36 protein-coding genes and 2 pseudogenes are annotated in these 57671 nt (G+C 67.8%); 19 read left to right on the top strand and 19 right to left on the bottom strand.

Going from position 1 to position 57671, the window contains the following annotated elements; translation table 11 throughout:
• The first annotated feature begins 140 nt into the window (after positions 1-140).
• Entirely contained in the window at positions 141-1163 is a 1023-nt protein-coding gene (locus ACCD06_RS28510) for a glycosyltransferase family 2 protein (RefSeq protein WP_413345274.1), read from the top strand.
• Between the two features lie 68 nt (positions 1164-1231).
• Here ACCD06_RS28510 and ACCD06_RS28505 read toward each other — a convergent pair whose 3' ends face one another.
• A complete protein-coding gene (locus tag ACCD06_RS28505; protein ID WP_413345272.1) occupies positions 1232-3214 on the bottom strand; it encodes a hypothetical protein in 1983 nt (660 codons plus the stop codon).
• Positions 3211-5133, bottom strand: coding sequence for an asparagine synthase (glutamine-hydrolyzing) (asnB, locus tag ACCD06_RS28500; protein ID WP_413345270.1), 1923 nt, complete (start codon positions 5131-5133; stop codon positions 3211-3213). Before asnB ends, ACCD06_RS28505 begins: the two co-directional genes overlap by 4 nt.
• Before the next feature lie 217 nt (positions 5134-5350).
• Here asnB and ACCD06_RS28495 point away from each other — a divergent pair, with 217 nt between their 5' ends.
• Both ACCD06_RS28495 and ACCD06_RS28490 read left to right on the top strand, forming a co-directional pair.
• Positions 5351-6160 carry an FkbM family methyltransferase gene (locus ACCD06_RS28495; protein WP_413345268.1) on the top strand — a complete coding sequence of 270 codons (810 nt, stop codon included), beginning with the start codon at positions 5351-5353 and terminating at the stop codon, positions 6158-6160.
• A 176-nt stretch (positions 6161-6336) separates the two neighbouring features.
• Complete coding sequence (locus ACCD06_RS28490) at positions 6337-7440, top strand: hypothetical protein (RefSeq protein WP_413345266.1); 1104 nt, start codon at positions 6337-6339, stop codon at positions 7438-7440.
• A 100-nt stretch (positions 7441-7540) separates the two neighbouring features.
• Here the strand turns inward: ACCD06_RS28490 and ACCD06_RS28485 are convergent.
• The 4 genes and pseudogenes from ACCD06_RS28485 to ACCD06_RS28470 all read right to left on the bottom strand — a co-directional run.
• A pseudogene (locus ACCD06_RS28485) lies at positions 7541-7804 on the bottom strand (transposase); the annotation flags it as partial.
• A gap of 372 nt (positions 7805-8176) precedes the next feature.
• Positions 8177-8812, bottom strand: a complete 636-nt coding sequence (locus tag ACCD06_RS28480) for a hypothetical protein (protein ID WP_413345264.1) — start codon at positions 8810-8812, stop codon at positions 8177-8179.
• Between the two features lie 81 nt (positions 8813-8893).
• Positions 8894-11893, bottom strand: coding sequence for a tetratricopeptide repeat protein (locus ACCD06_RS28475; protein WP_413345262.1), 3000 nt, complete (start codon positions 11891-11893; stop codon positions 8894-8896).
• 42 nt (positions 11894-11935) lie between these two features.
• On the bottom strand, positions 11936-14116 hold the full coding sequence (locus tag ACCD06_RS28470) for a tetratricopeptide repeat protein (RefSeq protein ID WP_413345260.1): 2181 nt from the start codon (positions 14114-14116) through the stop codon (positions 11936-11938).
• A gap of 717 nt (positions 14117-14833) precedes the next feature.
• On the opposite strand from ACCD06_RS28470, the gene ACCD06_RS28465 reads away from it, so the two are divergent.
• Together ACCD06_RS28465 and ACCD06_RS28460 are read left to right on the top strand one after the other, a co-directional pair.
• The gene (locus tag ACCD06_RS28465) at positions 14834-22330 is read left to right on the top strand and encodes a calcium-binding protein (RefSeq protein ID WP_413345258.1); all 7497 of its coding nucleotides are present in this window, start codon (positions 14834-14836) and stop codon (positions 22328-22330) included.
• Between the two features lie 266 nt (positions 22331-22596).
• The gene (locus ACCD06_RS28460) at positions 22597-24468 is read left to right on the top strand and encodes a hypothetical protein (protein ID WP_413345256.1); all 1872 of its coding nucleotides are present in this window, start codon (positions 22597-22599) and stop codon (positions 24466-24468) included.
• Between the two features lie 41 nt (positions 24469-24509).
• Here the strand turns inward: ACCD06_RS28460 and ACCD06_RS28455 are convergent, their stop codons facing one another.
• The 3 genes from ACCD06_RS28455 to gmd form a co-directional block, all read right to left on the bottom strand.
• Positions 24510-24941 (bottom strand): hypothetical protein, encoded by a 432-nt coding sequence (locus tag ACCD06_RS28455; RefSeq protein ID WP_413345254.1) that lies wholly within the window; start codon positions 24939-24941, stop codon positions 24510-24512.
• Between the two features lie 66 nt (positions 24942-25007).
• Positions 25008-25988, bottom strand: a complete 981-nt coding sequence (locus ACCD06_RS28450) for a GDP-mannose 4,6-dehydratase (protein ID WP_413345252.1) — start codon at positions 25986-25988, stop codon at positions 25008-25010.
• Positions 25989-26049: 61 nt separating this feature from the next.
• The gene (gmd, locus tag ACCD06_RS28445) at positions 26050-27132 is read right to left on the bottom strand and encodes a GDP-mannose 4,6-dehydratase (protein ID WP_413345250.1); all 1083 of its coding nucleotides are present in this window, start codon (positions 27130-27132) and stop codon (positions 26050-26052) included.
• A 258-nt stretch (positions 27133-27390) separates the two neighbouring features.
• On the opposite strand from gmd, the gene ACCD06_RS28440 reads away from it, so the two are divergent.
• From ACCD06_RS28440 to ACCD06_RS28430, 3 genes are read left to right on the top strand one after another with little or no spacing between them, the layout of a single operon-like run.
• Positions 27391-29325, top strand: a complete 1935-nt coding sequence (locus tag ACCD06_RS28440; RefSeq protein WP_413345248.1) for a tetratricopeptide repeat protein — start codon at positions 27391-27393, stop codon at positions 29323-29325.
• A gap of 51 nt (positions 29326-29376) precedes the next feature.
• A complete protein-coding gene (locus ACCD06_RS28435; RefSeq protein WP_413345246.1) occupies positions 29377-30135 on the top strand; it encodes a class I SAM-dependent methyltransferase in 759 nt (252 codons plus the stop codon).
• On the top strand, positions 30128-31048 hold the full coding sequence (locus ACCD06_RS28430; protein ID WP_413345244.1) for a class I SAM-dependent methyltransferase: 921 nt from the start codon (positions 30128-30130) through the stop codon (positions 31046-31048). The genes ACCD06_RS28435 and ACCD06_RS28430 overlap by 8 nt, the downstream gene beginning before the upstream one ends.
• A 39-nt stretch (positions 31049-31087) precedes the next feature.
• Here ACCD06_RS28430 and ACCD06_RS28425 read toward each other — a convergent pair whose 3' ends face one another.
• On the bottom strand, positions 31088-32545 hold the full coding sequence (locus ACCD06_RS28425; protein WP_413345242.1) for a glycosyltransferase family 9 protein: 1458 nt from the start codon (positions 32543-32545) through the stop codon (positions 31088-31090).
• Positions 32546-32738: 193 nt separating this feature from the next.
• On the opposite strand from ACCD06_RS28425, the gene ACCD06_RS28420 reads away from it, so the two are divergent.
• Positions 32739-34568 carry a tetratricopeptide repeat protein gene (locus ACCD06_RS28420; protein ID WP_413345240.1) on the top strand — a complete coding sequence of 610 codons (1830 nt, stop codon included), beginning with the start codon at positions 32739-32741 and terminating at the stop codon, positions 34566-34568.
• A 21-nt stretch (positions 34569-34589) separates the two neighbouring features.
• Here ACCD06_RS28420 and ACCD06_RS28415 read toward each other — a convergent pair whose 3' ends face one another.
• Both ACCD06_RS28415 and ACCD06_RS28410 read right to left on the bottom strand, forming a co-directional pair.
• Entirely contained in the window at positions 34590-36329 is a 1740-nt protein-coding gene (locus tag ACCD06_RS28415; RefSeq protein WP_413345238.1) for a hypothetical protein, read from the bottom strand.
• A complete protein-coding gene (locus ACCD06_RS28410; RefSeq protein WP_413345236.1) occupies positions 36326-37495 on the bottom strand; it encodes a glycosyltransferase family 4 protein in 1170 nt (389 codons plus the stop codon). Before ACCD06_RS28410 ends, ACCD06_RS28415 begins: the two co-directional genes overlap by 4 nt.
• 182 nt (positions 37496-37677) lie before the next feature.
• Here ACCD06_RS28410 and fcl point away from each other — a divergent pair, with 182 nt between their 5' ends.
• Complete coding sequence (fcl, locus tag ACCD06_RS28405) at positions 37678-38646, top strand: GDP-L-fucose synthase (RefSeq protein ID WP_413345234.1); 969 nt, start codon at positions 37678-37680, stop codon at positions 38644-38646.
• Between the two features lie 146 nt (positions 38647-38792).
• Here the strand turns inward: fcl and ACCD06_RS28400 are convergent, their stop codons facing one another.
• Positions 38793-40748, bottom strand: coding sequence for a tetratricopeptide repeat protein (locus ACCD06_RS28400; protein ID WP_413345232.1), 1956 nt, complete (start codon positions 40746-40748; stop codon positions 38793-38795).
• 376 nt (positions 40749-41124) lie between these two features.
• On the opposite strand from ACCD06_RS28400, the gene ACCD06_RS28395 reads away from it, so the two are divergent.
• From ACCD06_RS28395 to ACCD06_RS28360, 8 genes and pseudogenes are all read left to right on the top strand, one after another.
• A complete protein-coding gene (locus ACCD06_RS28395; protein ID WP_413345230.1) occupies positions 41125-43281 on the top strand; it encodes a peptidase domain-containing ABC transporter in 2157 nt (718 codons plus the stop codon).
• Between the two features lie 11 nt (positions 43282-43292).
• Positions 43293-44711 (top strand): HlyD family type I secretion periplasmic adaptor subunit, encoded by a 1419-nt coding sequence (locus ACCD06_RS28390; protein WP_413345228.1) that lies wholly within the window; start codon positions 43293-43295, stop codon positions 44709-44711.
• A 2-nt stretch (positions 44712-44713) separates the two neighbouring features.
• Entirely contained in the window at positions 44714-46066 is a 1353-nt protein-coding gene (locus ACCD06_RS28385; protein ID WP_413345226.1) for a hypothetical protein, read from the top strand.
• Between the two features lie 259 nt (positions 46067-46325).
• Entirely contained in the window at positions 46326-46766 is a 441-nt protein-coding gene (locus ACCD06_RS28380) for a hypothetical protein (RefSeq protein ID WP_413345224.1), read from the top strand.
• A 190-nt stretch (positions 46767-46956) separates the two neighbouring features.
• A pseudogene (gene tnpA / locus ACCD06_RS28375) lies at positions 46957-47103 on the top strand (IS66 family insertion sequence element accessory protein TnpA); the annotation flags it as partial.
• A gap of 45 nt (positions 47104-47148) precedes the next feature.
• Complete coding sequence (gene tnpA / locus ACCD06_RS28370; protein WP_149472613.1) at positions 47149-47532, top strand: IS66-like element accessory protein TnpA; 384 nt, start codon at positions 47149-47151, stop codon at positions 47530-47532.
• Entirely contained in the window at positions 47529-47885 is a 357-nt protein-coding gene (tnpB, locus tag ACCD06_RS28365) for an IS66 family insertion sequence element accessory protein TnpB (protein ID WP_149472612.1), read from the top strand. The genes tnpA (ACCD06_RS28370) and tnpB overlap by 4 nt, the downstream gene beginning before the upstream one ends.
• Before the next feature lie 69 nt (positions 47886-47954).
• Positions 47955-49508, top strand: coding sequence for an IS66-like element ISAli15 family transposase (locus ACCD06_RS28360; protein ID WP_413338464.1), 1554 nt, complete (start codon positions 47955-47957; stop codon positions 49506-49508).
• Between the two features lie 10 nt (positions 49509-49518).
• Here the strand turns inward: ACCD06_RS28360 and ACCD06_RS28355 are convergent, their stop codons facing one another.
• From ACCD06_RS28355 to ACCD06_RS28335, 5 genes are all read right to left on the bottom strand, one after another.
• Positions 49519-50625, bottom strand: a complete 1107-nt coding sequence (locus tag ACCD06_RS28355) for a hypothetical protein (protein ID WP_413345222.1) — start codon at positions 50623-50625, stop codon at positions 49519-49521.
• Positions 50626-50950: 325 nt separating this feature from the next.
• Entirely contained in the window at positions 50951-52936 is a 1986-nt protein-coding gene (locus ACCD06_RS28350; RefSeq protein WP_413345220.1) for a tetratricopeptide repeat protein, read from the bottom strand.
• Positions 52933-54474, bottom strand: a complete 1542-nt coding sequence (locus ACCD06_RS28345; RefSeq protein ID WP_413345218.1) for a tetratricopeptide repeat protein — start codon at positions 54472-54474, stop codon at positions 52933-52935. Before ACCD06_RS28345 ends, ACCD06_RS28350 begins: the two co-directional genes overlap by 4 nt.
• 373 nt (positions 54475-54847) lie before the next feature.
• A complete protein-coding gene (locus ACCD06_RS28340; protein WP_413345216.1) occupies positions 54848-55753 on the bottom strand; it encodes a relaxase/mobilization nuclease domain-containing protein in 906 nt (301 codons plus the stop codon).
• Positions 55754-56080: 327 nt separating this feature from the next.
• Positions 56081-56254, bottom strand: a complete 174-nt coding sequence (locus ACCD06_RS28335; protein WP_413345214.1) for a hypothetical protein — start codon at positions 56252-56254, stop codon at positions 56081-56083.
• Between the two features lie 131 nt (positions 56255-56385).
• Here ACCD06_RS28335 and ACCD06_RS28330 point away from each other — a divergent pair, with 131 nt between their 5' ends.
• On the top strand, positions 56386-57093 hold the full coding sequence (locus tag ACCD06_RS28330; protein ID WP_413345212.1) for a DUF2493 domain-containing protein: 708 nt from the start codon (positions 56386-56388) through the stop codon (positions 57091-57093).
• A gap of 60 nt (positions 57094-57153) precedes the next feature.
• Here the strand turns inward: ACCD06_RS28330 and ACCD06_RS28325 are convergent, their stop codons facing one another.
• Complete coding sequence (locus ACCD06_RS28325; protein ID WP_413345323.1) at positions 57154-57411, bottom strand: hypothetical protein; 258 nt, start codon at positions 57409-57411, stop codon at positions 57154-57156.
• Between the last annotated feature and the right edge of the window lie 260 nt (positions 57412-57671).

Genomic DNA, 57671 nt, shown 5'->3' with positions numbered 1-57671 from the left:
ATTGCCGATGTCATGACCTTCGATCGGAAGCCCGTACCCAGCCCATAATCCAATTATCCGTTGCGCTTGCCGAATCCAGCGGCCATACCATGGCCCGGCATCGCCTCCGATAGATGACCCGCAGCCTCCGGACCCGTTCGATGACCCTCCTGCTTACCCCCGGATCCGCCGCCATGGACACCGGCACGGTTTCCGTTTCGGTCCTGATCCCGGTTTATAACGAGGAGGACAATATCGCTCCCCTGTGCGGCCGGCTGATCCCGGCGCTCGACGGGCTGGGGCGGAGCTTCGAGGTCATCTTCGTCAATGACGGCTCCACCGACGGGACGGAGGCGGAGCTGCAGCGCGTGGCGTCGGACAGCCGCATCCGCGTCATCAATTTCCGCCGCAACGTCGGCCAGACCGCGGCGATGATGGCCGGCATCGACCATGCCCGCGGCGACGTCATCGTGCCGATGGACGGCGATCTGCAGAACGACCCGCAGGACATCGCCGGCCTCCTCGCCAAGCTGGACGAGGGGTACGACGTGGTGTCGGGCTGGCGTGCCGACCGGCAGGACGGTTTCCTGCTGCGCACGCTGCCGAGCCGGATGGCCAACAAGCTGATCTCCACCATCTCCGGCGTGAAGCTGAACGACTATGGCTGCACGCTGAAGGCCTACCGGCGGCAGATGCTGCAGGGCTACCGGCTCTATGGCGAGATGCACCGCTTCGTGCCGATCTACGCTCGCTGGCAGGGTGCCAAGCTGACCGAGATGCCGGTGCGCCACCACCCGCGCCGCCACGGCCAGTCGAAATACGGGCTGGAGCGGGTGCTGAAGGTCGTGCTCGATCTCGTCGTCGTGAAGTTCCTGACCCAGTACGAGACCAAGCCGATCTACATCTTCGGCTTCGCCGGCCTGATGTTCATGGGGCTGTCGGTGCTGGCCGGCATTTATGCGATCTACCTGAAGCTGGTCGACGGCATCTCCTTCATCCTGACGCCGCTGCCGCTCCTGGTGACGATGGGGCTGGTCACCGGCGTGATGTGCATCCTGATGGGACTGCTGGCCGAGCTGCTGGTCCGCATCTATTTCGAGAGCCAGGGCAAGAGCCACTATTCCATCAAGACCATGCTGAATTTCGACGAGCCGCCGCCGGTGGATCGCAGCATCCGCGACTGACGGTCCCGATCAGAAAAAGACCCCGCAACCTTCCCGGTGCGGGGCCTTTTTTGCGTCACCTTCTTGCGTCAGGGCGCCGCCGCCACCACCCCGCCGGGGGGCGTCAATTCCTTCAAGGTGCCGGAATGGGTCGTGGCGAACAGCCGGACCCGCTGGCCGGCGACCTCGGCCGGCAGCGGCAGGATGAAGCCGCTGTTGAGGAGCCGCTCCTCGTGGAAGGCGTTGACGACGTCGGACCGCGCGCTGCCGGTGGAGCCGGTGGCGACGATGCGGTCGCCGACCGCCGCCAGGACGAAGGCCGCCGGCGCTGGCACGGTCATGTCGGCGGCCCATCCCGCCAAGGCGAGCGGACCGTTGGGAATGCGCTCGATCCGGTCGAGGGAGCCGTTCACCCCGTCATTCGTCCCGGCCGGCCGCACCGCCATGGTCAGCCGCAGGGTGCCTGCCCCGTCATCGAGCGTCCCGTTGTGCAGAAGGGTCTGCAGGATCGGATGTTCCGGTCGGTTGGCGGCATCGTTCAGGATCGGGGCCAGGAAGTCGGCCTTCAGGTCGTAGGCCGCGTGCAGGAAGGGGGCGATGTTGCGCGGCGAACTGGACGGGCAGACCAGCGGCTGCTGCCAGTCCAACCCGCCCGGCGTCCGGATGGCCTGCAGGTGGCTGGCGATGCAGCGCTGCGCCTCGCTGTCGCGCTCCGCCACCATCAGGTTGAGGTCGGCGACCTTCCAATGCCGCAGCAGGGAGCCGCTGACGCTGTGGCCGAGGACAAGGAGGGCGGCCAGAAGCAGCCCGGCGGCAGCTCCCCGATCCAACCGCACTGTCCCATTCCCCGCCGCGCGCTCCGCCCGGCCGGCCATCAGCACCGTCCAGCCGGCGACCGCCGCCGGGAAGGCCAGCAGGACCGGATAGGCATAGCGCGGGATGGTGCCGCAGCGCATTGCGGCGGCGATCCCGTCGCCGCACAGCCCGGCCCGGCCCAGGGCGGTGGTCATGGTGACGATCGCCGCCCCCGCGATCAGCGAGGCGATGCAGAAGACGGCGTGGCGCCGCTCGACGCCCGCCCGGACGAAGGGCAGCAGCACCGCCGGGATCAGGCAGAGCACGAACGCCACGGCCCCCACCGCCAGGGACGGCGGCGCTCCCACCGTCTCCACCGGCAGGCCGGCGGCGGTGGCGAAGGCGCCGAACAGGAAGGCCCAGAATTCCCGATGCCAGGGCAGCACCAGCGGCTGGCCGGTGTGGTTGGCGTAGGAGCCGTGGAAGGTCATCCACAGCATCGCCACGGTCAGCAGCAGCCCGCCGCCGACCACCACCAGCGTGCGCCCCTCCGCCAGCCTTTCCCGCCAGCCTGCCTGTCGGCGCAGGGCCAGCACCGCACCGACCCCCGCCGCTGCCAGGGCATAGCTGGCGCCGAACACCCCGGTGGAGCCGAAGGCCAGCAGGAACAGCGTCGCCAGCACCAGCCGGCCGCGGGCCAGCGTGTGGAGGAACAGGAACAGGCAGGTGAAGAAGATCGGCTGGGCCAGCCCCATGTGCTGGTAATAGAAATACTCGTTGTTCAGCGTGCCGGTCAGGAACAGCCCGGTCGCCACCACCGGCACCGCCTCCCAGGCCGACCGCAAGCCGTCCCGCAGCAGGACCAGCGCGTAAGTGGCGAGCATCGCGGCGAAGGCCAGCCAGCCGACCAGCCGGAAGGCGATGAAATCGACGCCGATGGCATGCCACAGCCCGTGGGTCAGCAGCTTGAAGAAGGGCGCGACATGGTCGCTGTCCTTGGCGAAGATCGAATGAAAGGTCAGCGGCTGCTGCACGCCCTGGGCGGTGCCGAAGAAATAGCCCCAATCGTCCCAATAGGGCAGGCCGCTGCTCGCCTGCATGTTCCGGCCGAACTGATAGACGACGATCAGCGCCCCCAGCGCCAGCAGCAGCCGGACCAGGATGCGGGCGAAAGACGAGGCGCGGGAACCGGTGGGGACTGCGGTGCGGTCAGCGGCAAGCCTGTCCGCTCCCCTAGGCGACCGGGGGAGCGGACGATCCAGACTGTCTAAACTCATGCGGCTTTTTCCATCGGTGCCAGGGGCGGTGCCGGGGTTTGGGCCGGGCGGTCCAGCGCGGTGGCGAGTGCGGTCCAGGCCCACAGCAGGCCGCGGTGGTCGGCCTGTCCGCTGCGGTGCTCGTCCCAGCGCGCCGCCAGCCACTTGCCGTCCACCCCGATGCGCGCCGCGGTCTCCAGCGGCGGCTGGGGCAGGTGGCGCAGCCAGCGGCTCAAGGGGATGCCGAAGCCCTTCTTGGGCCGCGCCAGGATCGCCGGCGGCAGCAGCGGCGCCATCGCCTTCTTCAGGATCCATTTCCGCATGCCACCCCGAATGCCGTTCGGTTGCAGCTTCACCGAAGCCGGCAGGCGGCTGACGAAGGCGACGAGGTCGCGGTCGAGGAAGGGGGAGCGCGTCTCCAGCGAACAGAACATGCTGGCGCGGTCGGCCTTGATCAGCAAATTCTCGCCCAGATAGAAGCGGCCGTAGAACTCGATGGAGCGGTCGACGTCGTTCCGGCTGGCGCCCGACCGCCACAGGGCGTCGGCCTCGTCATAGAGATCGTCGGCGGAGAGGTCGGTGCCGAACAGCCGCGACACCTCCTCCACCGAGGCCGGCCCCAGCCAGGCCGGCATCCAGTGCGCCGGCCGGTGCCCCAGCCCGCGCAGCGCCCGGCGCAGCTTGAAGTCGAAGCTCATGTTGCGGTCCGACCGCGGCAGCCGGTGGGCCACCGCCTCCGCCAACCGGTGCAGCGGGCGGGGGACGGCATGGTGGTAGAGCCGCGCCGTGCGCAGCGCGTCGAAAGTGTCGTACCCCGCGAACAGCTCGTCGCCGCCGTCGCCGGTCAGCGCCACCGTCACCCGTTCGCGGGCGAAGCGCGACAGCAGATGCGTCGGCAGGATCGACGGATCGGCGATCGGATCGTCCAGCCGGCCCAGCAGTTCCGGCAGCATCCCCGCCGCGGTGTCGAGGTTCAGCATGCGGCAGGCGTGGTCGGTGCCGTAATGGCGCGCCGCGTCGGCGGCATAGCCGCTCTCGTCGAAGCTCGGCTCGTCGAAGCCGATGGTGAAGGTCTTCATCGACGCCGGGTCGCGGTGGCGGGCCGCGAGCGCCACGATGGCGGCGCTGTCGATGCCGCCGGACAGGAAGAAGCCGACCGGCACGTCGCTCAGCATCCGGCGCTCCACCGCGCGGTCCAGCAGTTCGCGCAGTTCCTCCGCCCACTCATCGGGACCGCCCGGCGGCTGGTCGTCCACCACCATCCGGTATTCCCAATAGCGGCTGACCGACAGCCGGCGGCTCGTCAGGTCGTAGACCATGCTGCAGCCGCCCGGCAGCTTGCGCACCGCGGCATGGGCGGTCAGCGGCGCCGGGATGAAGCCGTAGGCGAAATATTTGACCAGCGCGGTGCGGTCCAGCCCGTCCGGCACCGACGGGTGGGACAGGACGGCGGTGGCCTCCGACGCGAAGACCAGCCCGTCGGCGGTTTCGGCATAGAACAGCGGCTTCTTGCCGAAGCGGTCGCGGCCGAACACCAGCCGGCCCTGACGGCGGTCGTAGAGGCAGAAGGCGAACATGCCGTTCAGCCGCTCCAGCATGTCCAGGCCCCATTCCCGGTAGCCGTGCAGCAGCACCTCGGTGTCGGAATGGTCGGTTCGGAAGCGGTGGCCGGCCTGCTCCAGCGCGCGGCGCAGTTCGGGCGCGTTGTAGATCTCGCCGTTGTAGACGATGACCAGATCGCCGTCGGCCGTCGCCATCGGCTGGTGGCCACCCTCGATGTCGATGATGGCGAGGCGGCGGAACCCCAGATGCACCGGCAAGGCGCCGCTGGTGTCGATATGGACGCCGTCGTCGTCGGGGCCGCGATGGCGGATGATGCTGGTCATGACGGCGAGGTCGCGCTCGCCGCCGGGTCCGGCGAAGCCGGCGAAACCGCACATGGGGCTGCTCTCCCGGAGGGACTGCCGAAGGTGGCGACGGGGGCTAGGTGTAGCGCCTCGCCCGGCCGGGTGCCATGGCGAAATGCCGAACCCTGGATGCCGGCGATGCGGTGACGGGTCGCGCGGGCTGAAAGTCGTGGCTTCCGGTTCCGGCTTTGGATTACAGCAGAGGCCGTGGGGTGCGGCCATTCCGGTCGGGCTGGATGGGAGCAGGCGGATGATCGGTGGACCAGTGGATCTGGAAGGCGGCTTCAACCGCATGCGGCCCTGCCGCCACGGCTTGATGGTCTACAACCGCAACGACCGCTATGTCGGCCGCTCGCTCGATCTCTACGGCGAATATGCCGAACATGAGGTGGCGGTGTTCCGCTCGGTCGTGCGTCCTGGAGACGTCGTGATCGAGGTCGGGGCCAACATCGGTGCCCAGACCCTGCCGCTGGCCCGCATGGTCGGGCCGTCCGGGTCCGTCATCGCCTTCGAACCGCAGGAGATGCTGTTCAACCTGCTCTCCGCCAATCTGGCCCTGAACGGCATCACCAATGTGCGGACCCGGCGCATGGCGGTGGGAAGCGAGGCTGGCGCCATCCGGGTGCCGACGCTCGACCCGAACTGCTCCAACAATTTCGGCGCCCTCGCCCTCGGCGGCTGGGACTATGGCGAGCTGGTTCCGCTGGCGGCGCTGGACGGCCTGGCTCTGCCGTCCTGCCGGTTGCTGAAGGCGGACGTGGAGGGCATGGAGGAGGCGGTGCTGCGCGGGGCAAACGGGCTGATATCGGCCCACCGGCCGGTGCTGTATGTGGAGAACGACCGGCGCGACCGCTCGCCCGCCCTGATCGGGCTGATCCGGTCGATGGGCTACCGGGTGTGGTGGCACACGGCGCGCCTGTTCCATCCCGGCAACTTCGCCGGCAACCCCACCGACGTGTTCGATGGGGTCGGCGCCGTCAACCTCATCGCCCTGCCGCCGGGCAGCGACATCCACATCTCCGAGTCTGAGATCACCGACGATCATGGATGGTGGGCGTGAGGCGGCATCTATAACTGGATCACGATCATGCCCAAGGCCTTGATGTTGGGCAGCATAAGCCAGAAGGCTCAATGGAGTGGAGTGCTTCGGCAATGTGATCCTGACCAAATCTCCATGTGAGGACGGCTCAGTCTGCCTTTCCGGCTCTCCCAATCAATATAAACAAAGAGGCTGCTATGGTAATGATTCCTTCAGATGCGCCTAATGAACGACTTCATGAAATACATGAGAAGATTAAATTTGTTCTGTCAAAGGAAAAGTTCAGCATCATCTCTCTAAGAGGTATGGGGGGGCTGACTGGTGCGCCGGGAGGCATATGGCATGATTTCGAAAATGACGATTGGAACATATTCGATAAAGTGATTCTGTCGGGAAATATTGAGAAAGCCGATATAATAATTATGAATATTGGGGGAGAGAATTTCGAAGGATTGAGAGGTTATCTTGAGAGGAGAGGTTTTAGAGGGGTTCTATGCTTTTGGCTCCATGATAATCACGTTGCCCATCAAGCAAACAAAAGCTCTATTGTTGAAGGTGATATGTACTTCAGTTCTCATTATGGGGCTGAGCACGAAGATTATTTGCTTAATGAGCGTTCTATTGCGGCCCCAATACTACCTGCATGCTACAGGAATATTCCACTTAAAACTGTCAATGATATCATGGGGAGATATGAAGATTTTCCCAGGATATCGAAGGCAGTGGCGCCTTATTTTCTGTACGACCCTTTCCCAAGAACAAAATTTCTGAAAGAAATAGTCAGGAATTCTTCCGAAATTGTTTGTTTTTATACGGATTCATCGGAAAGAGAGGAAAAATACTATGTTAAGCTATCAGAGGAAGAAAAAGCGATCAGATGGTTTTCTTTCAAATCATCTATAGTTGTTCCATTAAATATGGATATGTCTATTCGGATTTTCGACGGCCTGATGTGGGGGCATACGGTAATCGTTCCAGATCATTTGCCTGCGTTCGACCATGTCATTGATCCCAAGACGGCAGAGCGTCTCGGTGTCATTCGATATTCTATGAGCCAGGGCGTCGAGGCTATCAATGAGGCGGTAGCCAAAGCAATTTATGCTTTCGATCAAGGTGGAGCTGAAGCTGTGATGGAGCGACACAACTTCGTGGTTTCGAATCATCTTTACGCCCATAGAGTTCGTGCGTTGCTGACATTCCTGATGAACTTTGCCAACGGTAGTACTGTGAACAGTTTTGTCCGTACCCACTCCGGCTGGGGAATGAGAACCCGTTATGCTGATCGGCGGCCATTGATTTGAGGCAGCGTTTGCTCGACCAGCCACAGCCTGGGGCGTAGGACAAAGCCCTTGGCGCGATCGGAGCTCTTGACGGTCTCCGGCCGCCAGCCGCCGACGTCATTCACCTTGATGGCCGCGACCTCCCCCGGTAACCGCCCTCGGCAAAAATCACTTGGATAAGGGGGAAGAGTGCGCGTGTGGCCTTGTCCAAGACCAAGGCGGTGCTGTCACCATCCTGGAGATCGGCGCGATGACCGGCGACGTTCAGGAGCAGTCCAAGCCTGTCGACAAGGATGTGGTATTTGACGCCCCCCACCTTCGCAGGCCAGCTCCGTCGCAAGCTCCCTTTTCCCGCCGCCTGGACGCTCTGGCTGTCGATCACGGTGGCGGTCGGGCTGGCCTCGCGACCTTCCTGCTTGTGGCCCCGCTGAGATCATAGTCGATGCGCTCCAGCGTACCTTCCCAGGCCCGCAGATGCAGATAGCCGTGGACCATGCTGCGCAGAGGCAGATCCTTGGGCAAGTGATGCCACTGGCAGCCCATCTCCAGCACATAAAGCGCACCGACTTGCAAAGCCGATGGTTATGAACTTTCCGTGCTAAATCAAAGTTCCAAATATTAATTTATGGAGGCAGCCTAGCACTACTTTGGCAGAATTCTGGATTCGCAGTCAATTTCAATGGGTTAGCGAATTCATGCTCCGCTCGCTAACCTATTGATTTTCCTGCATACAGACCCCAAAACGGCCAAAGTAGTGCTAGCGCTTGTCATCTTTCACGCTGCCTTCATAGTACACTTGTCCAATATAGTCGCAGGAACAAGGACCATGCGGTGGAAATGGTTTGCCGCCAAAAGGTGATGTTCCCCGAACATGCTGAAGACAATCATGCTGGATAAGCGGCCAGATGGACTCCGCCAGGAAGTACATGTCGTCCAGCTTGTTCTCCCAGCGGTTCCAAGCCAGGATCCGTGCTTTCATATCCGGAATCACTCCGCCCCGGATCCCCCACATGCCGCCCAGCATTGGCCAGTTCAGGTGGTGCGGGTGGTCACGCATGATGTGGGCTCCCTTGCCGGATGCCAACCAATCCTCCACTGCGGCAGCCTCTCGAACGTTCAGCCGGCTGTCGGCATCCCGCACGATCAGAGCGTCCAAACCCTCGTCAGATGCTGGAATGAAGCGCCAGAACATGCCGAAAATGCCGCCTGGATTCCGCATCAAGCAAACCTGTACGCCGTTTTCGACCAACTCGCGTGTAAACTCGTTCTGCTCGTCGGTATAGATGCGGAGCGTCCAGCCTGGATAGATCTCCTTGTAGATCCGGCTGTTGATCAAGGCTCCTTCCCAATACATTCGCGAAGAGCCCCAGACTGACATGGTGATGAGACGCAAGGCCGCTTTTCCCGGTCTAGGTTCGTGAGAGTGGTTGAATGGTAACGGAAAGGGGAAGCAAACGGGTGTGCGAATGTATCTTCACGCTCTTGCCCGCACCCAGGCCTGGTACAGCCCGCCGAAGATCATCGGATGCTCCGCCTCCAGCCGGTCCCAGCGGGCGAGCGAGGTCATCGCCGGGTCTTCGGGGAAGCGCCTGCGGTAAAGCGCCGCCACGGCGGGATCGGCCAGCCGGAAGCCCAGGAACTCCAGGCCCAACGCTTCGAGCGCACCGGCCAGCCAGGGCAGGGTGACGTGCAGCTCGTGGACATGCATCAGCAGGTCGCGGCAGGCGCTGGTGCCGTAGAAGTCCGGGGAATGGACGACGGCGCGCGCCGGATGGCCGTCGGGCAGGGCCAGGATGTCCTGGCGGACGTGGCGGATGCCGTCCAGGGTCGGCTGGTGGCCGCGCTCCGCGATGAAGGCGCGGGCAGCCAGAACCGGCCGGCGGGCGGCGGCGCTGTAGAAGCCCACCTCCATCACGCCATGCGGGCGCAGCAGCCCGCGCAGCACCCGCAAGCCCGCCATCGGGTCTTCCATGTGGTGCAGCACGCCGACGCTGTGCACCACGTCGAAGCGGCGGTCCAGCGCTCCCAGCTCCAAGAGGTCGGCCTGGGCGAACTCGATGTTCAGGCCCAGCCGCCGGCTCTGCCGGGTGGCGTAGGCGAGGCTGCGGCGGCTGAGGTCGACCGCCAGCACCTTTGCGTTCTTCAGGGTGGAGGCGGCCCACACCGCCTCGCGCCCGGTGCCGCAGCCGGCAACCAGCACCTCCGGCGCCTCCCAGCCCGGCGCGTCCCAGGCGGAGGAGGCGGGCAGGGCGGCATGTGGGAAGAGCGCGTGCAGGAAACGGGGCAGCGGCACCGGCTCCGGCAGCAGGCCGGTACCCATCCAGCGCGGATAGGGGTTCTCCTCATACTGAGCGCGCACGCCGACCGACACCGGGTTGCTGACCGGCGTCAGCACCGGCAGCTCCGCCTGGATCGCTACTTCGGCCAGCGGTTCGGCGACCTGCCGCTCCAGCAGCCGGGCGATCTCCTCGGGCCAGGACAGGGACTGCAGGGCGGCCGCCCGCTCCCAGCGGTAGAGCGGCCGGTAGGCGCCGAGCAGCGCGACCAGCACCGCCGGTGGCTGTTCGCCGCCCGCCAGCGCCGCTTCGGCCGTGCGAACCAGCACCGCCAGCACCTGGAACTCGCCGTTGGTCTCGGTGAAGACGTATTCGTTGAGGAAGCTCTGTTCGGCGATGGCGGTGCACAGGGCGCGCCAGGACGGCCGGTCGGGCAGGCCGGGGCCGGTCAGCGCCAGCAGCAGCACCCGGCGCAGCCGGGTCATTGCCCGCTCCAGCACCGGATCGCAGACCGGGGCGGCGCGCAGATGGGCCAGCAGCAGCGCGTCCTCCGCCAGCCCGGCGAGCGACCCGTCGGCCAGCAGGCTCTGGCTGGCGTCGTCCAGGGCCGGACCGGCATCCTCCGGCAGGGCGGCCAGGGTTCTGATGACGGGCGAAGCCAGCAGCACGCCGGCGATGGCGCGCGCCAGCCCGGCGCCCTCCACCTCCGGCCGGCCGAGCGCGGCCAGCAGGTCGGCGCGCAGGCCCTCGTCAACTCCCTTGGCGGGGTCCGGCAGGGCGGCGTCGCGCAGCGCCTCGGCGAAGGCGATCCAGTTGCGCGGCACATTGGGGGCGAGACGGATCGCCTTGCGCACATAGGGCAGGGCCTGGTCGCGCCAGCCGCCCTGCAGGAACAATGCTGCGATGCCGAAGCACAGCTCCGCGTCCTCCGGTGCCGTGCGGGCGATGGCGAAGGCCTCGGCCTCCGCTTCGGCGGTGCGGCCGGCGGCGATCAGCAGCGACAGCAGGGCGCGGCGCAGCGGCAGGGGAAGCGGCTGGCCGGCCGGACGGCCGGCGGTGGCGCGGCGCAGCTCCTCGATGGCGGCGTCGGGGTTGCCGGTTTCCTGGTGCAGGCGGGCGAGGTTGTTGTGGACCTCCGGCAGATCGGGGGACAGGCGCAGTGCCTCGCGGTAGGCGTCCAGCGCCCCGGCGGTGTCGCCGCCGGATTGCAGGGCGGCGCCCAGATTGGCCAGCAGCGCCGTCCGGTCGGGATCGTCCGAGTTGGCGATGCGGGCCAGCCCGTCGCGGCAGACGGTGGCCGCCTCCTGCCAATGGCCGGCGACGCGCAGGCTGTCGGCCAGCCGCAACCGGGCGTCGAGATGGCCGGGATCGACCGCCAGCACCCGGTGGAAGGCGGCGATGGCCGATTCCGGCTGGCCGGCGCGGTGGTGCAGGGTGCCGATGAGGTGCAGGGTGCCCGTCAGCCGCGGGCGCAGCGCCACCGCCTGCTCGGCCTGCTCCAGCGCCTCTTTGTCGCGGCCAAGCCGCGCCAGCAGTGAGGCATGGTTGCCCAGGATCTCCGGCAGGATCGGTCGGTGGGACAGCGCCCGCTGGAACAGCGCCTCGGCCTCCTCGGCCCGGCCTTCCAATGTGCGGACCAGTGCCAGGGTGCCCTGCGCCTCCGCCTGCGCCTGACGCACGGCCTGGGGGGCTTGCGCGACCGCGTCGGCAAGGCGCAGCGCCGTGTCGCAGGCCGCCGCCGCTTCGGCCAGCTGGCCGCGGCGCAACCGGGCGAGCGCCTGCGCGCGGTGGGCCTGGATTGCCGCCGTTCCACCTGCCGCCCCGGCCGCCGCCCGCCGCAGCGTCTCAGCCGCCGCCGCATAGCCGTTGTCGATGCGGCCGGCGGCGATCAGCGCGAACGCCAGCACGCTCCAGCCCTCGGCCCTGTCCGGTTGCGACCGCACCGCAGCTTCCGCCCAAGTCACGGTCTCGGCCGGCCTGCCCAGGATGCGGGCAGCTTCGGCGAGCGACAGCAGCCCGGCGGCATCCTGCGGCGGGGTGCCGAACATCTCGCGGTAGGGGCCTTCAGCCTCCTCCGGCCGGCCGGTCCGGCACAACTCCAGGATCTGCGACAGGCGCTGTTCCACGGCGAGACGATCCGGGGCGCTCCGCTCGGTCGAAAGGCTGGCGGTTCGGGTGGCGGTGTCGGCGGCGGTCATGGAACAGGTCCCTTCGGTTGGAGGGATGAGGGCTATCGGGCCTCAATAAGCCTGATAGGATTTCTCTTCGACCAGCTCGGAGCCGAGCAGGCGGTTCAGGTCGCGCTTCAGCGCCGCGCGGCGGTCGTTGGTGTGATAGACCTGCCGGGCCAGCTCGACGAAGCGCGGGCCGAAATCCTTCGCGCGCTCGCAGTCGCGGATTTCGTCCTCGACCTCCCACAGGGTGGTGTTGACCGCGCGCAGGTCGTCGATCACCGCGGCGACCTCCGGCCGGGTGGTGTCGGCCTGCGCTGCGACGGCTTCCAGCGCTTCACGCTCGCGCCGGACATTGGCCAGCTTTTCGGCGTCGGCAATGCGCTCGGCCTTGATGTCGAGGATGGTGATCTTGTCCAGCAGTTCGCCCCAGGAGACGGGCGCCAGGATCGGCATGTCGGAAGGTCCGGTTCGGATATGGTTGACGTGTGTGGCTCGTTCGCGGAGCGCGCGTTCCAGCTGGTCGATGGCGTCGTTCCAGGAGCCGGGGCGGTCCTGGCGGAACAGGCGCATGGTCGGATACCAGGGGCTGTCGTCGCGGTCGAGCATCCAGCGCCAGTCGGGGGCGAAGGGAACCATCACCCAGACCGGGACGCCGAGCGCGCCGGCCAGATGGGCGACGGAGGTGTCGACGCAGACGACGAGGTCGAGGCCGGCCATGATGGCGGCGGTGTCGGCGAAGTCGTGGATGTCGGGCGACAGGTTCAGCAGGGGGAAGCCGCCGGGCGGGTTGGCCGCCTGTCCTTCCGTCGGCCCCTTCTGGATCGAGACGAGGCTGACGCCCGGAATGGCGGCCAGCCTTGCGAAGGGGGCGAGGCCAATGGAGCGGTTCTTGTCGTTGCCGTGGGTCGGCGATCCCGCCCAGACGATGCCGACCTTCAGCCGGCCCCCGTCCTTTGCCAGCCCCTTCAGCCGCTCGCCCCAGCGTGCCACCAACCCCGGCTCCGCCGACAGGTAGGGAACGCGGTGCGGGATGCTGTCCATCTGGGTTCCGAACACCTCGCCCAGGCTCAGCATCGGCAGATGCAGGTCGAAGGCGTCGGTGGGAAGCTGGCCGCTGACGAAGCGCTCCACGCCCGGCAGCCCGGCCATCACCCGCTCCAGCGCAGCCGGCAATCCTAAGATCACCCGGCCGCCGCGGGCCGCCACCATCGGCACATAGCGGCAGAACTGCAGGGCGTCGCCCAGCCCCTGTTCGCCATGCAGCAGGATGCGGCGGCCTTCCAGCGGCTCGCCCGCCCAGCGCGGCTTGGGCATGGCAGCGTGGGTGGGGGCGTCCTTGCAGCGCAAGCGCCACTCGTATTCGCGCCAGCCCTCCTCGAAGCGGCCGGCGACCAGCAGCGCCATGCCAAGATTGCGGTGGGCATCGGGGCTTGCCGGATCGACCAGGATGGCGCGCCGGAAGCCGGCGATGGCATCAATCGTCCTGTTCCGGTTCAGTTGGGTGGTGGCGTGGTTGGCGTAACCGCCGGCAAAGGCCGGGTCCACCACGACGGCGTGGGCATGGGCCCGCCGCGCCTCCTCGAGCCGTCCTTGCTCCTGCAAGGACAAGCCGAGGCTGGTGTGGCCGGCGGCGAAGGTCGGGTCGAGCGCTACGGCGCGGTGGTGCCAGGCCATTGCCTCGATCGGGTGGTCCAGCCCGCGCAATGCGATGCCCAGATTGTTGCAACTGGCGATGTGGGTGGGATCGATGGTCAACCCGCGCCGGTAGGCGGCGACGGCGCCGTCGAGGATGTCCCGCTCCTGCAGGACGTTGGCCAGCCCGTTGTGCCCCTCCGCCCCGGCCGGATTGAGGCGGATTGCCCGCCGATAGACGCACTCGGCATCGGTGAGGCGGCCTTGGGCGCGCAACAGTCCGCCCAAGCTTTCCTGGAGCACAGCCAAATCCGGACGCAGGGCGATGGCGCTGCGGTAGGCAGCCGCCCCTCCAGACCCAAGGTCGCGCAGCAGATTGCCAAGATTGAGGCGGATCTCGGCGGTGTCCGGGGCAAGGAGCAGGGCCCAGCGCATCATCCGCAACGCGGCTTGCGGCTGGCCGTTGCGCCGGGTGATCAGCGCCATCAGGTGCAGGGCGTCGGAATGGGCGGGATCAAGCGTGAGGATGCGGCGATAAATCCGCGCTGCCATGGCCAGCTGACCGCGTTGATGCTGCTGCACCGCAACGGCGAGTGCTTCCTGGATGGTCGCCATGCCTTGGGTCCGATGTCCTTCGCGCCATGGAGGTCATTGGTCAGCGTCTGCGGGCGCATCGGCGGTCTGCGGCCCGGTCGCTGCAACGGAATAGCGGCTGCGCACGATTTCTCCAAGCCCATCCTGCTGTCCGGAAAGGGTGAGCGCAGGCCATGTTAAGGAAATGCAACACAAACGCCCTGCCGCTGGCACTTGGCATGACAAATTTCAGCCGGTCCAGGTTATGCGGTGATCGATTCGAGAAAAGACGTCGTCGCGGTCTTGCGAGCCAACGGCAGCTTGGCGGTATGCCACCGCTTCCCGTCCGTCTGTGGCGAATTTGCCATGGGGCCATTCTGCATGATTTTACAAGGCTTTGGAGGCGAGGCGGTTGGCATGCCCACCTCCTTCGAGCGGAGTGATGGGACGACAAGGGTGAGGGCCTACTCATTTCGGTAGAAACGCGTTGCCATGGGTCGGCTCCTTCGGATAACAAGAGCACGGTGTGTTAGCTCACGCTCGGGCTGAGTCTGCCTGCCCTTAGCCATGGTGTAGCGCACGCCTTGAAGTGGTTCATCCGCCGGCGAACCAAACCTGAAGGGGACTAGTATGGCTGGAACCTATAATATAGCTACAAGCATTACTGCGGGAACGACCCTATCGTTGGGGCAGTACACGACGATCATCGGAAGCACTGAATCGGACGTCATTACCCTCGGCTCGACCGCGGGCAACACGGTGACGATCTCGCTTCTGGAAACGGTGATTGGCACGACGTTCAGCGACATCATCACCCTGGCCGCAGGGTCTACCCTGCAGGTTTCGTTGCTTGAGACCCTGGTGGGCAGCAGCAGCTCCGATGTGGTCTCCATTGGCACGACGGGCGCGACGATGCTGGTCGACGTCCTGGAGACGATCACCGGTTCGGCTGCGAGCGACGTGATCTCGGTCGGCACGTCCGGTTCCACGATGCTGGTGAGCCTGCTTGAGACGATCACCGGCGGCGTGGGCACCGACGTCATCACGCTGAGCGGCGGCACGACCGGCAACACCCTCCTGGTCAGCGCGCTTGAGACGATCACCGGCAATGCCGGCTCCGACGTCGTCACGCTGGGCACCGCCGGCAGCACGCTCCTGGTCAGCGCGCTCGAGACGATCACCGGCGATGCCGGGTCCGACGTCGTCACGCTGGGCACCGCCGGCGGCACCCTCCTGGTCAGCGCGCTCGAGACCCTCGTCGGCAGCGCCACCAGCGACGTCATCACGGTGGGCACCACGGCCGGCAGTTCGCTGCGGGTCACGGCCATCGAGACCATCCTCGGCAATTCCGGCTCCGACGTCGTCACGCTGGGCGGCACGGCCGGCAACACGGTTTTCGTCGGTGACATCGAGACCGTGATCGGCACGACGGCCAAGGACGTCGTCACGCTGGGCACCGCCGGCAGCACCATCGTCATGGTCGGGATCGAGACGGTCCTCGGCGGGGTCGGCAGCGATGTGATCCTGCTCGGCACGGCCGGCAGCACCGTTCTGGTCAGCGGCATCGAGACCCTGGGCGGCGCCGCGGGCACCGACATCGTGACGCTGGGCACCGCGGGCGGCACCCTGACCGTCGCCTTCGTCGAGACCCTGACCGGGTCGTCTGCCAGCGACACCATCGTCGTCGGCACCTCGGGCAGCACCCTGCTGCTCAACAGCATTGAGACCATTCTCGGCCAGGGCGGCTCCGACGTCGTCACGCTGGGCGCCGGCAGCGGCACCGTCCTGGTGTCCGGCCTGGAGACCCTGACCGGCACCACCGCCAACGACGTGGTGACGCTGGGCACGGCCGGCACCAGCAACATGCTGGTCAACAACATCGAGACGCTCATCGGCCTGACCGGCTCCGACGTCGTCACGCTGGGCGCCGGCAGCGGCACCATCCTGGTGTCCGGCCTGGAGACCCTGACCGGCTCGACCGGCTCGGATGTCGTCACGCTGGGCGGCACCGCCGGCAACAGCCTGCAGGTCTCGCTGGTCGAGATCCTGGTCGGCTCGAGCAACTCGGACACCGTCGTGCTCGGCGGCACCGTCGGCAACACCATCACCGTGCGCGACCTGGAAGTCCTGACCGGCTCGGTCGGCTCGGATGCCGTCACGCTCGGCAACACCGGCAACAGCCTGCTGGTCTCGGCGGTTGAGACGCTGATCGGCGGCACGGCCACCGACGTCGTCACGCTGGGCGGCACCGCCGGCAACAGCCTGGTGATCTCGGCGGTCGAGACCCTGGTCGGTTCAGCCGGGTCCGACGTCGTCACGCTGGGCAGCGGCGGCAACACCATCCTGGCCTCTCTTCTGGAGACCCTGGCCGGCTCGAGCAGCTCCGATCTCGTCACGCTGGCCGGCACCGTCGGCAACAGCCTGCAGGTCTCGCTGGTCGAAATCCTGGTCGGTTCGAGCGGCTCCGACGCCGTCACGCTGGGCAGCACGGCGGGCAACACCATCACCGTCCGTGGCCTGGAGACGCTGACCGGCAACAGCGGCACCGACGCGGTCACGCTCGGCGACACCAGCAACACGCTCATGGTTTCCAACCTGGAGACCCTGATCGGCGGCGCCGGCTCCGACGTCATCACTCTGACCAGCGGCGCCACCCTGCTGGTGTCGGCGATCGAGACGCTGACCGGTTCGGCTGCCTCCGACATCGTCACCCTGGGCAGCGGCGGCAACACCGTCCTGGCCTCGCAGCTCGAGACCCTGACCGGCGGTGCTGGCACCGACGTGGTCACGCTGGGCGGTACGGCGGGCTCGACCCTGCTGGTGTCCGGCATCGAGACGCTGTCCGGTACGGCCGGCACCGATGTCGTTGCGCTGGGCACGGTCGGCAACACCCTGCTGGCCTCCAACCTGGAGACCATTGCCGGCAATTCTGGCTCCGACCTGGTGTTCCTGGCCTCTGGCGGCAGCACGCTGCTGGCCTCCGGCCTTGAGTTCCTGATCGGCGGTGCGGGCACCGACGTCGTCACGCTGGGCACGGCGGGCAACACCCTCACTGTCCGTGGCCTGGAGATGCTGACCGGCAACGCCGGCACCGACGTCGTCACGCTCGGCGACACCGGCAACACGCTCATGGTTTCCGCTCTGGAGACCCTGACCGGCGGTTCGGCCACTGACGTCATCACGCTGACCAGCGGCACCACCCTGCTGGTGTCGGCGATCGAAACGCTGACCGGTTCGGCCGGGTCCGACGTGATCACCATCGGTTCGGCGGGCGCCACCCTGCTGACCTCGGGTCTGGAGACCCTGACTGGCGGCACCGGTTCGGAACTGGTCACGCTGGGCGGTACGGCGGGCAGCACGCTCCTGGTGTCGGGCATCGACGTCCTGATCGGCGGCGCGGGTTCCGACGTCATCACCTTCGGCACGGCGGGCAACACGGTTCTGCTGCGCGGCATCGAGACGCTGACCGGCAACGCCGGCACCGACATCGTGACGCTGGGCAACACCGGCAACAGCCTGCTGGTCTCGGCGCTTGAGACCGTCATCGGCGGCACGGCCACCGACGTCCTCACCCTCAACGCCGCCAGCACGCTGTTCGTGACCGGTATCGAGACGCTGACCGGCTCGGCCGGGGCCGACGTCGTCACCTTCGGCTCCGTCCTCGGCAACACCGCTCTGGTGGCCGGCGTCGAGACGCTGACGGGTGGGGCCGGCTCCGATGTCGTCACGCTGGGCACGCTCGGCACGACCCTGCTGGTGTCGCTGATCGAGACGCTGAGCGGCAACAGCGGCACCGACATCGTCACGCTGAGCACCTCCGGCAACACCATCCTCACCGGCAACCTGGAGACGCTGACCGGCGGTTCGGGCACTGACCTGGTGTTCCTGGCCTCTGGCGGCAGCACGCTGCTGGCTTCCGGCCTTGAGTTCCTGATCGGCGGTGCGGGCACCGACGTCGTCACGCTGGGCACGGCGGGCAACACCGTCATCGTGCGCGGTCTGGAGACGCTGACCGGCAACGCCGGGACCGACGTCATCACACTCGGCGACACCGGCAACACCCTGCTGGTTTCCGAGGTGGAGACCCTGGCCGGCGGCGCGGCCACCGACGTCGTCACGCTGGGCGGCACGGCTGGCAACACGCTCCTGGTGTCGGCGCTCGAGACCCTGACCGGCTCGACCAACTCCGACGTGATCACCATCGGTTCGGCGGGCGCCACCCTGCTGGCCTCGGGTCTGGAGACCCTGATCGGCGGCACCGGTTCGGAACTGGTCACGCTGGGCGGCACGGCTGGCAACACGCTCCTGGTGTCGGGCATCGACATCCTGATCGGCAGCACCGCCAACGACGCCGTCACCTTCGGCTCGGCCGGCAACACGCTGCTGCTGCGCGGCATCGAGACGTTGACCGGCAACGCCGGCACCGATGTCCTGACCCTGGGCAACACCAGCAACACCGCCACGGTGTCGCTGTTCGAGACGATCATCGGCGGCACCGCCAATGACGTCATCACCCTGGGTACGGCCGGCTCGACCCTGCTGGTTTCGGCGCTGGAGACCCTGAACGGTTCGGCCGGCTCCGACGTCATCACGCTGGGTTCGTCCGGCAACACCATCCTGGCTTCGGTCCTGGAGACGATCACCGGCGGTTCGGCCACCGATGTCGTCACGCTGGGCGGCACGGTCGGCTCGAGCCTGCTGGTGTCGCTGCTGGAGACGCTGACCGGTTCGGCGGCCTCCGAGGTGATCACGCTGGGCACGGTCGGCTCGACCCTGCTGGCCTCCAACCTGGAGACCATCACCGGCAACTCTGGCTCCGACCTGGTGTTCCTGGGTTCGGCGGGCAACACGCTGCTGGCCTCCGGCCTTGAGTTCCTGATCGGCGGTGCGGGCACCGACGTCGTCACGCTGGGCACGGCGGGTAACACCATCATCGTGCGCGGCCTGGAGACGCTGACCGGCAACGCCGGCACCGACGTCGTCACGCTCGGCGACACCGGCAACACGCTCATGGTTTCCAGCCTGGAGACCCTGACCGGCGGTTCGGGCAACGACGCTATCATCCTGACCAGCGGTGCAAACCTGCTGGTGTCGGCGATCGAGACGCTGACCGGCTCGGCCGGCTCGGATGTCGTCGCGCTCGGCACCACCGGCAACACCATCCTGGCCTCTGCGCTTGAAACGGTCACCGGCGGCGCCGGCACCGATCTGGTCTTCCTGGGCGGCACGGCGGGCAACACGCTCCTGGTGTCGGGTCTGGAGTTCGTGATCGGCGGTGCGGGCTCCGACGTCATCACGCTGGGCACGGCGGGCAACACCGTTATCGTGCGCGGCCTGGAGACGCTGACCGGCAACGCCGGCACCGACGTGGTCACGCTCGGCGACACCGGCACCACCATGCAGGTGTCTCTGCTGGAGACCCTGGTTGGCGGTTCGGGCTCCGACGTGATCGTGCTGGGCGGTGCGGCCAACACCCTGCTGGTTTCGGCGGTCGAAACGATCACCGGCGCTGCGGCGGGTGCGGACATCGTCACGCTGGGTTCGACGGGCAACACCCTGCTCGCCAACCTGCTCGAGACGGTCACCGGCGGTGCGGGCACCGACGTCGTCACCCTGGGCACGACCGGCGGCACCCTGCTGGTTTCGGCTCTGGAGACGATCACCGGCTCCACCGGCACCGACGCGATCTTCACCGGCACGGCTGGCAGCACCATGCTCGCCAACCTGGTCGAGACGATCACCGGCGGCACCGGCACCGACGTGATCTTCCTCGGCTCCGCCGGCAACTCGCTGCTGGTCTCCGGGATTGAGATCCTGGTCGGCGGCACGGCCAACGACGTTGTCACGCTGGGCACTGGTGGCAACACCATCCTGATGCGTGGCATCGAGACCCTGACCGGCAATGCCGGCTCCGACACCATCACGCTCGGCGATACCGGCAACACCCTGCTGGTTTCGGCGATCGAGGCTCTGGCGGGCGGTGCGGGCACCGACATCGTGACGCTGAACACGGTCGGCGGCACCCTGGTGGTCTCTGCTCTGGAGACGCTGACCGGTTCGGCGACCACCGACGTCGTCACGCTGGGCACGGCCGGCAACACGCTGTCGGTCAACCTGCTCGAGACGCTGACCGGCGGTGTGGGCTCCGATCTGGTGTTCCTCGGCTCGGCCGGCACGACGCTGCTGGCTTCGGCCATCGACATCCTGATCGGCGGCACGGGCACCGACGTCATCACGCTGGGCACGGCTGGCAACACGGTGCTGCTGCGCGGCATCGAGACGCTGATCGGTCTGGCGGGCAACGATGTCGTCATGCTCGGCAACACTGCCAACTCGCTGCTGGTGAGCGGCATCGAGACGCTGGTCGGCGGCGCTGCGAGCGATGTCATCACGCTGGGCGGCACGGCGGGCAACACCCTGGTGGTGTCGCTGGTCGAAACGCTGGTCGGCTCCTCGGTTGTCGACACCGTCACCTTCGGCACCTCCGGCGGCACGCTGCTGGCGAGCGGTATCGAAACGGTGATCGGCGGCACGGGCACCGACATCCTGTTCACCGCCACCACCGGCTCGACCATGCTGGTTTCCGGCGTGGACATCCTGGTCGGCGGCACGGGCACCGATGTCATCACCCTGGGTTCGGGTGGCAACACCCTGATCACCCGCGGCATCGACACGCTGAGCGGCGGCGCTGGTTCGGACCTCGTCATCCTGGGTGACACCGGTGTGACGATGGAGCTGGGTTCGGGCATCGAAATCCTGGTCGGCGGCGCCGGCACGGATGTGGTGACCACCAGCACCTCCGGCTCGACCCTGATCACCCGCGGCATCGAGACGCTGACCGGCGGCGCCGGGCTCGACGTCATCACCCTGGGCGACACCCCGAACACCCTCACCGTCGGTGGCGTCGAGACGCTGGCCGGTGGTGCTGGCACCGACATCGTCTTCACGGCTTCGACCGGTACGACGATGCTGGTTTCGGCGGTGGAGTTCCTGGTCGGCGGCGCCGGCACGGATGTCATCACCCTGGGTTCGGGTGGCAACACCCTGATCACCCGCGGCATCGACACGCTGAGCGGCGGCGCTGGTTCGGACCTCGTCATCCTGGGTGACACCGGTGTGACGATGGAGCTGGGTTCGGGCATCGAAATCCTGGTCGGCGGCGCCGGCACGGATGTGGTGACCACCAGCACCTCCGGCTCGACCCTGATCACTCGCGGCATCGAGACGCTGACCGGCGGCGCCGGGCTCGACGTCATCACCCTGGGCGACACCCCGAACACCCTCACCGTCGGTGGCGTCGAGACGCTGGCCGGTGGTGCTGGCACCGACATCGTCTTCACGGCTGCGGCCGGCACGACGATGCTGGTTTCGTCGGTGGAGTATCTGGTCGGCGGCACGGGCACCGACGTGGCGACCCTCGGCAATGGCGGCAACACCGTCATCACCCGCGGCATCGACACGCTGAGCGGCGGCAATGGTTCCGACCTCGTCATCCTGGGTGACACCGGTGTGACGATGACGGTGAGCTCGGGTGTCGAAATCCTGGTCGGCGGCGCCGGCACGGATCGGATCACCCTCGGCGACAACGGTTCGACCGTGCTGCTGCGCGGCATCGAATCGCTGATCGGCGGTGCGGGCAACGACGTGATCACGCTGGGCGACACCGTGAACACGATCAGCGTCCAGGGCATCGAGACGCTGACCGGCGGTGCGAACACCGACGTCGTGACGGTCACCAGCGGGTCGATCCGCTTCCAGGGCGGTGCGGGCGACAGCCTGACGCTGGCCTCGGGTGCGGGCACCGACACGGTGGTCTACTCGTCCTTCGCCGGCTTCACGGCCGGTTCGAACACTGGCTACCTGTCGGTGACGAACTTCGAGGCGTCGCGTGACCAGGTGCAGCTCACGGGCGAAGCCCGGACGGCGGCGGACAAGAACGGCGACGCGGCTCTGGCCACGGCGTCGGCTGCGACCAACGGCGTCAGCATGAGCAACGAGCTGGTGAGCCTGACCTCCGTCGTGAGCGGCAGCCTGACCGATACCGATCTGGCGAACTTCCGGACGGCTCTCGGCACGCTGACGAACTCGTCGGCTGGGGCGAGCACGCTGGTTCTGGCCAACAACGGCACGAACAGCGGCCTGTACCAGGTCACCGACATCAACGGCGATGGTCAGGTGACCGCGCCGGAGGTGCGTCTGCTCGGTGTCTACAACGGGACGACCGCCCTCACCCTCTCCAACTTCAACCTCGGCTGAGGCAGGAGAGCTTTCTAAAGGAGAGGGGCGCCCATCCGGGCGCCCCTTTTCTTTTGCCGGTATTGGAGCTAGAGCCTATCTGGTGCTTATTGAAGCATCAGATAGGCTCTAAGCTTTTGGCTTTCCGTGTGATTCACGCTTCAAGCGTTTCTGCTTGAACCAATCACTCGGCCGGAGTGGAAAGCCGGGAGGAAGCCGGCTAGGGTCGGCCATGGGCTCGCACAGGTGACGGCGGGCCGGTTTCGTCTCCACTGCTCTGGCTCCCGATGGCCTCGATCCAAGATGTTCTCACCCACGCCCAGCAGCGTCATACCGCCGGACACTTCGCCGAGGCGGCGGCGCTCGCGCGGGCGGTTCTGCGGCTGGTGCCCGATCATGCCGTCGCCCGGCACATGCTCGGCGTCGCCTTGTGCGCGTCCGGCCAGGGTGAGGAGGGGCTGGCCCACATCGGCACGGCCATGCTTCTTGAACCGGGCCAGCCTGTCTGTGCGGTGAACCGGGCCAGCCTGCTCCAATCACTCGGCCGCAGGGCCGACGCGGCGGCAGCGTTCCATCGCGCCTTGCGGCTGCGGCCGGCCGATGCCCGGCTGCTCGACGGGCTGGGAAGCTGTCTGGGCGACCAGGGCCATAATCGGGAAGCGCTTGCTCCCTTCAAGCACCGGCTGGCGCTGGACCCCGGAATGGCGGAGGCCTACCGCAAGGTTGCCATCGTGGCCCAGCGCGACGGCCGGCTGGATGAGGCGCGGCGGGCCTACCGCCGGGCTTGGCGGCTGGGGGGAGGAGACGGGCTTTTGGTGCGCGAGGCGCTGAGCTTGCCGGTCATTCCCCGCTCAGTGGCTGAGATCGAGGAAAGCCGCTCCCATTGCGCCGAGGTGCTGCGGCAGGCGCGCGAGCACGGGCTGCGCATCGCCGACCCCATGCGCGAGATCGGCGTCACCTCTTTCTTCCTGTCCTATCATGGACTCGATGATCGCGTCTTGAACAGCGAGCTGGCCGCCTTGTATCGGGAGGCTTGCCCCTCCCTGCTCTACACCGCTGCGCATTGCCGGGAGCCCACCAGGGCGGAGAACAAGGCCGGACGGCGGCTGCGCGTCGGCTTCGTCTCCGATTATTTCCACAATCACACCATCGGCATGCTGAACGAGGGGCTGATCGAGCGGCTGTCGCGCGAGCGCTTCGAGGTGGTGCTGTTCCTCACGCCGGGGCCGGACGACAACCTGCGACGCCATCTGCGCATGGTGGCCGACCGGGCCGTCGACATTCCGGGCGATCTCGATGCCGCAAGGCGGATCATCGCCGAGACGCGGCTGGATGTCCTCTACTACACCGACATCGGCATGTCGCCCTTCACCTACTTCCTCGCCTTTTCCCGGCTGGCGCCGCTGCAATGCCTGACCTGGGGGCACCCGGACACCACGGGCATTGCCACCTTGGACTGCTTTTTGAGCTGCGACGCGATGGAGCCGGAGGATGGCGAGGCCCATTACAGCGAACGCCTTGTCCGCCTGCCCGGCCCGACCGTCTGCTACCGGCGCCCGCAACTGGCCGAGCCGCGCAAGACCCGCATCGACTTCGGCCTGCCTGCCGCGAGCCGGCTCTATCTCTGTCCGCAGAGCCTGTTCAAGATTCATCCCGACTATGATGAGGCCTTGATCGCCATCTTGCGGCGGGACCGTGACGGCCTCCTCGTCTTCGTCGATCCGCGCGGCCAGGGCGCTCCATTGCTGCAGCGGCTGGCCGCCAAGGGGCCCGACGTGGCCGACCGCATCCGCCTGCTGCCGGGGCTGGGCGCTGCGGATTTCATCGCCTTGACCGCCGATGCCGATGTCATGCTCGACCCATTCCATTACAGCGGCGGCAAGACAAGCCTGGAGGCCTTGGCCTTCGGCACACCGGTGGTGACCTGGCCTGGTGCGTTCATGCGCGGGCGCCACACCTTGGGCTTCTACAGGCTGATGGGGCTTGATGACTGCGTGGCGAGCGATCCGGCCGATTATGTCGAGCGGGCGGTCCGGCTCGGCACCGATCCGTTGCTGCGCGCCCAAGTCCGACAGCGCATCCTCGAGCGCTGCGGTGTTCTGTTCGACGATGAGGCCTCGATCCGGGCGATCGAGGATTTTCTCCTGAAGGCGGCCTGACCGGACCGCGGCCAAGCCGTTCGGTCGGCCGGGGATGCGGGTCAGTGCGCGGGCAGCGCCGACAGGCGGTCGGCCATCCGCAGGACACCCTGGGCCAGCCGGACGATGGCGGGAGAGCCGATGAACAGCTCGCGCAGGGCCGCCCCTTCGCCGAAGCGCAGGACGAAGCCGTTTGGGTTGAAGACCACCGCGATCTTGGCGGCTTCCGACAGGACATGCTGGGTACGGCCCTGGAACACGGCGTCCAGGATCGACCGGGCGAACTCGCGGGCGTCCTCCACCTCCAGGCAGGCGATCTCCGGTCCCAGCCGGCTTTCGTTGAACAGGAAGACGCCGTCCAGCCGCAAGGCGTCGTCGCCTTCCGGGGTTTCCCCTTCATGCAGGGCGATGTGGGACAGGAACTTGCCGTCCGGAAACAGGACGGTGCGGTCGTCCACCTCGATGTTGATGACGAGCTTGCTCCTGGCCGACATGGGACGGGGGTTCTCCGAAAAGGCTGTTCCGCAGGGGGGAGGCCGGTGGCCGGGCTTTCCGCACTCTCAATCGGCGGACCGGCGCGCCATTTCGGCGTCGGCCAGTCCGCTGACCACGTCGGCCATCCGCCGCTCGGCGCGCCATCCCAGCAGCCGTTCCGCCTTGGCGGAGTTGCCGACGCTGAACGCGATGTCCGACGGGCGCAGCAGGTCCGGATTGCTGACGACATGGCGGCGCCAGTCCAGCCCGAAACAGGAGAAGGCCTGGGCGACGAAATCCTCCAGCCGGCTCGCCTCGCCGGTGGCGATCACGAAATCCTGCGGCTCGTCCAGGGTCAGCATGCGGGCCATGGCGTCGACATATTCCGGCGCCCAGCCCCAGTCGCGGGCGATCGACAGCGTCCCCAGTTCCAGCACCTCGGCCTTGCCCTCGGCGATGTCGGCGGCGCCGCGGATGATCTTCTGCGTGACGTAGCGGGTCGGGCGCAGCGGCGATTCATGGTTGAACAGGATGCCGGAGCAGGCGAACAGGCCGTAGGCCTCGCGGTAGTTGGCGACCGCCCAGAAGGCGGCGGCCTTGCCGACGCCGTAGGGGCTGCGGGGGTGGAAGGGGGTGGTCTCGTCCGCCGGCGCCTGGGTGTTGCCGAAGCATTCGCTGGAGCAGGCGCTGTAGAAGCGGGTGTCCAAGCTCAAGAAGCGGATCGCCTCCAGGATGTTGATGGTGCTGGAGATGGTGCTGTTCAGCGTCTCGACCGGCTGGTCGAAGGACAGGCCGACTGAGGCCTGGCTGGCGAGGTTGTAGATCTCGGCCGGGCGGGCACGGGCGATCACCTCGACCACGCTGCGGAAGTCGGTCAGCACGGCCGAATGCAGGACCACCCGGCCGAAGATGCCGAGCCGCCGCAGGTTGGCGAAGCCCGCCATTTCCCGGTCGCGCGAGGTGCCGTGGACCGTATAGCCCTTGTCCAGCAGAAGCTGGGCGAGATAGGCGCCATCCTGACCCGAAACGCCGAAGATCAGGGCGGTCTTCGGTTCGCTTCGGGTCATTCCTCCAATGGTCATGGGACGGCGCCTCGAGCGGTCACTGAGCGGTCGCGGGTGGCTTGTGTCAGCGGTGATCGTCGCCGTTGGCCAGCAGCCGCATGTCGGACTCGACCATCTCGCGGACCAGATCGCGGAAGGCGGTGGTGTGGGTCCAGCCCAGCTTCTCGCGCGCCTTCGAGGGATCGCCCAGCAGCAGGTCGACCTCGGTCGGGCGGAAATAGCGCGGGTCGATGCGCACCACCACCTTGCCGGTCTTCTGGCAGATGCCTTCCTCGTCGACACCCTCGCCCCGCCACTCGATGCCGCGGCCGACATGGCCGAAGGCCAGCTCGACGAACTCGCGCACGCTGTGGGTCTCGCCGGTGGCCAGCACGTAATCGTCGGCCTCGTCCTGCTGCAGAATGCGCCACATGCCCTCGACATAGTCGCGCGCATGGCCCCAGTCGCGTTTGGCGTCCAGGTTGCCCAGATACAGGCAGTCCTGCGTGCCGGCATCGATGCTGGCCACCGCCCGGGTGATCTTGCGGGTGACGAAGGTCTCGCCGCGGGTCGGGCCTTCATGGTTGAACAGGATGCCGTTGCTGGCGTGCATGCCGTAGGCTTCGCGGTAGTTCACCGTGATCCAGTAGGCGTACAGCTTGGCGGCGGCATAGGGGCTGCGCGGGTAGAACGGCGTGGTCTCGCGCTGGGGCGTCTCCTGCACCTTGCCGTACAGCTCCGAGGTGGAGGCCTGATAGAAGCGCGCGGTCTTTTCCAGGCCCAGGATGCGGATCGCCTCCAGCAGGCGCAGCGTGCCGATGCCGTCGGCGTTGGCGGTGTATTCCGGTGTCTCGAAGCTCACATGGACGTGGCTCTGGGCCGCCAGATTGTAGATCTCGGTCGGCTGGATCTGCTGGACCAGGCGGATCAGGTTGGTGCTGTCGGTCAGGTCACCGTAATGCATGAAGAAGCGCACGTCCTCCTCATGCGGGTCGCGGTAGAGATGCTCCACCCGGCCCGTGTTGAAGGAGGACGACCGGCGCTTGATGCCATGGACGATATAGCCCTTCCCCAGCAGAAGCTCGGCAAGATACGCGCCATCCTGGCCGGTGGCGCCGGTGATGAGGGCAATTTTGCGCAAAGGACCGACCCTTGATCTGTACGGCATTGATGATCGGGCACTATCCTCAAAGGATCCGGCCAAGGCAAGGGGCGTTGCGCCCGGTCCCAGAGAAGGCACGGGGCCATGATGCCGCGGTGTCGGCTTCCCGGCAGGGCAATGGAGAAGCCTTTGGGTGGCACGAACGGAGTTGAAGCGCCTATCGCGGAACGATAGGGTGCGCGCCGAATGGGCCGGCCATCCCCGGCGGCCCCGGTCGGGTGCGGCCGTGGGGCCGGGGCCGGAGGCCGCACAGCACGGATCGTCATGGCTACCGTTGCCGAAGCATTGCAAATCGCCGTGGAGCTCCATCGCGCCGACCGTCTGGACGAGGCGCGCGCGGTCTATCTGCGCATTCTGGAAGCCGATCCGCGCAACGCCCATGCCCTGCATCTGCTGGGGCTGATCGAGCGGCGCCAGGGCCGGCGGGACAAGGCGCTGGAGCTGATCCGCGCGGCTCTCGGCATCGCGCCGGACATGGCGGACGCCGCCTGCAACCTCGGTAGAACGCTGTCCGAACTGGGGCAGGTCGATGCCGCTGCCGCGGCGTACCGCCGGGCGATCCAGTTCGATCCGGCGCTGGAAGGGGCGCATCTGGCGCTTGCCTCCCTGCTGGGCGGGCGTGGCGGGCCGCGCGACTGGGCGACGGCCGCCATGGCCTATCGCCGCGCACTGCGGCTGAACCCCTACTGTCCCGAAAGCTACCACGACCTCGGAATCGCGCTGCGCCAAGACGGGGCGATGGGAGAGGCGCAGGCAAGCCAGCGAAACGCGCTCGTTCTGCATCCGGGATTTGCCGGCGCCCATATGAATCTGGGCAACCTGCTGGTCGAGGTCGGCCGGGTCGACGAGGCGCTGACCTGTTTCCGCCGCGCGTTGCTGATCGAGCCGGGGCATGGCGGTGCGCTCTACAACCAGGGCAATGCCCAGCATGCCGCCGGGCTGGCCGATGCGGCGGTCGACAGCTACGCCGGTGCTGCGCGCGCCGGCGTCGCCCTGGCGCTGACCCGGCTGGCCGACGTGCTGACCGGCCTCGGCCGCGAGGGCGAGGCGGAACAGGTGCTGCGGCTGGCCCTGGTCCGGCCGGGCAGCGACGTGCCCGGCGCCATCGACATGCTGTCGGCCCTGCTGGCGCGCCAGGGGCGGCATGAGGAGGCCCGGCGTTTCTTCGCCGACTACCGCTATCCACATGCCACCGATTCCAACGCCTTTCGCGTCGAATGCCTGACTGCCGTCGCCGAGAACTGGCTGGCCGCCGGTGAGGTCGACCGCGCGGTGGAGGTTCTGGCCCGCGTCCACGGCCATGGCAGCCGCTTCTTCACCGTGAAGTCGATCGCCGGGCTGCAGCAGTCGCTGGCCCGGCAGGGAAAGCGGCTGGAGCGGCCAGCCAACCCCGACCCCGCTGCCCCGCGCATCTGCTCCTCCACGCTGGCCACCCACGGGCGCTTCGCCCACAACGTCTTGGAATATGTGCTGCTGCGGCTCTACGCCGAGAAGTTCGGCTACCGGCTGGAGACGCCGGACTGGGTCGGCGGCTATTACTTCGACCTCGACGACCCCAAGCCCTCGGGTGGGCTGAAGCCGATGCATTTCGCCCGGCGCATCCTGAACGATCTGGTGACCGGGCGGCGCGACGATCCGCGTCCGAACGTCGACATCCTCTCGCCGCTGTTCCTGTTCGAGCATTGCGAGGAGTGGCGCGAGCGGGTGCGGTCCTGGCTGCGACCGCGGCCTGAGTGGCTGCCCCATGTCGATCCGGTGATGCAGGCGCTTAAACGCCGCGGCAACACGGTGGTGGCGCTGCACATCCGCCGCGGCGACTTCGTCTGGTTCCGCTACACCATCACCGAGACCGCCTGGTACGTCGACTGGCTGAAGGCGCTGTGGCCGACGCTGGACCGGCCGGTGCTCTACATCGCCACCGACGATCCGGCGACCATCGCCGACTTCGCGGAGTTCGCGCCGGTCTCGCTGGACGATTTGGCGAAGGACGGATCGGTGCAGCCGTGGACGGGGCTGGAGTTCCTGCAGGATTTCCACGTCCTGATGAACGCCGACGTGCTGGGCGTCAGCGCCCAGAGCGGCTACAGCCAGCTGGCGGCGCTGCTGAACCGCAACGCCCGCCTGTTCGTCGAACCGGATGCGGCGGCGCGGCGGATCAGGCCCTATTCCCCCTGGACGAGTTCGTCCGGCATCCCCTAAAGACCACCACCACGACCGAAGGACGCCCTCGACAGGGCGGGAGGGCAGCCCATGGATCTCGCGACCAAGAAATTCTACGACGACTTCTGGCCCCGTTTCGTCCCGATCTACGACGAGACCAAGAAGTACATGCTGGAGACGCTGACCGAGCGGCAGATCGGCCGGGCGCTCGATGCCGGCTGCGGCCACGGCATCTGCTCGGTCATCCTGTCGGAGATGGCCGAGCAGGTGGTGTCGGTCGACGTGTCGTCGGACAGTCTCGCCACCGCGCGCCAGCAGGCCCAGCGCTTCGGCCGCGACAACATCGAGTTCCACCACCAGGATCTCCAGGAGCTGGACACGAACCTCGGCCCATTCGATCTGGTCTGGTGCTGGGGTGTCGCGATGATGGCGCCCGATCCGATGAAGGTGATGCGCAACCTGATGGCCGTCACCAAGCCGGGCGGCACCGTCTATCTCGGCCTCTACCTGAAGACCTGGCTGTCGCCGGTGCATGAGGGCGTGCGCCATTTCTGCCGCGCCTACATGGACACGCCGGCCCGGCGCAAGCTGGTCGGCGGCTTCTTCACCGGCCTGACCAAGGTCGCCTGCGTCCTCAAGGGGCAGGAGATCAACCGCCGCGCCGACAACGTGTCGATCCAGGCCCAGGTCGAGGACTGGTACTATCCGCCCTACAAGACCTTCTATTCGATCGAGGAGATCGTCGCACTGTTCGAGCGCAACGGCTTCAAGGCGGAGTGCATCCAGGACCGTCTGGGCCGGATGAAGAGCGCCACGATCTTCGTGATCCGGGCGACGAAGAATGCCTGAGGCGGCGGCGGGGCAGGCGGACCGGACGGCTCCTCCCGATTGGGAGGAGTTGGGCCGGCTGCTGTCCCGCGGCTACATCGACAGCGGCTTCATCGGTGGCGTCACCCGCGTGCCGGTTGCCGACGTCGTGCGCGACATGCTGTCGGAGGCGCGCGCCGACGAGCAGGTGGCGGAGCTGCGGCGCACCGCCGCGGCCGCCGGCGTCGATGCCGACAAGGCCCGCATCCTGGAGGTCGGCTCCGGCTGCGGCATGACCGTGGTGCGCGGGCGCACGACGCACGGGCTCGACATCCACGGCATCGAGCCCAGCATGGGCGAATACAGCTCCACGCTCGACGTCTGCCGCCGGCTGATCGACCATTACGGCCTGCCGGCCGACGCGGTGCGCGATGCCACCGGCGAGGCGATCCCCTTCGCGGATGCCAGCTTCGACATCGTCTATTCCTCCAATGTGCTGGAGCATGTCGGCGACCCGGCGGCGGTGCTGGACGAGGCGCTGCGCGTGCTGAAGCCGGGCGGGCTGCTGCTGATCGTCGTGCCGAACTACGGCTCCTGGTGGGAGGGGCATTACGGCATCCTATGGCTGCCGCGGATGCCGGCCGGGCTGGCCAAGCTCTATGTCCGGCTGTTCGGCCGCGACCCCGCTTACGTCGACACCCTCAACCTGATCGACCGCCCCTGGTTCGACCGCTGGCTCGGCCGCCATCCCGGCAGGCTGGAGGTGCTGGGCTGGGGCTGGGGCGTGTTCGAGCAGCGGCTGCGCACCCTGGGCTTCGGCGATTGGGCGGCGCTGTCGGTCGCCAAGCGCATCGTCACCTTCGTCCACCGCTCCGGCCTGCTGGAGCCGGCGATCTGGCTGGCGCGGCGCCTGCACTGGGAAACGCCGATCATCTTCGTGGCGCGCAAGCGCTGACGGAGCCCCTTGCGCACCCGTGATGCCGCAGGCTGGAGGTCAGGCCGGCAGGGGCCGCAAGCCGCCGCCTGCCTTGTCCTCGATCATCGGCACCAGATCGCGCTTCATCCGGTAGAGCACGTCGGCCCAGCTGCCGGGAACGGTCTGCCGAAACACCCGCATGGTGGGGTAATGGCAGGCCGGATGCTCGGGCGGCCCCCAGCGGCAGTCTGCCATCAGCCGCAAGAAGACCCAGACCGGCCGGCCCATCGCGCCGGCCAAATGGGCGATCGAGGTGTCGGTGGTGATGACCAGATCGACCGCTTCCAGGACGGCGGCCGTCTCGACGAAGGCATCGGGGCCGGTGTCGAGCGCATCGCCGATGTGGGAGACGCCGGCGGGAAGGGGACCGGAGCGCAAAGCGGCCAGAGCGCTTCCTGATTTGGTGATGTCCAGGATCTCGACCCCGTCGAGACGGCCCAACTCCTCAAGGACGGAAATCGGCAGGTCCCGCAGGGGCGAAGAGGCGCTGAGGTTGGTGGCGATCCTCAGGCGCCGGGATGCCCCCAGCCGTGCCGCCCAAACGGCGGTCAGGTCGGACTCGGCCTGGATGTAGGGAAAGGCGATCCCGGCAGAGCCATGGTCGTTCACCCGCTCGCCGTGGCGGCTGCTGAGCAGCCATGCGTCATGCTCCGGCATCGCCTCTCCCGAGGCGACGAGCCGGTCGATGAACGGGCAGCGCGCCAACAGGCGGACCAGCTTGCGGTTGCACACGACGATTGTCGTCATACCCAGCGCCTTCAGGATCGCGACCTGCCGGACATACTGGAACGCATCGCCGAAGGCCATGTCGAGGGCATAGAGGATGCGGGCGCCCGGCTTGGGGATGCCGTCCCAGATCGGCCGGTCCGACAGGGTGAAGGGGGGAGTCTTGCGGGCGTAGCGGTCGGCGGACAAGGGGTCGCCCAGCAGCAGATGGCTGCTCCAGCCCAGCAGCAGAACATCGTTCCACACGGCGCCGAGAGTGTCGCCGGCCGCTGGATCGAGCTGCGGCGCCCCGTCTTCGGAAGCAGGGGACTTCAAGGCGGCGAACAGGGCATCATACTCCGCCGCAGCGCCGCGCAAGTCGCCCACCTCGCTCAACAGCCGGGCATAGACCGCGCGAGTTTGGGGGATGTCGTCGCCGAAGCGGATCGTCAGGCGGATCGCCTGGAGGGCCTCCGGCATGCGCTGAGCATTGTAATGGGTGATGGCGAGGGTCTTCGCCCGCAACAGCAGGCTGCTCTGGTGCTTGCGGGCCTGTTCCAGGCTGGGTTCTGTCCGCAAGGCACGCTCCAGCAGGAGCAGGGCACCGCCAAGATTGTGTTCCTCGGCCTCGGCGACGGCCAGATTGGCCAGGATCGCCGGATGGTCGGGGGCATGCACCAGGAGGCGTCGGTACAGCCGGGCCGCCTGGCCATGGCGGCCGGCTTGCTGGAGCGTGACGGCTTGGGAGAACAGCTCGAGCAGCGTGGACATCAAAACCTCGTAGGCGGAGGAGCCGGCCGTGGGAGGCAGGGGGCGGGGCTACCTAGCGTGCCGCCGGAGTCCAGGGCAAGCATCATCTGGCGAAGCCCGCCCACAGGCGGCTGGGGCGCCGGTTGACCGGCCAAAAGAGGCCATGCTATGCCGGCCCGGTCCGGCCCGCAGCGGCCGATATGGATTTTCCACGATGGTCGGACCCATGGGACAGGACACGGCGCGTGCCATCGAGCAGTATCGGGCTGGCCGCCGCGAGGAGGCGCTAGCCTTGGCCGACGCGGTGCTGCACGAGGCACCCGGCGATGCTGCCGCGCTCAATCTGGCCGGGGTCGTTCTGTTCGAGCTTGGCCGCTATGGCGAGGCGCAGGACAGGCTGCTTCGGCTGGTGAGCCTCGACCCGCTGTTCGGGCAGGCCCGCATCAATCTGGCGGTGGTGCAGGAGGCCGCCGGCGTCGGCGGCCAGGCCGCCGCACATTTGCGCGCTGCAGCCGTGCTGGAACCCGGCCGGGTCGACGTGTACAGCCGGTTGGGAGGGCTGCTGCATGGCCAAGGCGACCGCGAAGGCGCGGTTCGCCATCTTGGCCGGGCCGCCCGGCTTGCGCCGGAAGACCCGGCGCATCGGGTGATGCTGGCGGTCGCCCTGCTGTCCGACGGCATGCCGGCCGACGCCGTCCGGCATCTGGAGGAGGTTCTGGCCACCGCTCCTGCGTTGGCCGATGCGCGTGTCCATCTGGCCACTGGCTGGCTGGCGCTTGGCCGTCCCGATCTGGCCGAACAGGCACTGCAGCCGTTGGGAGAGTCCGTGGCGAACGGCGATGCCGCCACCCTGCTGGCCCGGGCCCGGTTGTACCGCCACCTCGCCGCGGATGTCGGGCGTCCCCGCACGCCGGACGGGCTGGTGGTGCGCGCGCCCTTTTCGGTTCTGTCCGGCTACGGCGACTTCGCCCAGCATTTCGTGCGCAGCCTGATGGAGCGGGGGAGAACCTTGCGGCTGGTCGGGCTGACGGGGGAGGAGGGCTGGCGTCCTGCGTTTGACGACCCGGTTCTCGACGCCGCCGCCGGCCGGCTCGCCAATCCGGTGCGGCCCCGCTTGGTGTTGAACGTGCTCACGCCGCTCTTGGTCGAACCGGTTCCCGGTCTGCCCACCGTCAACTACACCATGTTCGAGGGGCCGCGCATTCCCGCCGGCTGGGCCGAGCGCAGCCGGGCCCACGATCTTGTCGTGGTGCCGACCGAATCCTCGCGGCTCGCCTGGATCGCCGCCGGCCATCCGGAAGACCGCATCGGTGTCTGCCCGCCGGGAATTGCCGCCAACCCGCTGGATCGGGCGGCTCAGCCTCTGGCGGCTCTGGGGCCGCGCGGCCGCAGGGTGATGGAGTACCGGGTGCGCGTCCTCAACATCTCCGACTTCGTTGCCCGCAAGAATCTGGACGGGCTGTTCCGGGTCTGGCTGCGCGCCACCCGTGCCGACGACGACGCCATCTTGATCGTGAAGGTGGGCAAGGGCGGGGCGGCGATGGCTCGTCAGGTCGACCGTCTGCTGGAGCGCTGCGCTGCCACCGTCGGCCGCCGGCTGGAGGAGGCGGCACCCATCGCCCTGTTCACCGACCGCTACGACGAGCGGCAGATGGCCGGATTCTATGCCACGGCGACCCATTATCTCAGCCTGTCACACGGCGAGGGCTGGGACTTGCCGATCACCCGGGCGGGCTGCCTGGGGGCCGGGCTGATTGCGCCCGCCCACAGCGCCTACACCACCTACCTGGACGAGCGGGTTGCCCACCTGATCCCCTGCAGCACCGGTCCGGCGCTGATGCCCTACAGCGAGGCCTATTATCCGCCCTTTCATGGGCTCGACTGGTGGCACCCGGACGAGGAGGCCGCGGCCGACATCCTGGCCCGCGTCATCGGCAACCCCGAAGGTGAGCGCCGCGATGCCTCCCGTCACCTGACGGATGGCTTCACCTGGGAGGCGGCGTCCCGCCGCCTGCTCGGCCTTCTGGACGGGGTGGGGCACTGAGAGTCCCCCCGGGCGGGGAGCTCACGCACCCGCGGCGATGCGCCGGCGCATCGCCGCTTCCAGCGCCTCGAACACGCTGTCCCAGCTGATTTCCCCCAGCGGCTGACGGAACAAGGTCAGGCTGTCGTAGAGCGGGCTGTCGTCCCGCTCCACCATCCAGCGCCAATCGGGCACCGCCTTCAGCGCCACCCAGGTCTCGATGCCGAGCGCACCGGCCAGATGGGCGATCACGCTGTCGGCGGTGATGACCAGGTCGAGTTGTCCGACCACGCGGGCGGTGACCAGGAAAGACTCCTCGGCATCGTCGAAGAATCCATCAAGCGGACGTTCCACCGCCAGCGCCGAGCCGGCCGGCGGTGGTTCCGGCTGCAGGCTGATGAATCGGATGCCGGGGTGCAGGCGCAGCCTGGCGAAGGCGTCGGGCGGCAGGTCCTTGGCCGGATCGGTGGTCGTCCATTTGATGCCGACCAGCAGGTCTCCCGGTCGGCGCTCCAGCACCGGTCCCACCTCGGGTCCCCGGGTCAGGTCAAGATAGCCATCCGCCTTGAAGGTGCGGGCCGGGTCGCGCTCGATCATGTAGAACAGGTCGAAGGACCAAGCGCGCCAGTCGACCCGGCCGATCCGGCAGGGTGGGGCCTGGACCGTGGTCGCTCCCGGCACCAGCCGGCACAGCGACACCAGGCGTCGGTCGCAGGCGACATGGACCTCCATGCCGTGGGCGTGGAAATAATCGGCATAGCGGATGCACTGGATGACGTCGCCGAAGCCGGACTCCGCATAGATCAGGATGCTGGTGCCGGGCTTGAGCGTCCCATCCCACAAGGGGGCCGGGTGCAGGGTGTTCCACCAGGTCAGCGGCCCATAGTTGCGCTTGTGGGGCAGCAGCTCGGCGAACCGCTCCCACCGGCCGAGCCTGAAGCAGAGATGCTTCAGCATCAAATAGGCGTAGGCCCGCCGGCTGGGATCGGTGTTGGCCAGGGCGCCGCACAGGTAGGGGCGGTATGCCTGGGCGTAGCGGCCGGCCATTTCGCTGGAATAGCCGAGGTTGGAGTAGGCCTCGGGAAGTCCCGGATCCAGGATCACCGCCAAGCGACCCAAGGTGATCGCCTGGACGGGGGCGCCGTCCTTCATCCGGTCGACCGCCCGGCGGGCGGCCAGCATGCCCAGCTCGCGATAAAGCCCGGCGGCATGGCGGAAGGGACACGCCAAGCGCGACAGCACCGTCGCCACGTCGGCCGCCGTCGTGATCGAACCGGCAAGCATGGACAAGACCCGGGTGGCCAGGATGCCGAAGCGGATCCCGAGTTCCCGATCGGCCCGGTGAAGGTCGGCGGCCAGCAGCGTGGGGTCCAGCAGGGTGGCGGCCCGGGTGAGCGCGGTCAGGCTGCCGGGAATGTCGTCCAGGCGCATGCGCAAGATACCGAACCCGCTCAGCGCCTCGCGATCGGCGGGATCGATGGCGAGCGCGGTCTGGTAGGCGAGCCGGGCCAGGCACAGCCGGTCGGCGGCATGATGCTCCCAGGCGCGTTCCAGGGCTTGGTGGGCGGGGGCGCAAGCCGGCAGTCCTGCCGCACTCAGCGCGGCCAGATGACGCAGGTCGGCGGAGTCCGGATGGGTGCTGCAGAGTGCCTGCAGACGGGCAGAATCGCCGTGCCGCAGCGCGTGTAGCGCCTCGGTCAGCAGCGCCAGCGAATTGGGCCGAAACTCTGCGGGAGCGGGCGCCGCTCCGGCTCCAGAGGGGCAATCGTCAGGGGAGGTCATTGCAGGGTGTCGACGAACGCCTCGGCGAAGGCGCTCCAGCTGCGTTCGGTGCGGATGAAGGCCTTGGCGCGGGCCGCGCGCGCCTTGGCGGCGGCACGGTCGGTGTAGAGCTGTTCCAGCGCTTCCACCAGCTCGTCGACCGAAGACTCGCCCCAGCCGAAGCGGCTGCCGTCGCGGTCGGCGACCGGAACCTGCCGGTCCAGCGTCAGGCACAGGTCATCGCCCTGGGTCTTGCTCTTCAGCAGGTCGCGGTGGCCGGTGTTGTTGGACAGCACCACCGGGACGCCGCAGGCCATCGCCTCCATGGCGACGAGGTTGGTCGCGCCTTCGCAGCGGTTGGGGAAGACGGCGGCATGGCAGTCAGCCAGGACGTGTGCGATCTGGTGGCGGCCGAGGAAGCCCAGATCGACGAAGCCCTCCTCGTCGGCGCCGTTCTCCAAGGCCCAGCCCTTCACGTCGGCCATGCCGGTGGGCAGGATGCGCGGCGGCTTCGGCGCCAGGGCTGAGTCGGCCATGGTCATGGCGACATTGGCCCAGCCGTTCTGCCAAGCGGTGACCAGCAGGGCGTCGGGATGGCGCTGACGGAAGCGCCGGAAGGCGGCCAGCACGATGTCCTGCCCCTTGCGGAACTCCAGCTTGCCGCCGGAGAAGATCACGAAGCGGTCGCCGAATTGGCCGCTTGGGCAAGCCTCCACCATCTCGGTTGGATCGATGCCCTGGAAGGCAAGGCCGACATTGTCGAAGCCCCAGATCTCCAGAAGCTGCCTGTTGTAGGTGGAATGCACGACGATGCGGTCGTACTGGCGGGCGCGGGCCATCACCTCGGGTGTGAAGCGGGTGTCCTCATAGGCGATGACGCCGATGTTGCGCCGGCCGCGGAAGCGTGTGGACGCTTGGCCGATGGCAAAGCCGTTGCCCAGCGCGTGCAGGACGTCGAACTCCTTCAGCAGCAGCATGTGGCCCTTGGCGTTGTCGGCCATGGCGGAGAGCTGCTGATAGGGGCCTTCCAGCGATTGCAGCTTGGCGCGGTTCTCCGGGCGCAGGGTGCTCATCAGCGGCTTTTCGAGCAGCAGCGGCGGCCGGCCCTGGTCGGCGAGGTAGAGGGCGGTGTGGACACCCACCAGCCCCCAGCCGTGGACCTCCGTGAGCTGCCAGGTGAAAGCCAAGTTCGGAATCATGATGGGAACCCCAATTCTGGGCGCAAGTCCGGCAGTCCAAGCGGGCGCCAAGGGGCCGGAAGATCCCGCGCCGGGCCGGCGCTTGTCAAGTCGGGCGGAGCGGACTGGATTCCCCAGCAGCCCGATGCTACGACAGCACACGGCTTTTCATAGCGGCATGGGGCGCAAGGGTGCGGACGGAATCGCTTTTCTCCCTGGAGGGCAAACGGGTCTGGGTGGCCGGGCATCGCGGCATGGCGGGAGCGGCCATCGTCCGCCGGCTGGAGCGTGAGCCGTGCGAGCTGATCACCGTCGGCCGCGACCGCGTCGATTTGCGCCGTCAGGCGGAGGTCGAGGACTGGATGGCCGAGGCCAAGCCGGATCTGGTCTTCGTCGCCGCCGCCACCGTCGGCGGCATCCTCGCCAACTCCACCCGCCCGGCCGAGTTCCTCTACGACAACCTGGCGATCGAGACCAACATCATCCACGGCGCCTACCGGACGGGTGCGAAGAAGCTGGTCTTCTTAGGCTCGTCCTGCATCTATCCCCGGCTGGCCGAGCAGCCGATGCGCGAGGATTCCCTGCTGACCGGCCCGCTGGAGCCGACCAACGAGTGGTACGCCGTCGCCAAGATCGCCGGCATCAAGCTGTGCCAGGCCTACCGGCGCCAGTATGGCTGCGACTTCATCTCGGCGATGCCGACCAACCTCTACGGCCTGAACGACAATTTCGACCTGCAGGGGGGCCATGTCGCCGCGGCATTGCTGGCCAAGATCCACCGCGCCAAGGTCGAAGGCCAGCCCGTCGTCGAGCTGTGGGGGACGGGCGCGCCCAAGCGCGAGTTCCTGTTCGCCGACGATCTGGCCGACGGTCTGGTCTTCCTGGCCCAGCACTATTCGGACGAGCCGCACGTCAATGTCGGCACCGGCATCGAGGTGTCGATCCGCGAACTGGCCGAGTTGATCCGCGACGTCGTCGGCTATGACGGCGAATTCCGCTACGACACCTCCAAGCCGGACGGCAGCCCGCGCAAGCTGATGGACGTCAGCCGGATGACGGAGATGGGCTGGACCGCTCCCACCGCCTTGCGCGACGGCTTCGCCGCCACCTACCGCTGGTTCCTGGAAACCATCGACCGTGGCGCCCTGCGGGGGCTCTGATACCAGCGGTCATTGATCATGACCGCTGGTATCCCCGCCGATTGGCGCGGCGGCGGCACATGCCGCCGAAGCTTTTGATCCTGACAGGTCAGGATCAAAAGCCATTGCTGTGAGCCCGGTTCCCGCTCCCCTGTACCGGATCCCCGTCAGTCCCGTGCGCTGCGGGTCACCCAGTCCTGCCACATGGCGCGGTAGGCCGCCTCGACCCCGCGGGCGAAGCCCTTGTAGTCGGTCAGCGGCGCGGCGTTCAGCCGGTCGCGCATGGTCCGGCGCAGGCGGCCCAAGCGCTCCGGGGCACCGGCGAGCGCCACCGCGGTGGCGATGTAGCCCGCCTCGTCGGGGGCCACCAGCTCGCTCAAGCCGCAATGGGTCAGCAGGCTGGCGCCGACGCGGGCAACATGGTTGGCGCCAGTCACCGTCACCACCGGCACGCCCATCCACAAGGCCTCGCAAGTGGTGGTGGTGCCGTTGTAGGGGAAGGGGTCGAGCCCGATGTCGATGCGATCGTAGGCACGCAGATGCCCGTCGGCGGCATCGATGCGGGCCAGCAGTTCGATACGGCCGGCATCGACGCCGAACTGGACGAAGGTGTTCAGATAGCGCCGGCGCGTCTCCTCGTCGCCCATCTGGGCGCTCTTGACGATCAGGCGCGAGTTCGGCACCCGCTTCAGGATCTCCGACCAGACCCGCACCACCTCGCCCGTCACCTTGGAGGTGTTGTTGAAGGAGCCAAAGGTGACATGGCCGTTGGCGCGGAACGGCGGCTCGGCCGGCGGGGCGACGTCCACCGGCGGGCGGTAGCTGTGGAAGCCGTTGGGCAGCCGGACGATGCGCTCGGTGCTCAGCCGGTCGGCCTCGCCCGGCGGCTCGGCAATGGCGTCGCTGAAGCGCCAGTCGATGGCGCGCATGCCGGTGGTGTCGGGATAGCCCAGCCAGCTCACCTGCACCGGCGCCGGTTTGCGGGCGAACAGGGTCAACCGATTGTTGGCGGTGTGGCCGGTCAGATCGACCAGGATGTCGATGCCGTCCTGCTCGATCAGCGCGGCGGCGTGGGCATCATCCAGTCCGACCAGCGACCGCCAGCCGTCGGCCAGCCCCTTCAGCCGTTCAGTGACCATGTCGGAGCGTGCGGCCGCGTGGTAGCAGACCACCTCGAACCGCTTGCGGTCATGCTCGCGGATCAGCGGCTCGGCGAAGAAGGCCACCGAATGGGCGCAGAAATCCGGCGAGACATAGCCGACGCGCAGGCGGCGTTCGGGATCGCGCGGGTTGGCGTGGCGCTTGCCGGCGGGCAGCAGCGGATCGGCATGGCGCTGCGCCCACACCGCATGGGCCTTGAAGAGGGTCTCGGGTGGGACGGCGGGGGTGTAATGCAGGGCCAGCAGCAGGTTGGAATGCATCAGGGCGTGGGTGGGGTGCGCCTCCAGCCCCTTCTGGAAGACGGTGATCGCTTCTTCGATGCGGCCCATCTCCTTCAGCGTCTCGCCCAGATTGTTCCAGGCCTCGGCCGATTTTGGATCGGCCTTCAGCGCGGCGACGAAGCACTCCACGGCGCGGGCCAGTTCCACCGCCCCCTTGTGCAGGTCGCCCAGATTGCACAGCGCTGCCGCCATGTCCGGCTTCAGGCGCAGCGCCTCGCCGTAGGCGGCGCGGGCAGCCTCGCGGTCGCCAAGGGTGCGCAGGATGTTGGCGAGGTTGAAATGGGCCTCGGCATAATCGGGCTTCAGCCGGACGGCGGTGCGCAGCGCCTCTTCCGCCTCCGCGGGCCGGCCCATGTCCAGCAGCAGGCAGCCGTGGTTGCTGTGGACGAACGGATCGGCGGCGTTGCGGGCAAGCGCCCGGCGGTAGCAGCTGAGCGCCTCTTCCCAGTCGCCGCGGGCGCGCAGGATGATGGCGAGGTTGTTGTTGGCGTTGGGGTGGTCCGGGTCGGCGGCCAGCACGGCGCGGTAGCCGGCCTCGGCCTCGGCCGTCCGCCCTTCCCGGTGCAGGGTCAGCGCACGGGCGAAGCCGGCGTCCGCTGCCGCCGGCGCCGTGCCGCGCGGGGAGAGGGCTGGAGAGGCCGGACGCCTGGCCTTGGCCTGCTTGCGTGAAGGCTTTTTCATCGGGCTGACCGCCTGGTGTTAAGTCTCTGTCGGCAAAGAACCGTTCCGTCGGTCGATAGCAATGACCGTACAGTGTTCGCAAGCGGCTTCTCGTCCGGCGCCGGGCCTGCGCCGCGATGTGCCGAAACAGACACATAGACCGGGGACATATGATGGATGGCGGATGCTCCCTGGGACAGATGGCTTGCCGCTGTTGGGCCTCTTCTGCTATTCCAGCGGAATCGCGTGGTCATTCATCATCCGCAAGTGGCGGACTCTACGCGTTTCGTCGCGCCCCCGGATCTTTAAGGAGCGCATGGTCGATCGAGACCGGGTGACCGAACGGTATGAAGACCTTGCTTTCGCGACGCGTTTCACATTTTTCACGGCGGTTCCCATGACCCTCGCTGCGGAAGTCCCCTGCGCCCACACCGGGCTGCATTCCCTGGCTGCCGTCGCGCGCCAGCGCGGCCTTGACGTCTCGGCCGAGCGGCTTCAGCACAGCAACGTCATCGGGAACGAGGAGCTGGACACCGCGCGCCTGCTGCGGGTGGCCAAGTCGATCGGTCTGAAGGCCGAGGCGACGACGCTCGACTGGGAGGATCTGGGCAAGCTCCACGATGCCTTCCCCGCCATCCTGCGCCTGCGCAACGGCAACTCGATGGTGGTGCTCGGCTTCGGCAAGCAGGGCGACACCGACGTCGCCATCCTGCAGGATCCGCTGGCCGGCCAGGAGCTGATCCTGCCGGTCGACCGCATCCGGCTGAGCCAGGCCTGGGCCGGCGAGGTGGTGCTGCTGAAGCGCGACTACGGCCTGACCGACACCGAGCAGCCTTTCGGCCTGAAGTGGTTCGTGGTGGAAATCCTGCGGCACCGCCGCATTTTCCGCGACATCGGCATCGCCGCCATCCTGATGAGCCTGTTCGCGCTCGCCGTGCCGATCTTCTTCCAGCTGGTGATCGACCGTGTGCTGGTCCACCGCAGCCTGGGCACGCTCGGCGTCCTGATGATCGGCATGGTCGGTGTCATCCTGTTCGAGACCGCCTTCTCCTATCTGCGCCAGTACCTGATGCTCTACGCGACGAAGAAGATCGACGCGAAGATGAACGTCCAGGTCTTCAACAAGCTCATCGGCCTGCCGATGCATTATTTCGAGCGGGTGTCGTCGGGCGAGATCGTCAAGAACGTCCAGCAGGCCGAGCGCATCCGCAACTTCCTCACTGGCCAGCTCTTCATGACGCTGCTCGACACCGTCTCGCTGGTCATCTTCCTGCCGATCATGTTCATGTACAGCGTGCCGCTGACCGTCCTGGTCCTGGCTTTCGCGCTGCTGATGGCGCTCAACATCGGCGTCATGATCCCGCTGATCAAAGGCCGGCTGAAGGATCTCTATCAGGCCGAGGTCCGCCAGCAGTCGTTCCTGATCGAAAACATCCATGGCATGCGGACGGTGAAGTCGCTGGCACTCGATGCCCGCCAGAAGCAGGAGTGGGACCACCGCGTCGCCCGCGCCGCCGAACAGCGTTTCGACGTCGGCCGCATCATGATCATCGGCCAGACGATCGCCATGCCGCTCAACCAGCTGATGATGGCCTGCCTCTTGGGCCTGGGCACCTATCTGGCGCTGAACGGCGAGCTGATGATGGGGGCCTTGATCGCTTTTTATATCCTGGCCGGCCGCGTCACCCAGCCGCTCCTGCAGATGGCCCAGCTGGTGCAGCAGTTCCAGGAGGTGTCGATCTCGATGCAGATGCTGGGCTCGATCATGAACCACCCGCCGGAAGAGGGGCGCACCGGCCGCGGCCTGCGCACGCCGGTGCGCGGCACGGTGGAGTTCCAGGAGGTCCGCTTCCGCTACGCCCCCACGGCCCCGCCGGCGCTCGACGGCGTGTCCTTCACCGCGTCGGAGGGCACCATCCTCGGCGTGATGGGCCGCTCCGGTTCGGGCAAGACCACGCTGACCCGGCTTTTGCAGGGTCTGCACCGGGCGCAGGAGGGGCTGATCCGCATCGACGGCCGCGACTTGCGCGAATACGACCTCGACCATCTGCGCGCGTCGATCGGCGTCGTGCTGCAGGACAATTTCCTGTTCACCGGCACCATCCGCGAGAACGTCTCCGCCGCCAAGCCGGGGGCGACGACTGAGGAGATCCTGAAGGTCATCCAGCTGGCCGGCGCCGACGAGTTCGTCGAGCGGCTGCCCAAGGGCCTGGAGACCATGCTGGAGGAAGGCTCGGCCAACCTGTCGGGCGGTCAGCGCCAGCGCCTGGCCATTGCGCGCGCGCTGCTGACCAACCCGAAGATCCTGATCATGGACGAGGCGACCTCGGCGCTCGACGCCGAGAGTGAGGCGATCGTCCAGGCCAACCTGATGAACATCGCCCGCGGCCGCACCGTGATCATCATCTCGCACCGGCTGTCGTCGCTGGTGCCGTCGGACAGCATCCTGGTGATGGACCGCGGCAAGGTGGTGGACAGCGGCCGGCACGATGAATTGCTGGAGCGTTGCGCCATCTACCAGCATCTCTGGCACCAGCAGAACCGGCACATCTAGGAGCGCGTCCCTTGACCGCACAGAAGCTTGCGAAAATCGAGACGACCCGCGTTCCCGCCAACGACGTGGTGCCGCAGCGGCCGGCACAGCCGCTGGACAAGCGGAGCAAGGCCCGCGGAAAGGCGGCGGTCGGCGCTTTCCAGAAGGACACGGAAGCGATCCAGAACGCCCCCGATCCGTTCCTGGCGCGCATCACGCTGCATCTGCTGGCTCTGTTCGTCATCGGGGCGATCACCTGGGCGTCCTTGGCCTATCTGGACAAGATCGTCGCCTCGGAGGGCAAGATCATCTCGGTGGAATCCAACATCATGGTCCAGCCGCTGGAAATGGCGGTGATCAAGAAGGTGATGGTCCATCCGGGTGACGTGGTGCGCAAAGGCGACGTGCTGGCGACGCTGGATCCGACCTTCACCCAGGCCGACGTCCTGCAACTGGAATCCCGTCTCGCCAGCGCCGACGCGCAGATCGCCCGGCTGGAGGCCGAGCATGACGGCAAGCCCTATATGCAGGCCACGGACCGTTACGGCTATGGCACGCTGCAGCAGGCGCTGTGGCGCGAGCGCCAGGCGCAATACAAGTCGCAGATGGAAAGCTACGAGGAGAAGCTGGCGCGGCTGCAGTCCAACGTCACCAAGTACGAGATGGACCGCGTCCATCTGAACGAACGGCTGAAGGTGGTGCGCGAGATCGAGAACATGCGCTCCTCGCTGCTGGCGACGCAAGTCGGCAGCAAGCTGAACCTGCTGCAGGCCACCAGCGACCGCATCGACATCGAGCGCAACCTGGTCTTGAACCAGAACGAGCTGCAGGGCAACCGCCACGATCTCCAGGCGCTCTTGGCCGAGCGCGATGTCTTCGTCCAGCAATGGAACGGCAAGATCATCGAGGAGCTGACCACCCAGCGCAACGAGCGCGAGGCCCTGCGCGAGCAGCTGACCAAGGCGCGCAAGCGCCAGTCCCTGGTCCAGCTCGACGCGCCCACCGACGCCATCGTGCTGGAGGTCTCGCCCAACGCGGCAAGCGGTTCCGTCGCCAAGGAGGCCGAGCCGCTCTTCACCCTGGTGCCGGTCGGCTCCACCATGGAGGTGGAGGCCAAGATCGACGCCCGCGACCTCGCCTTCGTCCAGGTCGGCGACAAGGTGCGCGTCAAGCTCGACGCCTATCCCTATCTCCAGCACGGCTCGCTGGAGGGCGAGGTGGCGACGATCAGCGAGGATTCCTTCTCCAACAAGAACGACGCCTCCGGGGCCCTCTTCTACCGGGCGCGGATCAGGCTGTTGACCACCATGCTGGACAATGTGCCCTCCACCTTCCGCCTGATCCCCGGCATGCCGGTGACGGCCGACATCAAGGTCGGCGAACGCCGGATCATCACCTATTTCCTCCGCCCCATCCTGCGCGGGGTCGACGAAAGCCTGCGGGAGCCCTGATTGTGTTCGGCAAATTGCTGAAGCGAAACAAATCCACCCAGTCCCGCAAACCCGATTTCCAGCGCGGCCTGGCCGCTTTCGAGGCGGAGAATTATGCCGGGGCGGTGGCCGACTGGCTGCCGCTGGCCGAGCGCGGCGAGGCCGAGGCGCAATACCGTCTGGGCCAGCTCTATGCCCGCGGGCTGGGGGTGGTGCGCGACTTCGGCGATGCCGCCCACTGGTTCCGCAAGGCGGCAGAACAGGGGCACCGGGAGGCACAGTTCTCGCTGGCCCTGTGCTACGCCAACGGCGAAGGGGCAGCCCAGGACAACGCGCTACCGGTGCGCTGGTACAAGATGGTGGCCAAAGCCAACCCGGCGGCGGCGGAGGCCAATCTGGCGCTGCTCTTTCCCAATGGGCTGGGCATCACGCCCGACATCACCCAGGCGCTGCACTGGTACCGGCTGGCGGCGGAAGCCGGCCATGCCGAGGCCCAGCACCACATCGGCCTGCTGCATGCCTTCGGTCAGGGGGTGGCGCAGGACCATGCCGCCGCTGCCGATTGGTACCGGCGTTCGGCCGAGCAGGGCTATGCCGTGGCCCAGCATGCCCTTGCCTCGCTCTATGCCAACGGCCAGGGGGTGGAGCGCGACATGGACCAGGCGATCGCCTGGTATGGCCGTGCCGCCGAACAGGGCTTCGTCAATTCCCAACTGGCGCTTGCCATCATCCACGAGCACGGCACCGGGGTGGAGGCCGACCCGGTCCGGGCGGCGGCCTTCTACCGCCAGGCGGCCGAACAGGGCCATCCGGTGGCCCAGGTCAATCTCGGCCTGCTCTATGCCCGCGGCCATGGCGTGCCCCAGGACTACCGCGAAACCCTGAAATGGTGCCGTTTGTCGGCCGAGCAGGGCAACGTCAACGCCCAGTTCAATTTGGGCCTGATCCATTCCAACGGGCTGGTCGGCGCCCCCGATTATGCCGAAGCGGCCGTCTGGTACCGCAAGGCGGCGATGCAGGGCAATGTCGGCGCCCAGGTCAATCTGGGGCTGATGCTGATCCATGGCTGGGGCGGGCGGCCGGAACTGGTGGAAGGGGTGGACTGGCTGCGCAAGGCGGCCGCCCAAGGCCACACCGGCGCCATGAGCAATCTCGGCACGCTCTATGCCGACCAGTCCGGCAAGGCCTACAACCCGGTCCAGGCCTATGTCTGGTATATCATGGCCGCCGCCGGCACCCAGCCCGGCTCCGAGCGCGACGGGCTGGAGGCCAAGGCGCATGAGCTCGGCACTCAGCTGACCAGCGAGGATCGCCACAAGGCGCAGGTGATCATGGAGGAGTGGAAGAAGAACCCGAAGCTGGTGGCGACGGCCTGACCCGGAACCGTTCAGGGTATGTGGGGGAATTTTGGCAGTTCAGGGGAAACTCAAGGCCATCGAGCGGCTCCACGGAATTGGTTGGGTTGCCAAGGGGTAGGCCTTCGATCCCGATCTGCCGAACGCCCCCGTCCGTCTCGCCCTCACCTATGAGGGGGGGGGGCTTGGCGAATTCCGTGCCGATCTTTTCGACACGGAACTCGCCGCAGCGGGGGTCGGCTCCGGGCATCATGCCTTTGCGGTCAAGCTTCCCAACGAGGTGCTGGACGGTCGCCCGCACCTGATCCGGGGCCTTGTCGGGAAGGACGGATCGGTCCTGGCCCGCGATGGGGACGAGATTTTCTTCCCGCCGCACCTGCATGGCCTGGTCGAAACGTCCGAGCATGGAGCGCTGCACGGCTGGGCATTCGACGAGCATGCGCCCGGCCGCTCCTCCCTTCTCGATGTCGAAGTCGATGATACGCATGTGGCCACGGTGCCCTGCAATCAGCCGAGGCCAGACTTGGCCCAGTTCCTTCCGGATGATGGCTGTCACGGCTTCCAGTTTCCGCTGCCGGCCTCGCTTTTCGACGGCCGTCCGCACCGGATTGCCGTCCGCTTTTCCAACACGGCCCGGCATGTCACCGGCAGTCCGCTACAGGTCCAGCTTTCCGCGGAGATGCTGACATCGCGCCGGCGCCAGCTCGACCGGCTTCATTGACCCCTTCTACAGCCCTAACCTGACCCGCAACTTGCAGACGCATGCCGACTTCAACGGGCTTCCGGTCCGCGACACTGCGTCGGATCGGAGTTGAACAGGCAGAACCGGTGTAAGCGTTGTGTGACGACACATCCGACGTGATCGTGGTTCATGAAATATTCCGCTGGTCGCAGCTCAGCGGGGTAAGAGGATGTCGGGTCAGGATCTGGAGAGCTATTGGCGCAATCATGTTGATGCCTGGAAGGGCAGCGGGCTGACGCAGAAAGCCTACGCTGAAGCCCATGGAATTGGACGCTGGGCTCTGGGCCGGTGGTCGCACCGCTTTGCCGCTGTGGAGGAGGTGAGCGCTCGCTGTCATAGGGATAGTCCTGGTGCTGTCCCTATGACGGCGAGCGCTCCCTTGGTGATGGAGATCGTCGAGGCGGCACCCCGCCGGCGGTATTGGTCACAGGCAGAGAAGGAGCAGCTGGTGGCGGAAACCTGCGAGCCGGGCGTGAGCGTGTCGCTGGTCGCCCGGCGGCGCGGGGTCGATCCCAGCCTGCTGTTCCGCTGGCGCCGCCAGATGCTCACTCCGGCCGAGCCGACGCCCATCTTCGCGCCGGTGGAGGTGGCGGACACCACGTCGGCTCTTCCCCTCACGCCGCCAACTCCATGCGGTGCCAGCATGATCGAGATCGAGTTGGCCGGCGGACGGCGGCTGCGGGTTGGGCGGGATGTCGATGCCGAAGCACTGCGCCGGGTGATCAGCGTGCTGGAGCGGCCATGATGCTGTCGATCCCGGCCGGTGTGCGCATTTACCTGGCGCTGGAGCCCTGCGACATGCGCCGGGGCTTCGACGGACTCGCCCTGCTGGTGCAGCAGGCCCTCGGCAAGGACCCGTTCTGCGGCCACCTCTACATCTTCCGAGGGAAAGGGGCTGGACGCGTGAAAATTCTCTACGCCGATCAGAACGGCCTGTGCCTGTTCGCCAAGAGGCTGGAGCGCGGCCGTTTCGTTTGGCCAACCACCCGCACTCCGGGCGGCACGGTGGTACTGACGCCGGCGGAACTGTCCCTGCTTCTGGAGGGACTGGAATGGCGTCACACCGTGTCGGCATCCAGGCCGGCCGTAGCGGGATGAATGGGAGAAAAGATGAGGAAAACCGCGGGCTTGGCTGGCTTGGGGCCGTGATCCGAGGTACAATCGGCCATGCGCTTCGACCTCGACAACCTGCCCGCTGATCCGGCCCTGCTGCAGCAGATGGTGCGCGATTTGGCCGAGGTCGTGGAGCGCCAGAAAGCCGATCTGGCGGAGCTGGAGGCTCTGCGTCAGCAACTCCGGCAGATGCAGCGCACCGTCTTCGGGCGGCGCTCCGAACGGCTCGATCCCGATCAGCTCGATCTCGGGTTGGAGGAGCTGGAGGCGGACATCGCCCGGGTCGAGGCCAAACTCGCATCCCCTGAACTGGAACCGTCGGCCCCTGCGGAACCACCCAGCCGTGGCCGCGACTTGCCCGATGATCTGCCGCATCACGATCTCACGCTCGAGCCGCCTGGGCTGGAGTCCGGCGCCGGGGTTTGCCCCTGCTGCGGCGGGGCGTTGCATGAGGCCGGCGAGACGGTGGCCCGGATGATCGACTACGTGCCGGCCCAGGTGCGGGTGCTGCGCATCCGCCGGCCCAAGTACGCCTGCCGCGGCTGCGGCACGCTGCATCAGGCGCCGGCCCCGGAGAAGCCGATCGCCAAGGGCATGGCGACGCCGGCGATGCTGGCGCACGTCATCACCAGCCGCTACTGCGATCATCTGCCCTTCTACCGCCAGGCGCAGATCCTGGCCCGCAACGGCTTCCCCGTCGACCGCTCGGTTCTGGCGGGCTGGGCGGGACAGGCGTGTTGGTGGCTGGAGGCGCTGCATGAGGAGCTGGCCAAGGCCCTGTTCGCCTCGGCCAAGCTGTTCGCCGACGACACGCCGATGCCGACGCTGGCGCCGGGAACTGGCCGGGTGAAGACAGGACGGCTGTGGGCCTATGCTCGCGATGATCGGCCCTGGCAGGGGCTGGACCCGCCGGCGGTGATTTACGCTTACACCAGCGATCGCAAAGGCGAACGCCCAGCCGCCCACCTGCGGGAGTTCTGCGGGGTGCTGCAGGTGGACGGTTACGCCGGGTTCGAACGGCTGGCTGCCGGCAATAGGGTCGTGCTGGCGGCCTGCTGGAGCCATGCGCGCCGACGCTTCTACGACCTGGCCGAAAACGGCTCGCCGATCGCCGCCGAGGCGCTGCGCCGCATCGCCCGGCTCTACGCGATCGAAGAGCGCATCCGCGGCCGCACGGCCGATGAACGCCGGCAGCTTCGGCAAGCCGAGGCCGCTTCCCAAGTGGCGGAGCTGAAGGCGTGGCTGGAGCACGAACTTCCCCGCCTGCCGGGCCGCTCCAAGCTGGCCGAGGCGATCCGCTATGCGCTCGGCCGCTGGAAGGCGCTGTGCGTCTACCTGGGCGACGGCCGGGTGGAGATGGATACCAACACAGTGGAGCGCTGCATCAGACCGGTAGCCCTCGGCCGGAAGAATAGCCTCTTCGCCGGCTCGGAGGGCGGCGGCCATCGCTGGGCGGTGATCGCCTCGCTGGTTGAGACCTGCAAGCTCAACGCTGTCGAGCCGTTCGCCTACCTGCGCGACGTCCTGGAGCGCATGGTGAACGGCTACCCCGCCGCACGCCTCGCCGATCTGCTCCCCTGGAACTGGAAGCCCGCCGTCAACGCCTGATCCGGTGCGATCACGCTCCGCTTACGGTCATGACCTGTCCGTCATGATGGATCGGCGCGTCCAGGAGCGCGCTCACCTCCGGGGGCAGGAGCAGATCATCCAGGTTCCAGCGCACCAGCCACAGCGAGATCGCCAGCAGCACCGGCAGCAACGCCCGCTCGTCGCGCAGGTCGAACGCTGCGGCCAGATCGGGGTCACGGGCGTGCATGCCGGCATAAAAGCGCGAGATCAGCCCATGAGAGTCGATCCCTGCCGGTGCATTCAACGCCTCCACATGCCGGGAGGCCAGTGCCTCCTTGGGCAGGCGGGCCTTGCCGAACATCCAGTGGGTCAGCTGGCACAGCGCATCCACCCCGCTGTCGGCCGCCTCGCCTGTCTGCGCCTGGTAGGCCGACAACAGGCGCGAGCGGAAGCGGCCGGCGGCATCCTCTTCGCCTGAGGTCAGGTAGGCCGTCACATCGGCCGGCAGCGGACACCAAACATGGTCGGCAAGATTGAAACGGTCGGCGCAGCGCATCAGAAAGCGCGCCAGGTCGCCCGCGCTGCGCAGATGGAAAGTGCGCGATTCTCCCAGCCGGTGCAGTTGGTGGGCCAGGAAGGTGCTGACGGTCAGCTCGGCTCCCTCAAAGCCAACGGCGGGGCGGAGCAGCCGCGCATCCTCTATCCGCTCCCGGCCGCGCTTGGTCTGGTTCGTCGTTTCGGATAGCGCGCTGACGCACAAGGCTTGGCGCTCCGGCGTCATGCCGGACAGGGCCGTGTCCATCACCGCCCGGTGGAGGCTGGTGACGACGGGCGCCCCCGGGATCGACACCCTGGTGCCATGGATTTTGATGTCCACGCAGCAGCCATCGATCGACAGAAGACCGGCGGGTAGGGGAATGTTGAAGGCAACAAAGCCGTTGCGTCCCGGCAGTCCGCCCAGGGCCTTGTGATGCTCGTTGCAGGCATGGGTGCCGAGGAAACGGCCGTCGACATAGAGATCGACCAGACATTCCGCGGCAGGGTTGCTCTGGTTGTGCAGCCAGCCATAAATTTTGCCGGTGGTCACGAACTCCAGCCGGCCCTGGTAGGTGGCGCCTGCCTCGGCTGTCGCCTTGAGCGGGCTGATCGCGTTCATCGCTTCCCTCCCGGCAGGGCGGGCATGCCGCAGAAGGGACGGCGGAAGCCTGGAGTGGTCAAAGAAAGGCTTGCCCTGCAAACAATAACGGACAGGGGAGTGGCGGGAAAAAGATTAGGCCTCGAAGTATCACTTGGCATTTGATTAGCCATACCAACAAAGGAATATTCTTGGGAGGTATGGTATCAAAGACCTCGGCAATCGGGTTAGAGATTTCGCTCTATGTTACAGTGATGAAATTTGTGAGAGAGGGAAGTGCATATTCAAGTATGCCCTTCTGTTTGAAGGGATGAGGGAAAAGAACATCCCTCTTCCCAGTATGCCGTCAGCCCGCCGTCAGCATGAAGCCCTGGGGCGGCTTGCCGGCCTTGTGCAGCGACCACATGACCTGATAGGCGTGCTCCAGGTTGCGGGTGAAGCGGTGGCTGTCGAACAGCGGCACCGTCATCCGCCCCTCCTCCAGCCGTTTGCGCAAGGCCGCGCGTCGTCCGGGATCGCCGGCGAGCACAACCGCCATCTCCTCATAGTCGGCCAGCGAGCGGGCGATGGTGTCGGGCAGGCCAGCGGCGTTCAGCAGGCTGGCCGCCACCCGCGAGGCGAAGGTGCCGCCCAGGCAGGTCACCACCGGACAGCCCGCCCACAGCGCGTCGCTGGTGGTGGTGTGGCCGGTGTAGGGCAAGGTGTCGAGCGCGAGATCAGCGACGCGGTAGCGGGCGATGTGCTCGGCCAGCGGGCGGGGCGGGGCGAAGACCAGCCGGGTCGGGTCGACGCCCTGGGCCTGGGCCGATGCCGTCAGGTTGGCGGCGGCCAGTGGGTTGGCCTCGAACAGCCACAGCACCGACCCCGGGACGCGCTTCAGGATGCGCATCCACACCGCGAACATGGGGGGGGTGATCTTGTAAGCGGTGTTGAAGGCGGCGAAGACGACGCCGTCCTCCGGCAGGCCGCACTGGCTGCGGGACGGCACGTGGTCGGGCAGCGGGCGGCGGCGGTCGTTGATCTGGTAGGCGTCGGGCAGGATCGCCAGCCGCTCCGCATAGAAGGGCTGATGCTCCGGCGGGGTGACGAAGCGGTCGCCGATCACATAGTCCATGTGCGGACAGCCGATGGTGCCGGGATAGCCCAGGTAAGTGACCTCGATCGGCGCCAGCCGGCGCGACAGCAGGTCGAGCCGGGTCTGCTTCGTGTAGCCCTTCAGGTCGATCATGATGTCGACCCCGTCGTCGGCCATGCAGCGGGCGACGGCATCCAGCGGCACGCTGCGGATGTCGCGGAAGCGGTCGAAAGCCTTCACCAGCCGCTGGCGCATCGCGCTGCCGTCGTCGGGGCCGTAGGAATAGGCCAGCACCTCGAAGCGGTCGCGGTCGTGCAGCTCGAACAGCTCGGCCGCCAGATAGGCGGTGGCGTGCTCGTGGAAGTCGGCGGAGACATAGGCGATGCGAAGCCGCCCGGATGGCGAGGGGGAGCGCGCCTGCAGCGGCGGCGCCGCGGCGCGCTTGACCATCCGGTCGAAGAACAGGCGGGCGGAGCGGTCCTGCTGGGCCGGACTGGTCTCGATCGACAGGGCGGCCAGCGGGATGACGACCCCGCCGTCCCGGTCGATGATCTCCGTCACCCGCGCGCAGAGCCGCTCATAGTCCGTCCAGTCGCAGAGCGTCTGCATGAGATAGAGGTGGTAGCACAGCGCCTCGGTCTTGGCCGGGGCGAGCGTCACCGCGCGGGTGTAGGCGGTCTTCGCCTCGGCGAGCCGACCCAGTTCCCGCAGCGTGTGGGCATAGCCTAGCATCGCCTCGGCATGTCCGGGATCGGCGACCAGCGCCCGGCGCAACGCGCGGTCCGCCTCCGCCACCCGATGGGCCTCGCGCAGGGCGACGCCGAGGTTGGCAGCGGCGAGCGCATCGACGGGCCGCAGCCGCAGCGCGCGGGCGAAGTCGGTCGCCGCCCCGTTGCGGTCGCCCGGCGTCAGCCGGGCGGAACCGCGGTTGACATAGGCTTCCGGCGTGGTGGGCGACAGCTGGACGCAGCGGTCGTGCGCCGCCAACGCCTCGCCCATGCGGCCCAGCGACTGCAGCACGGTGCCGAGATTGCCGTGGCTGTCGGCCAGATCCGGCCGCATGGCGATCGACTGGCGCAGGATTGCCTCCGCCTCCTGCGGACGGTTCTGCATCATCACCGCCACGCCCAACAGTTGGGCGACCTCCCCCATGCCGGGGGCGGCCTGCAGGATGGCCCGGCATAGGGCCTCGGCCTCCGCCATCCGGCCGGCGCGGAAATGCTCCAGCGCCAGACGCATCGCTTCGTTCAGAGTCATCGCGGCATCCCTCCGGCGCTGTATCGGGCGGCGGTCTCCGCCACCTCTGCCGTCACCCGGACCATCACCTCGGCCCAGTCGTTGGACTTCGCCTGACGGAACAGGCGCATGGTCGGATACCAGGGGCTGTCGAGCCGGTCGCGCATCCAGCGCCAGTCGGCGAACCACTTCAGCACCACCCAGGTCGGACGCCCCATGGCGCCGGCCAGATGGCAGACCGAGGTGTCGCAGGTGACGATCAGGTCCATGTTGGCCATCACCGCCGCGGTGTCGAGGAAGGCGTCCGGCCCGGCGTCGAAATCCGCCCCCAGCTCCGTCACCGCCACGCGGTCGCGCAGCCGCTCCAGATGGTCCAGGCCCGACACCTTCTGCAGGCTGTAGAGCCGGACGTCGGGCAGCTTCCCCATCGCCTCGAAACACTCCAGCGGGATCGACTTGCCGGTCTCGTTGCCGTGCCAGTTGATGCCGATGCGCAAGGCCGGGCGGCTGCCGCCCTCCAGCCGGTCCAGCCGCTCCGCCCAGCGGGCCGCCAGCTCCGGCTCGGCGCGCAGATAGGGCACGCCGCCGGGGACGTTGTCCGGCGTGGTGCCCAGCCGGTGCATCAGGCTCATCAGCGAGATGTAATAATCATAGGCCGGCAGCGGCTCGCCGAAGGCGAACAGCCCGTCCAGGTCGGGAGCGGTCGACAGCACGCGCTTCAGCGCCGGCTGACATTCGTAGAGCACCCGCGCGCCCATCCGCTTCAGCACGCCGGCATAGCGGATGTACTGGAAGGAATCGCCTAGCCCCTGCTCGAAATGGACCAGCAGCGTCCGGCCCGCCAGCGGCTGGCCCTGCCACAGGACGCCCGGCATGTTGCGCTTGCGCCAGACCGGCTGTTCCAGCCGGCCCTCATAGGCGACGGTGCCGTTGGCATAGTCGCCGGCCATCAGCAGGCAGGTGCCGAGATTCTTGCGGTATTCCGGCTTGCCGACATCGATGGCGAGCGCGTGGCGGTACTGCCGCGCCGCCTCCGCCAGATGGCCGAGGCTGAGGCTGACTGCACCAAAATTGTTGTGGTTGACGGCAACGTCCGGCTCGACGACCAGCGCCAGCCGGTAGACGGCGCGCGCCCGCTCGCCATCGCCGGCGAACATGAACAGGTTGCCCAGCGTCAGCAGCGCCCCCGGATAGTCGGGCTTCAGCTTCACCAGTTCGCGGAAGGCGATCAGCGCATGCTCGATGTGGCGGCGGTCGAGCAGGATGCCGCCCAGCGCGTTCAGCGCGTCCAGATGGTTGGGCTTCAGCCGCAAAGCCTGTTTCAGCGGGTCCATCGCCTCGTCCGGCCGGCCGGCGGCGCGCAGGCACAGGCCCAGGGCGCCATGCAGGGTGGCGGCATGCGGCGTCGCGATGTCCGGGCTTTCGTCGATCAGGCGGCGGTAGACAGTGGCCGCCTCGCCGAAACGGCCGGCTTGGAACAGCGCCGCACCGGTGTTGTAGGCCTGGACGAAGGCCGGCGAGAACTCGGAAATGGCAACCCCCCAACGCTTGGCCCACAACGCGTGACCGCGCGAATGACCGGCGGCGCGGAACCGGGGCTTCTTAACCCAAGCCCCCGGCCGTCAGCAATGAAGGGCTGACTCTTTCACGTCTTTGATCTTACCCCTGTGACCTCCGGGACCTTATCTCTGCGGCCTCCATCTCTGCGGCCTCCGGGATTTTACCCCTGCGGCCTTCGGCCGATCGCCGCCCAGGAGCTCTCGTTGACCCAAGCGAGCTGCACGTCTTCCAGCCCGGCGCCCGTCATCAGCGTCTCCCCCTCGTCGCGGCGTCAGTGGTTGGCGATCTCCGCCAGCATCTGGTCGACGACGGTGGAGCCGCAGGTGGATGACGTCGAAACGGCGGATCAGGCTTGCGGCGCCAACCCCGGGGTCAGCCCCGGCCCCGTGGACGGGACCGGGTGGGCTCGGGGCTACCCAGCCTGTGCGTGTCACCAGACGGGGTGGGAAAGCGGGGCACAGATCCACGCTCACCGTCTTGCGTGCTTCGCGGGACGGTGGCGAGCCCCCGCCGCCCTCCACGATCACGGCTCTCTTCGGCCAGCGGTGGTGGCTGTGCGTTGGCGCCGGTATCGGTTGCGTTTGGTTGTGCGCCGTTCTGGCGCGCCTTGTGGGCGGTCGGGGGATCGGCGTGGCGCAGCCGGCCGCGGGCGACGCAGGGTGTGGCCTCGGCTTCCACGCCGAGGCGCCGCAGTTCAAGCGCGAACCGCTCGCGCCAGCGCTGGAGGTCGGCGGGACCAGGCGCCAGCCGCCGGCCGTCGGCGCCGACCGCGCGGACCGCGATGTGGACGTGCGGGTGTCCGGTGTCGTCGTGGCGGACCATGACCCAGTCGTGGCTGCCGGCGAAGCTGTCCTGTGCCCACCGCCGCGCCGCAGCCTCCACCCGGTCGGGCGGGGTGCCGGGCGGCATCGACAGCGTGACAGCGACGCTCTGCGCGGCGTTCGCCGCATCCCGGCCCCGGCCCTCCACGGCGTTGGCCAGCAGCCAGTCGTCGTGGAGGGCGAGCAGCCGCGCGCGTTCGGTGATGCACTCGCCGTCATGGGTTTCGGCGGGCAGGCTGCCGTTGCGGGTGATGTAGTCGAACTGGGCGAGCAGATGGCCGGCAACGCCGCGGGCGCGGCCGGTCAGCTTCACCACCGCTTCCGGCGTTTTGGCCGCGCCCCCTCCAGGCCGGGCCTTGGCGCCGGAGGGCAGGGACGGCGGGGCGCGATCCCGCCCGAGCCGGATGTCGCGGCCGTGCTGGGTTGGCGGAAGCCGCCAGACATCGTCGTCGCTCATGGTTTGCGCCCGCGAAGAGTGGCCCCGGCCGACGCTGGAGGCGGCGGCCGAGTGAATGAGCTGTCGTGCCGCCGGGGCCGTGTCCAGATGGACCTTCCAATGGCCCCGCGTCCTCTCCGAATGCGCCGGGTGTGGGCATCCACGGCCTTGGAGCCAGGACTCGGGGGGGCACCGTCACCGGCACTCTCGGCGACGTCAGCCGCGTGACCGGCCTTGCGCTCGCGAGGACTGGCTGGACGAGGGGCGCGGGCGTTGATCACCCCCCCGCCGGTCGTGGGTGTTCAACGCCTTCTGGGGATGGTGTCCGACGCCGACAAGCGATGCTGCTCAGGTGGCGTCCGGCTTCGCCGCGTGGTCCAGTGCTGCGAGTTCCTCGATCATCTGCGCGTGCTCCCTGGCGTTGAGTGCCCGGCGGTCGGGCACCAAGTGCCGGAGGGCGGCGTAACCGACTGCGGTGAAGCGGGCCACCGGCCAGTGCCGGTCGAGGCTGGTAAGTTCCACCAGGCCGAGACCGGGCCGGGCAGCGACTGCACAGCGCTCGGGAGCTTCCGTTCGCCTTTGCGTGGCCCGGTCGACCACCGCTTCAGCATGATGCCCTGGCCGACCAGCGCATCGACCGCCTCGCCCTGTCCTTGCGCCAGCAGCTCGACGAGGAGGGGCTGCAGCCCGCCTCCGAGATCGGCAGCCTGCGCCTGGAGCGCCTGCAGCATCAGCTCGCCCAGGCCGAGGCGATGCGCGACCTCGCCCGCGCCGCCGCCATCGGCGCCGCCACCGCCTATGCCCGCGTCACCGGCGACGTCTACGCCCACCGCTCCTCCTTCAACCAGGCAGTGCCGCAGGTCACCGCCGCCCGCGTCGTCGCCTGCGACTGGCAGGAGGCCCGCGCCGCCCGCCGTGCCGCCGACGAGCGCCGGGTGGCCGGGGGCTACCAGCTGCCGGTGATGGGCGGCGAGACCGACGACGAGGCGGCCCTGACCGCCGCGCTCGACCGCGCGCTGGCGCAGCACCCCGACACGCTGGTGCTGCGCACCGGCAACCGCCGCGGCGTGCAGACGCTGGCGGCACAGTGGGCGCTGGAGCACGGCGTGCCCTGCGTCGTCCACGCCCCGCGCTGGCAGGAGGGCGGCAAGGCGGCCGGTTTCGAGCGCAACGGCGCCATGGTGCGTGCCGCCCTGACCGGCGAGGGGCGGATGGTTCTGGTCGCCGACCGCGAGGACGCCGGTTCGCGCCACCTCGCCGCCGCCGGCCTGCGCCAGGGACTGCGCGTCTGGTGCCTCGCCGAGCGCCGCCTGCTGGAGCCCGACGACGTCGCCTATCGGCCGGCCCCCACCCAGCAATGATGTGCACCGGCGAGCCCCCGCCCCATCCGGCGGGGGCTCGCCACCGGCATGGCAAGCGCGTCAGACCCGCAGAAGGCCTGAGAAATTTTCCCGGCGGCGCCCCGCGCCGCCGGGCCGCCGCAGTCCGCGGCCATCTCCCCTCAGAAAAGCTTCGGCATCGTCGGAAGCGGGATCGGTCCGTTGCCTGCCGGGCAGCGGAGTGTCCGTGTCCAACAGCGCTTCCGGCGGCACCGCGGGTGCGTCGGCCAGCTCCTTCAGGACGGTGATGGTCCGGTCGCGCTTGCCGCGCTCGATGCCGCTGATGCAGGTGCGGTCCAGCCCCGTCAGGAAGGCAAGCTCCTCCTGCGACCAGCCGCGCGTGCGCCTGATCCGCTGAACGGTGAGTTCGAGCTGGCTGGTAGGCCTCGCCCGGTGAAGGTCAGTGTCGGCGTGACCACCGGCTGGCGCTGCCGGAAGCGCTTGATGGAACGGCGCCCTGCATCATAGCCGCCCGGAAATTACGCGTGCGCGGCGCACAGCCGCATCAACACCATCGGTGCGAGTGAATTATTTCACAGATGCATCCCAAAGGAGTGACT

The sequence above is a fragment of the Azospirillum sp. CT11-132 genome, assembly GCF_047302835.1.
Taxonomy (GTDB): Bacteria; Pseudomonadota; Alphaproteobacteria; order Azospirillales; family Azospirillaceae; genus Azospirillum.
This window is presented reverse-complemented; position numbering and strand designations above follow the sequence as displayed.

Bases quoted from the DNA above. Each gene is read 5' to 3' on its own strand.
- asnB (WP_413345270.1), bottom strand. From the start codon at position 5,133: ATGTGCGGTTTCGCCGGCTTCGCCGGACCCGGCGGCGAGCGCGACCTC.
- ACCD06_RS28450 (WP_413345252.1), bottom strand. From the start codon at position 25,988: ATGACCCGAAGCGAACCGAAGACCGCCCTGATCTTCGGCGTTTCGGGT.
- tnpB (WP_149472612.1), top strand. From the start codon at position 47,529: ATGATGCTGTCGATCCCGGCCGGTGTGCGCATTTACCTGGCGCTGGAG.
- ACCD06_RS28415 (WP_413345238.1), bottom strand. From the start codon at position 36,329: ATGACCTCCCCTGACGATTGCCCCTCTGGAGCCGGAGCGGCGCCCGCT.
- ACCD06_RS28435 (WP_413345246.1), top strand. From the start codon at position 29,377: ATGGATCTCGCGACCAAGAAATTCTACGACGACTTCTGGCCCCGTTTC.
- ACCD06_RS28505 (WP_413345272.1), bottom strand. From the start codon at position 3,214: ATGAGTTTAGACAGTCTGGATCGTCCGCTCCCCCGGTCGCCTAGGGGA.
- ACCD06_RS28440 (WP_413345248.1), top strand. From the start codon at position 27,391: ATGGCTACCGTTGCCGAAGCATTGCAAATCGCCGTGGAGCTCCATCGC.
- ACCD06_RS28355 (WP_413345222.1), bottom strand. From the start codon at position 50,625: ATGAACGCGATCAGCCCGCTCAAGGCGACAGCCGAGGCAGGCGCCACC.
- ACCD06_RS28460 (WP_413345256.1), top strand. From the start codon at position 22,597: ATGGCCTCGATCCAAGATGTTCTCACCCACGCCCAGCAGCGTCATACC.
- tnpA (WP_149472613.1), top strand. From the start codon at position 47,149: ATGACGGCGAGCGCTCCCTTGGTGATGGAGATCGTCGAGGCGGCACCC.
- ACCD06_RS28420 (WP_413345240.1), top strand. From the start codon at position 32,739: ATGGTCGGACCCATGGGACAGGACACGGCGCGTGCCATCGAGCAGTAT.
- ACCD06_RS28395 (WP_413345230.1), top strand. From the start codon at position 41,125: ATGACCCTCGCTGCGGAAGTCCCCTGCGCCCACACCGGGCTGCATTCC.
- ACCD06_RS28425 (WP_413345242.1), bottom strand. From the start codon at position 32,545: ATGTCCACGCTGCTCGAGCTGTTCTCCCAAGCCGTCACGCTCCAGCAA.
- ACCD06_RS28360 (WP_413338464.1), top strand. From the start codon at position 47,955: ATGCGCTTCGACCTCGACAACCTGCCCGCTGATCCGGCCCTGCTGCAG.
- ACCD06_RS28430 (WP_413345244.1), top strand. From the start codon at position 30,128: ATGCCTGAGGCGGCGGCGGGGCAGGCGGACCGGACGGCTCCTCCCGAT.
- ACCD06_RS28510 (WP_413345274.1), top strand. From the start codon at position 141: ATGACCCTCCTGCTTACCCCCGGATCCGCCGCCATGGACACCGGCACG.
- ACCD06_RS28475 (WP_413345262.1), bottom strand. From the start codon at position 11,893: ATGACCGCCGCCGACACCGCCACCCGAACCGCCAGCCTTTCGACCGAG.
- ACCD06_RS28400 (WP_413345232.1), bottom strand. From the start codon at position 40,748: ATGAAAAAGCCTTCACGCAAGCAGGCCAAGGCCAGGCGTCCGGCCTCT.
- ACCD06_RS28455 (WP_413345254.1), bottom strand. From the start codon at position 24,941: ATGTCGGCCAGGAGCAAGCTCGTCATCAACATCGAGGTGGACGACCGC.
- ACCD06_RS28470 (WP_413345260.1), bottom strand. From the start codon at position 14,116: ATGGCGACCATCCAGGAAGCACTCGCCGTTGCGGTGCAGCAGCATCAA.
- ACCD06_RS28350 (WP_413345220.1), bottom strand. From the start codon at position 52,936: ATGACTCTGAACGAAGCGATGCGTCTGGCGCTGGAGCATTTCCGCGCC.
- ACCD06_RS28495 (WP_413345268.1), top strand. From the start codon at position 5,351: ATGATCGGTGGACCAGTGGATCTGGAAGGCGGCTTCAACCGCATGCGG.
- ACCD06_RS28340 (WP_413345216.1), bottom strand. From the start codon at position 55,753: ATGAGCGACGACGATGTCTGGCGGCTTCCGCCAACCCAGCACGGCCGC.
- ACCD06_RS28490 (WP_413345266.1), top strand. From the start codon at position 6,337: ATGGTAATGATTCCTTCAGATGCGCCTAATGAACGACTTCATGAAATA.
- gmd (WP_413345250.1), bottom strand. From the start codon at position 27,132: ATGCCGTACAGATCAAGGGTCGGTCCTTTGCGCAAAATTGCCCTCATC.